This is a genomic window from Rhodococcus sp. MEB032 (assembly GCF_030208925.1).
GTDB classification, from domain to species: domain Bacteria; phylum Actinomycetota; class Actinomycetes; order Mycobacteriales; family Mycobacteriaceae; genus Rhodococcus_F; species Rhodococcus_F qingshengii.
Genome location: NZ_JARVSY010000016.1, coordinates 226,652 through 284,322 on the forward strand (window position 1 = coordinate 226,652; position 57,671 = coordinate 284,322).

Here is a 57,671-nt window from a genome sequence, read left to right on the forward strand (position 1 = left end):
ACGACTTCTCCACGTGGTTTATCGATCAGTTCTCCGTGTACTGGCAGTCCGGCGGTGGAGCCCGCATCGAAGGACGTATTGCGGGCTATCTGTTGATCAGCGAGTCGCCAGGGGTCAGCGCCGAAGAGTTGGCGCAGGCACTCGGAGCAAGTCGCGGATCGGTGTCCACCTACATTCGTCGGTTGATCGACCGGGGGTTCGTCAAGCTCACGCGCAAGCCTCGGGATCGGACTCACTACTACGTCATGGATTCCGACGTGTGGGGCGGATTCCTCGAAACAGAGCACGTGTATCTCGAGAATCAACGCAAGCTTGCGACCGAGGCCCTGCAGTACGCAAATCCCAACGGTCCCGCGTACATTCGTGTGCTCAACATGCGCGATTACATGGGGTGGATCATCGACAATCGCATGCTGAGCAGTGAGTGGATGCGATTCAAAGCTGAACGCGACGGCAAGAAACCCGCGTCCGAATAGGACGCGGGTTTCTCGATCGCACGATGCTGATCTACATCACTTGTTCAGCTTCGCGATTGCCTCGTCGATCATCGGCACGTAGCGCTCGAGCGACCAGGGCACGGTCAGAGGGTTGATCATCGAGGAACCGGTGACGAAGGGCTGTTCGGTCGGAGCGATGACAGTTCCCCGAGCCACAGCGGGGATTGCCTGGTAAGCGGGCTGCGCTTCGATCTCGGCCCGATTGGCCGGGTCCGAGTAGAAGGTGAAGAGCAGGTCGGACTTGTCGAGGAGGTTTGCGTTCTCGAGGCCGATGACGGCCGAGTCTGTTCCTTCAGATTCCGTCAAGGTGTAGACGACGGGATCCACCTGCAGGCCAAGTGCGCGGACCATGGCCACACGCTGCTCTTCGGCGAAAAAGACGCCGAGGGTTCCTGGGCCCGTGTTGTAGATGAAGGAGAAGCTGACGTCGGCGTAGTTCGGATGTGCTGCAGTCGATTCCGCGAACTGCGACTTGATCTTGTCGATTTCGGCTGTCGCCTTCTCGGATTCGCCCATGGCTTTGCCGATGACGCTGATCTGGTCTTCCCACGTGATGGTCCAGGGGCTCTCGGCGTAGGCGACGGTCGGCGCGAACGCGTTGAGTGAGTCGAACTGCTGCTGAGTGATGCCGGACCAGGGGGCGAGGATCAGGTCGGGTTCGAGAGCGATGATCGCCTCGATGTTGAGATCGGTTCCGCCGGTGAACTGCTCTGGCAGTTCGCCACCTTGCTTCGTGACCGCTTCGTGCACCCACGGCAGATACCCGGTGTCGTCGCTGCCCCATGCGTACTTTTCGACGCCGACCGGGATCGTGCCGAGCGCGATTACGGTCTCCGCCGACCCCATGCCGAGAGTCACGATTCGCTCGGGCTTTTCGGTGATGACGGCGTTTCCGAGCGCACTTTCGATGGTGACGGTTTCGAAGTCGCTGCTGCTCGATTCGGTTGCGGTGTCGTTGTTACTGCATCCGCCGATTACCAGGGCAGCAATGACCAATCCACTCAGCGCCACAGTTCGGCGAAGTGAGCGCACACGGGCGTATCGCATGGGGAACCTTCCGTTGTCGATGCGCCGAGGAGTGAGACTCCGACGGATCGCAGCCGACGGCCGGTTCCAGGCGCGTCAGGAAGCATAGGCTAGCCTTCACCAAAGTTTCAAATCTGCTGAAAGTTCACGAGCCCGACAAACGGCGACATGCCAGGGGCCTCGTCGACGTTTGCCGGTCAAGCTCAGCAGGTAGGCACGTCGACGGTAATCTTCGGGTCGTCGACCAGCGGCTGGACCGGTACGCGAGCTTCGCCCTCGGCTGTGGGCTCGGTCAGATCGAACTTCAGCTCAACCGTCTGGCCTCGCGGAATGACGGCCCTGGTCATGTAGGCCGGGTGACCCTGTTCGGTTCCGTTGACGGCAAACGAAATCTGTCCACCCACGGAGACGGCATCGAGTTTGGCGCCGGCTGTCGCAAGCAGAGTGACTGCAGCCACATTGGTGCCATTGGGCAGTCGTCCGGGGTTGTCGACGATCCCGCTGACATATTCGGTCAGGTCGGCGTCGGGCGCGTTGTTGGTCAGTCGAACGGTGACCGTTGTCTTTCGGGTGTCGCCGGTGCACGTCTGGGCTGTGTAGTCGATTTCTCGTGTGAGGTAGTAGTCGAGCTTGTTGCCGGCTTGGTTGTTGATCACCACACCGGCATACGGAGCCGCATCATCGGGAATGGTGTGCCCGAGGACGGTGTCGGCAAGAACCGATTGTTCGTCGGGGTGAGAGCTCCACACTGCGATTCTGCCCTCGCTGACACCTCTGCCCAGAGCCTCCAGTAATGCGCTCGACGACTTGATGTTCCCGGTCATCTTCGCCACGACACGGGCCGCGATTGTCTGCAGATACTGCTTTCGTGCCTTGTTGTCGGAGGGAAAGCGTGCGTACGCGGTCGACTCGGTCAACTCAACGACGTTGTCGGCGGTGACCGACTCTCCGTCCGGCATCTCTACTGGTCCCACCGCCGCGAGGAGGTAACTCAGTGCTATCGGATCGGTCGCTATCGCGCCGTCGACCAGCTCACCCCCGGACTCCTGTGACCACAGGGACTGCCAGATCTGCGCTGCGTACGGAAAGTGCGAGCTGAGGTTGCTGTTGCGAAAATCGGTGGTCGGTCGACTGTTTCCGTACAGCTGGTTGAAGTCAGGACCAAGGTCTATCGGTTGATTGTCCAGTGTTAGTTCGGAGTTGGGGGAGAGTGTGTCCACCCGACCGGCGCCGTTGTCGACTCGGACGATGCCGTATCCACCCAACAGGCCGCCGGTTCCTCGCGCTTCCGCATTGGTCTGGAAACCGATGAAGTAGTTGCGCGGTCCGTCGGTGCCGAGCATCGCCGGTGCGATGCGCGCCGCGGAGGCGGTGTTCGTCAGGAGGGTAGCCAGTTCGCTTGTCTGCGACTGTAATTCTGCTCTGGCATCGTTAACTCGGCCCAGGTACTTCGATTCGGGAACTTCCTGTGCCTGCGACGACAGCAATTCCGCGGCGATAGCTGTTTCGGCCAGTTTCGGTTCCGCTTCGCGTAACGGTGCGAGTGCCAAGCGCCCACCGGGCTGCACCAATTCCGTTGGTGCGAGTGAAGTTCCGGTAGTCACGGCAGGGCCGAGAACGTCACGCGTAAGCCCCTGAACGACCTCGGTCATCTGGCGCGTCGACTCGAACGGCGACCCGATGACGGGAATTGCGGCGGTGATGTTCCAGGGGAGTGAATGGGTGTTGTCGTATGCGGCCGATGCTTCGCGATCGGCTTCCGCCGCGGCAGACTCTGCGACTCCCGTATCTCCGGCCAGGAGAGCGCTCTTCGCCGACTGTGCGTGGTCGCGAGCCGCCTCCAGGTTGTCTTTCGCCTCGTATGCCGTGTACCCGAGCCATGCCACGAAACCGCCCACTACCAGCGTCGTTGCGGTGATCGCGACTGCCGTTCTACGGCTTCGGAGAAAAGCGGCCGCCCCCTTGGTTTCGCGCTCCGGGCCCCTCGGTGGGATGGTGTTGGAGCCGATCGGTTCAGCCCCGGAATCGTCGTCGGACTTTGGTCCCACCGTGTCGTTGTTCATCCGCTGAAGCTCCTGACGTTTGAGTGCGTGAAAGCTGCGTCGACATGTCTAGCAGTGTTGGCCCAGTGGTGAAAACTTAGACGAGACAGTAGGGTTCGGTTCGGCCGTTCGTGGTGTTCGCTCCCATGGATTCACGTGATCAGCCACCGAACGTTCGTGAAAAACAAGGCTGGTGAAATGTGAGGTGACGGGTTGAGTGCTTTTCCGTTGTCTCGGGCTCAGCTCGCGCTGTGGTTCGCGCAGCAATTGAGTCCGTCAACTCCGTTCGTGGTGGCTCAGTACGTGGAACTACGCGGACCGGTTGACGTCGACGCGCTGATCGAGGCAACGAATACGGCATGTCATGAATTGGAGTCGCCGTTCGTTCGCCTCGTCGCTACCGATGCCGAGCCGGCACAGGTCGTCGATCATTCGATCGTCGACGATCTCGCATACCTCGACTTACGCAGCGACCGCGACCCGGTTCAGCGCGCGAACGAGTGGATGACAGCGGAATACTCACGGCCACTTGACGTGATGTCTGACCGCCTGATCTCGGCGACCTTGCTTCACCTGGCAGATGAGCACTACTACTGGTACTCGCACGCCCATCACCTCGTGCTCGACGGACATGCGGCGATGACACTCACCGCTCGGGTGGCCGAGCGCTATTCGCATCTGGTTCATGGCAAGACGCTGACTCCTTTCGGTGGTTTCGGGGTACGTGCACTGCATGACCTCGACGTCGACTACCGATCCTCGTCGCGGTATCGATCGGACGAGCAGTACTGGACGGAGATGTCCGAAGGCCTGCCCCGCCCGGTTCGCCTCGCCGACGGCGCCGGGCTGACGTCCATGCCGCAGCTCATGATGGTTCGGACACTGAATCCAACTCTTGCAAAACAGCTTTCGGATGTCGCGACCGAGTGGACTACGTCCGAGGTGGCGGTCCTCGTCGGTGCATTCGCGTCCTATCTCGGTCGCATGACTGATTCCGATGACGTAGTCCTCAGCTTGCCGGTGTCCGGCCGCACCACGGCGACGTCGAGACGTTCAGGTGGGATGCTGTCCAACATCGTGCCTGTTCGTGCGCAACTCGAACGGGATCTGTCGCCACGAGAACTGGTGCGTCAGATCTCGGTTCAAATGACCGGTGCGCTACGCCACCAGCGATTCCGCTACGAGGACATGGGCTTCCAGGAGGGGCAGGGCGGATCCCGTGAGGCGGCGGGCCCGGCCGTGAACGTCATGATGTTTCACGAAGCGATTCGGCTCGGTGACGTCGTCGGCGAATTTCACGTCCTCACATCCGGACCCACCGAAGACCTGTTCTTCAGCATTTATCCGTCGATCGCGGGGGAGAACGTTCGCCTTTCCTTCGAAGCCAATCCGCACCTCTACAGCGAACGTGACTTGGCGATGCATCATCGTCAGTTCGTTCGGCTACTCGAGGGGTTCCTCGACTCGGCTACCCGTGCGCTCGGTGACCTCCCCATCCTCTCGACGGATGAAGTGAAGGATCTGGTCCCTGCGCTAGGTCAGCGGACGGACGGATTCGCGACGCTCGATTCGGTCATCAGAGGCGGCGCAGGGCAGGGGAGTGCCGTCGCGATCCGCGAGCAAGGTGTGGACGTCACTTACGACCAGCTCGGCGCTCGCGCGGATGCACTCTGCGCCTTGCTCGTGGAGAACGGAGTCGGACGAGGCGACGTCGTCGGGATCCTCACCGGGCGCTCGACCGATTCCGTAGTTGCATTTCATGCAGTAGTGCGGGCTGGTGCTGCCCTTCTCTTCGTGGATCCTCAAACACCCTCCGAGCGTGTCGCTTTCCTTCTCGACGACGCCGACGTGTCCGTTGTGGTCGGTGGCGAACTCGTGAACGTGCCGGCTTGGGTCTGCGTCGTCAACCCCAGGGAAGACGAGACCGTCGAAGGTCCGGTGGATCGACGCGTGGGGGCGGGTTCATCTATCGCCGACCTGTCTCTGGACGACACCGCCTACGTGGTCTACACCTCTGGTTCTACCGGGCGACCGAAGGGTGTCGCGGTCACGCACCGAGGCATTGTGCCGTTGCTGCGTTCTCACGCACGGCGTCTGAACATCGATAGTTCCTCCCGCGTCGCGCTCCTTGCAAACACATCGTTCGACGTGGCGATCCTCGAGATTCTGCTTGCACACGGCTGCGGCGCGACCGCAGTGATCGTTCCTCCCGGATTGATCGGCGGAGTGGACCTCGACGACTATTTGCGGCTCGAAGGTGTCACGCACCTGAACTCGACGCCATCGGTTCCGTTGACGATGGATCCTCGGGCTTTGCCGGAACTTCGAGTCTTGAACGTCGGCGGCGAGCGACCGCCGGGAGCGCTAGTGGATGCGTGGTCGAGTCACGTCGACATCGTGAATTCGTACGGGCCCAGTGAAGCAACCGTCGCGGCATTCATGAGCGAGCCGCTCGCGCCTGGTGGTGATACTCCGATCGGGCGCCCGATCGACGGCGTTTCCGCTGTGGTGTTGGATTCGTCGTTGCTGCCCACTCCGGTCGGCGCCGCGGGGGAGCTGTACGTGATGGGACACGGACTGGCGCGAGGGTACCTTTCTCCGACGCTCACCGCGGAGCATTTTGTCGCTGCGCCCTTTGGTGCCACTGGTGCCGGCGAGCGCATGTACCGCACCGGGGATGTCGTGCGATGGAACGATGCCGGTCAACTCGAGTTCTTGGGTCGCTCTGATCAACAAGTCAAGATCCGTGGAGTACGCGTCGAACTGGGCGAGATCGAGGCTGTGCTCCTGTCGACTCCCGGCGTTGCGCAAGCAGCGGTGGTCGAGCGATCCGGGTCGCTTGCGGCGTATGTGACCGTGGCCGAAGGTGCAGCTCATCCGTTGAGCCAGACGATGGTGCTCGATCATCTGGCTTCCCGACTTCCTCGTTCCATGCTGCCGAGTTCGGTGACTATTTTGGCAGCATTGCCCGTCACGAGCCATGGAAAGACTGACCGTTCAGCGCTCCCCGAACCGGCGTCGTCCGCGCCGGCCGAGCAGCGCGCGGCGGTCAACCGTCCGATCGAGTACGACGAGGAATTGATTGCCTCGGTGATGGCCGAGGTCCTCGGCGTCGGAGTTCTCGGACCGCACTCCGACTTGTTCGCCTGGGGCGGTAGTTCACTCGACGCCGTGTATGTTGCCGCGCGAGTGAGTTCCGCTCTCGGAAGACGGGTTGGTGTGAGGGATGTGTTCGGTGCCCCGACGCCGGCGCGCCTGGCCCGGGTGATCCGTGCGGGGCGGGCGGAGTGGGTGGAGGAACCCCAGCGCATTTCGGACGACCTCGTCGTGGAAATCGCACCGGCGCAACAACGCCTATGGTTACTGAACCGTTTGGATCCCCAGTCGTCGGCGTACAACATTGCGTTCGAGGTCGCGTTCAGTGGTGCTCTGGATATCGAGGCGATGAGGATGGCGGTAGGTGACCTGACCGATCGCCATCTCGTCTTGCGTACTGTTTTCTCGTTCGACCAGAATCACGACGCGTGGCCGATCCAGGTTGCGACCGCGACTCCGGTGACTCTGATCGAGGTTGCGTCCGAGGATTACGAGGCTGCGTCAGCGGATTTGGTTGCGGCGGGTTTCGACCTGGCGACCGATGCGCCTCTTCGCTTGATCCTCGCCTCCGGCAGCGATGCCGACCACCGCATGACCGTGGTTGCCCATCACATCGCCCTGGACGGCCTTTCGTTCGCGACGATCGTCTCGGACCTCATCGCGGCGTACGACGCTCGCGCCGACGGATGGTCGCCGATCTGGCCTTCGCCCGCTCTCGACTACCGCGACTATTCCGCTTGGCACAGAACCATTCTCGGTGATCCCGCGGATCCACCGAGCTTGGCAGGACGCCAGCTGGAATTCTGGTCCGACACACTCGCCGGTGTTGATCCGACTCTGGCGCTTCCCGTGGACAGATCCCGCCGGCCGGACCAACCGTCGTCGGCTCGGGACGTGACGTTCGAGTTGCCCTCACCTATCCATGCGGCGCTGAACGAGATCGCTCGCGCGCACGACTGCACAACCTTCATGGTGTTGCACGCTTGCCTTGCGATCGCACTGAGCAAGATCACCGGTGCGTCCGATGTGGTCATCGGGACCCCGACCTCCGGACGAACGCATCCTTCGTTCGACGGTGTCGTCGGTATGTTCGTCGGGACCGTCGCGCTGCGAACGCTCCTTCGCGGCGGAGACACGTTCGGTGAGTTCTTGACTCGGGTGCGCGAGGTTGATGTGGCGGCCCTGTCCAATGCCGACGTCCCGTTCGACTGGGTGGTCGACCGTGCGGTCGGTGGGGGCGTAGGTGAGAAGAATTCCTTCCTCCGAGTTGTTCTCGCTGTCGATCCGGTAGCGCCCGACTCCGAGATCGCGATGGGAACTCTGACGGCGCACGGCACTCCGCTACCCCCCGTGCACCCTCGCTTCGACCTCGAAGTGACGGTGCGCGAGGATCGTACGATTGACGGAGACGCGAGCGGTATTCGCGGCACATTCCGATATGCCGACGATTTGTTCGATGCAGGCACCGTGCAGAGCTGGGTCGAGCGGCTTCGTCGAGTGTGTGGCTCGATTACCGAGAACTCGTCAATCATGCTGCGTGACATCGATGTTCTCAGTGTTGCGGAACGCGAAGAATTGTCGGCTCGGGTGCCGGCGCCGTCGATTGTCGCGCAGTCGCTGCCTGACCTCTTCGGGGCCGTCGCAGCCCGGCATCCGAATGCAATCGCGGTGTCGAGTGGCGATACTCGTTTCACCTATGAAGAGGTGCGAGTTCGTTCGGAGGGCCTTGCCGCTGTCTTGATCGATCGAGGAATTCGAGTCGGTGATCGCGTGGCGGTCGCCCTGCCTCGATCGGTCGACCTCGTCGTAGCCATCATCGCTGTCGTTCGCGCGGGCGCGACGTACGTCCCGATCGACTTGCAGTATCCCGACGCTCGTATCCACTACGTACTTGCCGATGCAGGCCCGAAAGCGATTCTGTCGACGGACGAATCTGCTGGGCGGTTCGTTGGGTACGAGCAACTTGTCATCTTCGTGGACGAGACGACTGACGCTACGGCCGACTGGCCCGTTGCACAGTCGGAGTCCGCCGCCTACGTGATCTACACTTCCGGATCAACTGGAGCACCCAAAGGCGTAGTGGTGTCTCAGGACAACGTGTTGGCGCTGCTCGCCTCGACCCGAGAGATCTTCGACTTCAACGCCGAAGATGTATGGACGATGTTTCATTCGTACGCATTCGACTTCTCGGTCTGGGAGATGTGGGGTTCGTTGACCACTGGCGGATCCCTCGTGATCGTGGACGGTGATGTCGCGCGCTCACCCGAAAGATTCGCGGATCTGATTGTGCGGGAACGAGTGACCGTTCTCAATCAGACCCCGGCCGCCTTCTATGCGTTGGCGGAAGTCACGCAGGAAATGCTGCTTCCGCTCCGGACGATTGTTTTCGGCGGTGATCGCCTCGACGCCGGGCGCGTGGAGGCTTGGTTCGATCGGCACCCGGGCGTGCGGGGCGTCAACATGTTCGGAATCACCGAAACCACAGTCCATGTCACCAGTTTCGATCTTGTCCCCGGTGACGAGACTGTCTCGCCGATCGGGTCCCCACTACCAGGGTTGCGCAGCTACGTACTGGACGCGTCGTTGAAGCCCGTCCCTCCGGGATCTGTCGGCGAACTGTATGTTGCGGGTCCGCAGGTGGCCGAAGGCTACTTGGGTCGACCCGCGATGACGTCTTCGCGATTCGTGCCTGAACCCGGATTCGATGGATCACGGATGTACCGCAGCGGCGATCTGGTCCGTTGGCGAGCCGGCCGACTCGAATATGTTCGCCGCGCCGACGGTCAGATGGCACTGCGCGGTTACCGCATCGAACCGGGCGAGGTCGAATCCGCGCTGTTGGCTCACACGTCGGTGGAGCAGGCCGCGGTAGTGGTGAGAGAACTCGACAGCGGGCCGACTTTGGTCGGTTACATCACCCCGGGGAGCGGACACGACCTCGACGGCGTCTTGCGGACTGCTCGTTCGTTGCTGCCCGCGCACATGGTTCCGTCGGCTTTGATGGCGCTCGCGTCATTACCGGTCACGATCAACGGCAAAATCGACCGAGCATCGTTGCCGACCCCGGTGTCTCTCACGCAGCCGACTCGGCAGTCGCGAGACTTCTTCGAGCAGACAGTCGCAGCCATTCTGAGCGATTTGATGGAAGTTCCGCATGTCGATCCGGTCCGGAACCTCTTCGATCAAGGCGCCAATTCCTTGATCGCCACTCGTCTTTCGTCGCGTCTGAACTCCGCCCTGGGCTGCAACCTCGACGTCCGCGATGTGTTCGAGCACCCATCCGTCGATCAGCTCGCAGACATCGCTGCTGCGCGGATAGGTGTAGGGCGAACCGGCGCGGAGCACGCGTCTGACGTGTCCTTGGTGCCTCGTTCGGACAACACGGAAGTGCACCTGTCAGCTTCCCAGCATCGAATGTGGATTCTGAATCAGTTGGATACAGACTCCGCCGGATACAACATCCCGATCGTGCTGCGCTTGGCAGGCGAGCTGGACGTGGTTGCGGCCGAACTGGCAATTCGTGACGTGATCAATCGCCATCGCACTCTGCGGACCGTGTATCCGGTTGTCGGCGGCGGCCCGGTTCAGACGGTGCTCGACGCCGAGGATGCGCTTCCGGCCTTTCAGCTCAAGGCACTCGACGGCGGCGACGCCGAGAATTGTGTAGCAGTACTGGTGGGTTCGGGCTTCGATGTCACCGTTGATCCGCCCGTACGTGCGGCACTTCTCCAGGTTTCACCCGTCGAGCACATCCTGGCTGTCGTCGTCCATCACGTTGCCGCCGACGCTCGATCGCTCGAATTGTTGGTCCGCGACTTCACTGCGGCGTACATCGCCCGCTCGGCGCAGCACGCTCCGCAGTGGTCGCCGCTCGCGCTCGAATACTCCGATTACAGTGCATGGCAAAGGGAATCGGGGATTCCCGAGACGGTACGAAGCTACTGGATGCAGGCTCTCGAAGGACTTCCCGAGCAGGTGACGCTTCCCCTCGATCGTCCACGTTCGACGTTCGCCCGTGCGTCGAGCTGTCGGGTGGAGATCTCAGGTTCGGTACGAACGGGCCTTCAGACACTCGCACGATCGAACAACGCGACCATGTTCATGGTTGTACACGCCGCTCTCGCGGCGCTGTTGGCGAGGTACAACGGTATCGATGACGTAGCTGTCGGCACTGTTGTGTCCGGACGCGTCACACCTGAACTCGACGAGCTGGTCGGCATGTTTGCCGGCACGATTGTTCTTCGAACCGAAGTCGATCCGTCGAACTCGTTCGGCCGGTTGGTCGAGCAGGTTCGTCAGCGTGACGTAGCGGCGTTCGCGCACGCAGAGATGCCCTTCGAATCGCTGGTCGATCTGATCGACCCACCGCGATCGCGTTCGCGACATCCGTTGTTCCAGGTGGCGCTCTCGTTCCGAACTGCTGAGACCGCCGCGTGGTCGATACCAGGGCTGGACATCACACAGATTGCTCCTGAAGTCAGGCACGCAAATTTCGATCTGCAGGTCAACGTCACGGACGAGGGGGTCGGGGGCGAACTCGGTCTCGAATTCGTCTACAACGCTGATCTATTCGATGATCTGACGGTATCGAGCTTTGCGGGCCGGTTCGAGCGCTTCCTGAATCAAGTGTCTGTCGACCCGAATGTCGCCGTAGGGCAAATCGACCTGTTGGACAGTGCGGAACGAGCTCTTCTCGTCCCCGCACATGGCGCGGTCGACCGGCCTGATCGATCTCGACCTTCCGGTACGACACTTGCCTCCATGCTGCGCTTCGGCGTCGAATCCGCCCCGGACGCTGTGGCGGTCGAGGGTGAGGGCAACACACTGACTTACCGGGAACTCGATGCCCAGTCGGATGTCGCAGCCGACGAGTTGCGCTCCCGGGGAGTTGGAGTCGACCAGGTCGCTGCTTGGACTGCGGATCGGTCGATTGCGTCGATCGTGCAACTGTGGGCAATCGCGAAGGTCGGTGCAGCTCCGGCATTGACGGACCCGGAACAGCCGCAGGCGCGAGTACGCGATGTCCTCGAAACACTGGGCACCGGAGCGATCGGCGGCCGCAACGCTGGTGGTGAAGACGCTGGTGGTGAAGACGCTGGTGGTGAAGACGCTGGTGGTGAGAAAGTCACCGACTCGGTGCGCGAATATTCCGAGAACCTGGCGGCCTACGTAGTTTTCACGTCAGGAACGACCGGAACCCCCAAGGCTGTGGTCGTGACCAACGGCGGGCTCGGTGTGATCGCCGAAGACCTGCCCGGTCGATTCTCGGCTGGGCCAGGTTCTCGCGTATTCCATCGCGGAGCGCCAGGATTCGACATGACGTTGCTCGAGGTGCTCATCGCGAGTGCGTCCGGGGCCACGCTCGTTCTGGCGAAGAACGAAGAACTGTTCGGCTCGGGACTCGCATCAGCACTGAGGCGCGAGCGAATTACTCATCTGTGCGCCACACCTACTGTCGTCGCCTCGATCGGCGATCCTTCGCTGCCGGACCTTTCCACGGTGATGTTCGGGGGCGAGCGACTCGGCGGCGCGTTGGCGAAGCGCTGGCAAGCCGGACGCCGAGTCATCAACGGATACGGACCTGCCGAGTCGACGATGTATTCGCTTGCTACCGAACCACTGTCGATCGAACAACTGTCGATCGAACAACTGTCGATCGAACAACTGTCGATCGAACAACTGTCGGCTGACACTCACGACGGATCGATCGGGTATCCACTGGCCGGGGTCGACGCCGTCGTACTCGATGATCGACTCGAACCGGTGCCGCCGGGAGTCGTCGGCGAACTGTATCTCTCAGGTCGAATGCTCGCTCGCGGTTACGCCGGCCAACCGGCCCGAACTGCGGAACGATTCGTGGCAACCGGTTCAGGCGCCCGGATGTACCGGACGGGCGATCTGGTGAGGTGGAAGCCGGAAAGCCCCAAATCCGAGGGAAATACGTATCGCCTGCATTATCTCGGGCGAACCGACGTGCAGGTGAAGGTCAACGGTGTCCGGATCGAACCGGGTGAGATCGAGGCAGTCATTCAGTCTGTCGCGAACGTCGACTTCTGTGTCGTCGGGGTTCGGTCGGCCGAAGGTGGAAGTCCTCTGTTGGTCGCCTACGTGAGAAGTTCAGGTGCCGAAAGAGTTGACACTGGTCAACTTCGCGCTGCCGCCGCAGAAGTCCTTCCGACGTACATGGTTCCGCATGCCATCGTCGACATCGAGGGCGAGCTTCCGATGCGGAACGGCAAGGTCGACTTCGCCCGTCTCCCGTCGCCGACACTGGATGCTTCCCGTGCAGAGGGGCCGGCCACCGCCACCGAACGTGTTGTAGCCGGAGCTTTTGGTTCCGTCCTCGGTGGGAATGAGGACGACCGCGACGCAGACTTCTTCTCGCTCGGGGGCAACTCGCTGTCGGCCGCGGAGGTTACCTCGCTCTTGAGTAGTACTCTGGGGCTGGTTGTTCCGCTCAGGACCGTATTCGAGCATCCAACAGTTGCGGCATTGGCAGCCCGGCTCGATTCGCTCGAGCAGAACGACTCGGTGACCGATCTTGTCCGACTGGAACCGCGCCGCGACCCCACGCCCGCACCCCTGTCACGAAACCAGCGTGCGATGTGGGTACTGAATCAGCGAAACACGGCGAGCGGCGCGTACAACCTGCCGATCTGCATCGAGATCGACGGTGAACTCGACGCGGCCGCGCTGCGTCAGGCAGCAACGGATCTTGTCGGTCGTCATGATGTCCTCAGAACCCGGTATCCGGGCACTCCACCGGTTCAGGTCGTGGATCCTCCGACCTCCGTGACAATGGAAACGCGGCTGGTCGCCGACATCGAGGTCGAGGTGCTGCTGCGAGAGTTCGGCTCGCGTGGTTTCGATGTAGCGGCAGACCTGCCGGTGCGCTGGATGCTGCTCCAGGTGTCACCGGTCAGGCACGTTCTGGCAGTGAGCTTTCATCACATCGCAGTCGACGGGGTGTCGATGCGAACGGTGGTCGGCGACCTGCTGACCGCGTACGGCAAGCGACGAGCTGGACTGGATTCGCAATGGTCTCCGTTGCCGATCCAGTACGGGGATTTTGCCGCGTGGGAGGCAGCACGTGACGTTTCCCCTGTCGTCGAGCAGTTCTGGCGCCGAACGCTGGACGGTGTGACATCTGTGTCTCCGCTGACGGTGGATCACTCCGATGGCGGGCCGGATACCTTAGCGCAGCGAGTGAACTTCGTGATACCAGCCGTCATCACCTCGGCACTGCAGGCGCGAGCCGACCGATTGAAGGTCTCGCTGTTCGCGGTGGTTCATGCGGCGTTGTCGGTGGTGCTTGCCAAGCTGAGTGGAAATCCCGATGTCGTGATCGCGACAGCTGTCGACGGACGGCGGGCGCCTCAGCTCGACGGCGTGGTCGGCATGTTCGTGGATACGGTGCCTCTTCGCCTTCGGATCGACGGGGACGTGCCGATCGATCTTCTGTTGGGTGCAGCTTTCGATGCTGATGTGGCAGCGTTCGAAAACAGCTCTGTTCCTGCCGAGTTGGTTGGTGAGCTGCTCGGTGGACGAACTCCCCAGATTGCGCTGGGTCTGCAGAACTTCGCGATCCCTGCCGTGGAGGTTTCCGGCCTCACGATCGAGGCTCGCGAAATCGAGACCGCGACAACGAAGTTCCCCATGCATGTCTCGCTCGCACCCGCTGACGACGGTTCATTGACCGGAGCGCTCATCTATGCCGCGAGCGCATTCGATCCTTCGAGCGCCGACGCGGTTACCCGACAGCTGTCGAGAGTGCTCACCTCGATTGCCGAGGATGTACCAGTACTCGTTTCGGATCTCGTGGTGGGCGCGGCGCCCAGTTGGACTGCTGCCGAGGTCGATTCGTCCCGCACACTGACCGAGATCTTCGCCGCCACCGCGGCGCGATTCCCGAACAACATTGCTCTCGACGACGGACACCGCACGGTGACGTATGCCGAACTCGACTCTGCCTCGGATGCCCAAGCCTGGGAACTGGTGGCTCGGGGAGCAGGACCGGGTGCTGTGTACGAGATTCCGGCGGTGCGGACTATCGCGTACCTGGTCCGAATGTTGGCGATCTCGAAAACGGGAGCGGCATTCGTGCCGATCGACCCCGACCTGCCACCGGCACGTCTGAAGCAGCTGCGCACAGTCCTCTCCGATCGCAGCCCTGTTCCCGGTCGGCAGTATCCGGATTCAGTCGCGTACGTTGTTCACACGTCCGGGTCGACCGGTGAACCGAAAGGCGTTGCAGTCACCCACCGAGGACTGGGCCTGCTGACCGACGATGCTGTCCGCAAGTACGGCGTGACCTCGGACTCGGTTGTGCTGCACGGTTACAAACCGACGTTCGATGCAGCAATCCTCGAGATGATGTTGGCGATCGGCGCCGGGGCTACCTTGGCGGTCGCTCCTCGGGAGGCTTTCGGCGGAAGGGCACTCGAAGAATTCGTCGCAGAACGCGGCGTCACTCACATGTTGTCCACTCCAGCCGTACTCGACACGATGGCTCCAGAGCGGTTCGATTCGCTCGAGGTGGTGGCAGTCGGTGGCGATGTGCTCTCACCTTCCACCGCGCGTGCGTGGAGTCGCCGCGCGCGAATGCTCAATGCGTACGGACCGACGGAATGCACGGTGGTCACCACTGTCGCCGAGGTGGATCATCGGGTCACCATCGGAGTCCCGCTCGCCGGAATCGGTGCAGAGGTGCTCGATACGCGACTGCGTCCGGTGCCGTGGGCCGGGATCGGTGAGTTGTACGTCAGCGGGCCCGGGCTTGCGATGGGCTATGCCGGAGATCCTGCCGGCACCGCCACGTCGTTCATCGCAGCACCCGGTGGGCACCGCCGTTATCGGACCGGTGATCTGGTTCATCGCCGCACGGATGACAGGCTCGGATTCGTCGGACGCTCCGACCGTCAGATGAGCGTGCGAGGAATCCGCGTCGAGCCCGCCGAAATCGAATCAGCTCTGCGTCGGTGCACGGGCGTCGAGGCTGCGGCGGTTGTCCTCGTCGACGACATCGCCGTTGCGTGCGCGGTCGGCGATGGTGTGGAGGCGGATCAGCTGACAATCGAGTTGGCCGCGATGTTGCCTGCGTATCTGATGCCCGGCCGCGTGGTCGTATTGGAGTCGATCCCGCTCACGACGAACGGAAAACTGGACGCAGATGCGTTGCGGCGCCATGTGTTCGAGAGCCAGGCGCCCGATGCAGCAGTGACGGTTTCGGAGGAACTCGTCACCGCTGTCATGTCGGAACACGTGTCCGGAAGTTTCGGCGCTCTGCACAACCTGTTCGAATCAGGTGGTGATTCGTTGGCCGCGGCAGCGGTGGCAGGTCGACTCGCCTCGATCTTCGCGCGAGATGTGCCTGTTCGCGCCGTCTTCGACAATCCGTCGCCGCGAGCGATGTCTCAGTGGCTGTCGGCGAGCGCGTCCGATGGCAAACGCCGCGAACTGACTCGACGTGATCCCGGCAAGCCGGCCCCGCTGGCGCCCTCGCAACAACGACTCTGGCTGATCAATCAGCTTCAGCCGGAATCGACTGCGTACAACCTGACGTTTGCAGCGGTCCTTGCAGACGACGTCGATCGTTCGGTCTTGAGCAGCGCGCTCGGCGACGTCGTCGATCACCATGCCGTATTGCGAACTGTCTGTGTTCCGGGTGAATTCGGTCCGCAACAACTTGAAATGGACTCTGTTGCATTCGATCTCACTGCGGTACACGTCGGCGATATCCGTGCGAGCGCTTCGGCATTCGCGACTGTGCCGTTCGATCTCGAACGAGATGTTCCGTTCCGTGTGCGTGTGTTCGCCGAAAAGGCAGGAGTCGACTCTGCAGGACTGACGGTCCTGGTCATCGTTGTTCACCACATCGCGATCGACGGAGCGTCGATGGGCCCGATCCTGACCGATTTCGTGGCAGCATTCGAGGCCAGGTCGGCAGGTCTTCCCTGGGATCGCTCGTCGGGGGAGATCAGCTACGGCGACTACAGTTTCTGGGCGAGAGAGAGCTTGGGTGACCCCGAGGATTCTCTCAGCATGGCTCACCGGCAACTCGACTATTGGTCGGACGCACTTTGTGGCGTCGAGGATGTGTTGGCTCTACCCGTCGACAACCCCCGGAGTCCCGTGTCTTCACGATCCGAGGAGATGGTGACGGAAGTCCTCGACGGCGCCACCTACGACGCGTTGTCGGCGTTGGCTCGTTCGCATGGCGTCACGGTATTCATGGTCGTCCACAGCGTGATTGCCGTGCTGCTCGCTCGCGAGTGCGTCACGGACGACGTCGTGGTGGGAGCAGCTGTGAGTCTGCGGAACGATCCGGCGCTGCTGAGCGTCGCCGGAATGATGGTGGGTACTGTCGCATTGCGCACGAGGATCAACTCCACCGATCGCTTCGCTGCTGTTCTGGACGAGGTTCGCCGTGTCGATCTGGAAGCAATGGCGAACGCGGACGTCTCGTTCGACGACGTCGTTGCGAAGGTCGATCCGCCGCGCAGGATGAACGAGCATCCGCTGTTCACGGTCATGCTGGCGTACCGGCGAGCGCTGGAGTTGCCGCAGATCGACGGCATTACCGTCTTCGACATCGAGAATTCAGGGGCGTCGACCGGTTACGACTTGACGTGGGACCTGGTCGACACCGGTGACAGTCTGACTATTCGATTGCTGTATGCGACGGACAAGTTCCGCGAGTCGACCGCGGAACTGCTCATGCAGCGGGTGAGACGTATCGCCGAATCAGTGACCGTGGAACCCGAGATTGTGATCGGGGAGATCGAACTGCTGTCCGGACTCGAACGCTCGGCGCTGACTGCTGCGAATCCTCGCCACGTCGAACCTCTGACGATTGCCGACATTTTCGAACGCGCTCTGCGTCAGGCGCCCGACGGCGTAGCGCTGGAAGAGAACGGAAGACGCTGGACTTACCGCGACCTGTACGAGGAGTCGTCGCACTGGACACGCGAGTTGGTGGTCCGAGGAATCGGACCCGACGACGTGGTGGCCGTTGCGCTCGGGCGCGGGCATCTGTGGATCGTTGCGTTGTGGGCAGTAGCGCGTGCAGGCGCAGCGTGGCTGTCGCTCGATCCGGCGCTGCCGACAGCGCGCCGGCAGACGATGGTCGAGGAATGCGGTTCGGTTGTCGGTTTGACAGCTGGAGGTGCATCCGAGAGTTTGCCCGAGTGCGTCGAGTGGGTGGCGATGGACGAATCCCGCACTGCTGGTGGCGCTGCCGAGGTATCGGCAACGCCGGCTCACCCCGACAACCTCGCCTACGTCATCTACACGTCGGGTTCCACGGGAAGACCCAAGGGCGTGGAGGTTTCACACCGCGGAATCATGAACGTCTGCACCGCACACGCCGAGATCGCCGAGCTCGAGCGTGGCCCCCGAGTCCTGCAATTGGCGTCGTCGACCTTCGACGCGTCGGTGATCGAGATCCTTCTCGCGGCTGCAGGGTGTGGAACGCTGATTCTGACTCCCGACTTCGTCTACGGGGGAGAAGAACTCACGAATCTGCTGATAGCCGCCGACGTAACACATCTGATCGTGACGCCGACGGTCCTGGCGACAGTCGATCCGGGTGCAGTGCAACCGTTGATCGTCGAATCGATGGGGGAGCCGCTCTCTGCGCGCCTTGCGTCGGCGTGGTCACCCCGACATCGCATCGTCAACGGATACGGACCGACCGAATCAACGATCGCGGCATCGATTTCCGCACGGATCACTGACGCGGACGTCACTGTCGGCACTCCAGTCCCTGGTACGACAGCATTTGTTCTCGATCAGAGGCTCCGACCGGTTCCGGATGGCGTTGCGGGAGAACTGTTCCTCGCCGGTGAGAATGTGGCACGGGGGTACGTCGCTTCCCCGGCTCTGACTTCCGAGCGCTTTGTTGCCAATCCTCATGCGGTGGGGACTCGGATGTATCGCACGGGTGACCTCGTGCGTCGTAGGCGTCACGACCGAGCGCTCGAGTACCTGGGTCGCAACGACGCGCAGGTGAAGGTGCGGGGTGTCCGCGTGGAACCGGCGGAGGTCGACGCGGCTCTGTCAAGCCATGGAGCAGTGGCCTTCTCGGTAACCGTTGTCTGTGACGACGGGCACGGATCCGCTGAGCTCCGTTCGTATGTGACGTTGGCGGAAAACGGTTCGGCGACGGAATCGGAGCTTCGCGGGTTCGTCTCCGGCCTGCTGCCGAAGCACCTGCTGCCTTCGTCGGTGACGATAGTGGGCGAGGTACCGTTGCTCGCTTCGGGGAAGATAGACGCAGCGGCACTTCCTGCTCCTTCACCGCAGCCAGGGTCGAGTGTGGATCGACCCATCTCGGATACCGAACGTCACGTGGCACAGGCATTCGAGGGCGTGACCGGCGCGATATCGGTCGGCCGCTACGACGACTTCTTCGAGCTCGGCGGGACATCGATGGGTGCAGTTCGAGTGGCTACGCGCTTGCGTGAGAGCCTGAACAGGGAATTCCCGGTTCAATGGATTTTCACCGACCGAACTGTGGCGGAGCTTGCCTCTCGGATGGATCTCGTTCATGCCGATGTCTTCGAGGGTGATTCGCTTCGTTCGGATCCGCTGGACACGGTCGTCATGCTCGGAGGCGACCCCGATGACCAACGGCCGCCGTTGTTCTGTGTGCATCCGGTCAGCGGAATTGCCTGGTGCTACGCCGGACTCGTCGGTCAGCTGCGGGGTCGACGGGTGTACGGCATCCAGGCAACGGGAGCAGGTGAATTGCCAGGCACGGTGGCGGAGTTGGCGTCGGGGTACGTCGATGCCGTACGGACGGTGCAGCCGTCGGGTGAATACCATCTACTGGGTTGGTCTGCCGGCGGAACGATCGCGCTCGAGATGGCGAGCCAGCTCGAAGAGGCCGGCGATCTGGTCGGTTCGGTTGTCATGCTCGACGCGCTGTTACCGGAGATGATGCCATCGGTACAAGCGGCTCCGAAACCTTCCGAACTGTTCGCGCAGATCGGGCTATCCGAGGTTGAAACTGAAACTGCAGCACTGACTTTCACAGACGTTGCGACAGAGATCCGAAGGCAGACCGGTATGGATTTCCTTTCCGATACGGTACTCGAATCCGTAGTGGGTCGGGTGGAAAAACTGTCGCGAATCGTTCGGGACCACACGCCGAGGCACTATTTCGGGTCAGTGGAACTGTTTGTGGCGCAGCATGATCTGCCTGAACATCGTCACCTGGTCGAAAGGTGGTCCGAACTGGTGGGGCCGTTGCGGGCGTACCTGGTCGACTGCTCCCACTCGGAAATGTCGAGCACTGAGGTGTTGGCGGAGGTCGCCCAAGTTCTCGTCGGCTATCTCGAAGGTGTCGATTCGGATTCGAAGGATCGCAATCATACTGGGGTGCAGTAGATCTAACGGGCCGGGACTTTGGTCCGGAATTGTCACTCCCGTGGTCCCCTTGCTTCAGTTCCGCAAGTGGAATCGGTAGCATTTCCCTTGTGGCAGTAAGCCATTCAGAAACTATCTCCGGAGGATCGTATGTTGGGTTCCCTTTTTTCCATCAGCTCTGAAATCGGTGTTCCGTCCGTCGACGCGCTCTTCGAGGCTGCTCGGACCATCATCGGCGCGCTCTTCGGCCTGAGCTGACACGTCGCAGCGACCTTCCCCCGCGGTGAAGAAAGTCCCTGTTCTCCGACAAGGAGGACAGGGACTTTCGTGCAGCCTGCAGGTGCGTTTGCGTGGCGGTGAGTGGGTGACCTACCGGCCGTTCTGTTGATACGCGATCGCTGTCAGCGATCCGACTTCGTCGTTCACGTCTGCGGTGCTGGTGAGCCCGATCTTGTGGGTCGACTGCCCGGGAGCTTTGGCCGTGACAAGAAGTTCGGATTCGGGGGCCTCGACAAAACGTAGTCCGAGGTCGACTCGGGCCGTGGTGGCCGCTGCGATGGCGGCGAATTGGCGAGCGCGAATGAAGGGCGTGTAGGTTCCGCGGCCTTCGACCCGAACATCGGTTCCGAGTTCTTCGATCAGACGTCGGGCTGCATCGAAGATCGGCCGCAGTGCCGCCTTCGGGCCGCTGTACTGCTGGTCGATGTATTGCTCGACGGTCGGCTCCACCCATCCGGACTGTTCGGCAGACTCGAATGCAATTGCCCACTGCGAATTCTGCGGCACACCGTGCTCTGCTTTCAGCCACTTGCGCACTTCGTTCTGATCGAGCGGGTCGACCCCGGACGTCCGTACGGCCTCAACCCATTCTTCGAGGGTGCGCCCGGTACGGTCGCGCATGGACGAGGTGACTGCGGCCATCATGTCGGAGGGTTCCATGTGTCTGTTCTACCGGTTGTCGCTGGTCTTCCGGTTGTCGCTGCTCTCTCGGTTCTCACGGTGCACGGGTAGCTCGCTCAGTCGATGCCGAGCATCGTCTTGAACGCGCGCACGCCGGTCACTTCGACGGGATACGGCGGTGCGACAAAATCTTCGCGGCTGAGGGTGAAGAGACGACGCACGGTCATGCGACCGTCGGCAGCCAACTCCTCTACTGTGCCGTCTGCGCGGTACCCGACTTTGGTGGACACCGTGATCGAGGCGGGGTTGTCCGTGAATGCCGATGACACGACGCTTCGTGCACCCAAAGAGTCGAATGCGAATGCGCAGATTGCCTGTCGGGCGAGAGTGCCGACACCCCGGCCTTGGAACCCGCGTCCAATCCACGAGCCGGTTTCACCGGTACGACTGGTAGGAAAGTCCGTCGCGGCGAACGCCTGGCAGCCGACGATTTCTCCGTCGACGACAATGGCTGTTTCGAATTTCCAGTCGGTCATGGTCATCGCTCCGCGGACCGACCAGTGGTATTGGATGAATCTTCGCGACACTTCGTCGGGAGTGCCCACCGTCCAGGGGACGAGAAACGGCATCTGTTCGGCAGGGTGAATGCCGGCTCGGACCAGCGCAGTGAGTTCGGGGAAATGATCGTCGCGCACAGGGAGCAAGGTGACGGGCCCACACGTGATCGTGACTCCGTACGGAGGCCAGATCTCTCGCAGTGGGTCAACCATCGTCTTCAGACCTTCGTTTCGTGTGCGAATCGGGTCACAGTCTGGCATGCCAGGCCCGTCCGAGTGAGCGACTTCTGGTCATCGGGATTCTTTTGCCCTCGCGGTACGAAGTCGTGACATTAGTGTGTGGACGGTGACTACAGACAAACCGGTACGTCTTCGTGAAGGTAGATCGCCCGACAGGCTTTCGCGTGGTGTGGTGGCCGGATACGCAGCGGGAAGTGTCGGTACGGGTGGATTCGGTGTTCTGCCAGGTCTGGTACTGGCGTACTACCTGACCGACACGCTCGGCGTTGCCGCGGCGCTCGCGTCGCTTGTGGTCATTGTCCCGAAAATCGCCGACGTCCTGATCGATCCGCTGATCGGGTCGATCAGCGACCGAAGCTCTCATCGAACTGGTACGCGAGTGCCACTCATGCTCGCAGGCGCTCTGGGACTGCCGTTGCTCTTCATTCTCACGTTCTCGGCCCCGGTGTCGGCCGGCCCAGGAGTCGGGGCGATGTGGGTGCTCGTCTTCTTCCTGCTCGCGGCGAGTGCCTACAGCCTCTTTCAGGTGCCGTACATCGCGTTGCCGACCGAGTTGACCGGCGATTACCACGAGCGCACCCGGTTGGTATCGGTTCGAATTGCGGTGTTGGCCCTGACAATTCTGGTCATCGGCGCCGGCGGACCCGAGCTACGCGACGCTGCCGGGGGCGGAGCACGCGGTTATCTGGTCATGGCGATCGGGGTGTCGGCGCTGATGTGCGGGGCAATGATCTGGGCAGTTCGCGGAGCCGCGCGCCACACGGTGACTCACGCGGACGCGCCGGTCGGCTCGTTGCTCTCGCAGTACCGGGACGGGTTCGACGCGATACGACGTACCCGCGCGTTCCGATTGCTGGTCATCGTCTTTGTGCTCCAAGCTCTTGCCACCGCTGTGATGTTGGCGGGTGCGCAATATCTGGCGACCTATGTGATGGGCAACGAAGGTGCGCTCACCGGTCTGTTCGTTGCACTCGTCGGACCAGCTCTCGTCGTCATGCCGCTGTGGTACCGGTTCTCGCATCGGTACGGAAAGCTTCGCGGTTACGTGGTGTCTTCGGTTCTGTTCGTCGTCGCCACGGCGTTGTTGACGCTTGCGGCTGTCGACGCGGGTTCGTGGATCTACGGTGCCGTCGCGCTTGCCGGCGTCGGCTACGCCGGCATGCAGGTGTTCCCGCTGGCGATGCTTCCGGACGTCATCGAGGACGACGCGCGAATCGGTGGGCGCCAACGCGGTGGTTCGCTCAGTGGTATCTGGACCGCCGCGGAAACCGCAGGCCTTGCCCTGGGACCCGCGGTGTTCTTGGGTGTACTCGCGGTGACCGGCTTCGTTTCGAAAACTGCGGGCGAGACTGTCGTGCAACCGGAATCGGCGCTGACCGGAATTGCCCTTGGCTTCTCGGTCGTGCCGGCGATCCTGGTTGCGATCAGCCTGGTCGTATTGCGGAATTACCGCACCGAACAAGAATCCACTCACGAGAACGAAAGGTGAACGATGAGTTCCACTCGGGCCGAGGAACTTCAGGGCAAGATCGTCGAGAACGCAAACCTCGAGAAGAGGGCGGCCGACATCTTGACTCGGTTGCGTTCGCTTCGCGAGCAGGATGCTCCGACGCACGGAGGCCGGGTTCTGTCGTACGTGTACGACAGCGGCCTCGCAGCGCTCGACGAGTTGGCAGCGGACGCAGCTCGATTGGTTCAGCCGGTCAACGGTCTCGACCCGACGGTGTTCCCGTCCACCGCGGTGATGGAGCGTGAGTTGGTTGCGTTCGCACGCGAGTTCCTCCATGGAGCTTCAGACCCAGCCGCAGATACAGACGCCGGAGGCGTAGTCGTCGGCAATGTCACCAGCGGCGGAACGGAGAGTTGTGTGTTGGCCGTCAAGGCAGCTCGCGACTTCCGTGGGCTCCCGCCGGGTGAGGGTTCGCTGGTTCTTCCGACCACCGCGCATGCCGCTTTCCACAAGGCAGCTCACCTGCTCGGACTGGAACTGATCCTGGTACCAGTAGATCCCACGTCGGGGCGCGTCGGCGCACAAGATATTGCGACGGCAGTTCGGAAAGACACGGTCTTGATCGTCGTCTCCGCGCCCAGCTACCCGTTCGCGGCGCTCGACCCGATCGCCGATGTCGCGGAAGTTGCTCGTGCACATTCGATTCCACTGCATGTCGACGCCTGCATCGGTGGGCTTGCGTTGCCGTGGTGGGGTGATCTGCCACCCTGGGATTTCCGGGTGCCCGGGGTCACCAGCATGTCCGTCGACTTCCACAAGTACGGATACTCGCCCAAAGGCGTTTCGGTCCTGCTGCACCGAGGGCGAGATCTGCATCGCAAGCAGTATTTCGGACTCACGGACTGGCCGGGGTACCCGGTGGTCAATCCCACGCTTCTCGGTTCCAAATCCGTTGCTGCTCTTGCCGGTGCTTGGGCGATTTCGCAAGTCCTCGGGCAATCCGGGTACGCCGAATTGGTGTCCCGGGCGCAGCGGGCCACTCGTGCACTGATCGGCACGGTCGAGGCAATCGAGGGTCTTCGCGTCGTGGGCTCGCCGGTGGGACCACTGTTCGCGGTCGCTACCGACGATTCCGTGCCGCTCGAACGGCGAGTGGATCCGCATCGCTGGGTGAGCGCTGTCGGTGCTCGCGGCTTCGTCCTTCAAGGGCAGCCGGCGTCGACGCAACCTGACGGGACGACGTTGCCTCGAACAACCCACCTCACCGTCACCCCGGTGACGGAATCTGTGCTCGGCGAGTTGACCAGCGCACTCGTCCTCGGTGCCGACGACGTTCGCGGCTCGGCGGCAGCCGAGGCGCCGCCGGCCCTGGCAGAGTTGGCCGGAGCATTCGAACGTGGCGATGTCACCGTCGCCGATGTTCTTGCGTTGCCCAGTGACGCCGTCGCGGCAGCGTTGACGTCGGCGGGGCTGGATCCTCGGGGCTCTTCCGATTCTCCCTTGGACATGGCGGCCGTCCTCGCGGCAGTGGAATCGCTGCCACGTGAGGTCACGAAGAGACTGCTGGTGGAATTCCTCGCCGGAATGGTGGAGCCCTGAACTCGGCGATGAATACCGAAACCGCGATGAACACTGTCCAGAACTCGGACAAATGGCGCGAAAGATTCGCGAATCGGGCGTAAGTTTTCTGTCATCGGCTAACCATCTTTTGTCGGAGGGTTGATCAGTGACTGGTGCCGCGGCCAAGATTTTGACGGTGTTCGAGGAAGTGATCGGGGTTCCGCTTCCGGTTCGCGTGCGATGTTGGGACGGTTCGGAGGCAGGGCCACCGGACGCCGCCGCGCAGGTTCACTTCCGGAATCGGCGTGCCCTACGGCGGGTCCTTTACTCTCCCAACGAATTAGGGCTGGCGAGGGCGTACGTTTCCGGCGATCTGGACGTAGACGGCGACATCTTCGCGCTCCTCGACGTCCCGGAACTGGTCACGCGGCTCGGTGAGTCACGTTTGTCGACGTTGCCGCTGCGCTCGATTGTTCGCGCCGCCGGTACTTTCGCCGGCTTGGGAGCGGTGGGTCCACCACCGTCACCCCCGGCGATCGAGATGTGTAGTAAGCGAGGCAAGCGGCACAGTAGATCACGCGATTCGGCGACTGTCTCCCATCACTACGACGTCGGGAATCGCTTCTACGAACTGTTCCTCGGGCCGAGCATGGTTTATTCGTGCGGATACTGGCCGGAAGGTGTCGAATCCCTCGAAGCTGCTCAGTACGCGAAGCTGGACTTGATTTGCCGCAAGCTCGATCTGAAGCCGGGAATGCGACTGCTCGACGTCGGCTGCGGTTGGGGATCGATGGCATTACACGCCGCCCAGAACTACGGCGTCGACGTCGTCGGAGTCTCGCTGAGCAACGAGCAGGTCGAATACGCCAAGGGGCGAGTTGCCGACGCGGGTTTGACCGATCGCATCGAGATTCGGGTGCAGGACTACCGCGACGTCGACGACGGCCCTTATGACGCGATTTCGAGCATCGGCATGTCCGAGCACGTGGGCCTGGTCAATTTGCCGGTGTACACGGCAAAACTCTACGACCTGCTCGTGCCGCAGGGTCGTCTGCTCAATCATGCCATCGCCGCGGTGAAGTCGTTGTCGGACAACGTCGATGACGGTCCCAGCTTCATCGACAGGTACATCTTCCCGGACGGTGAGATCCTTCCTTTGAGTAAAACCATTGATGCGCTGGAACTTTCGGGTTTCGAGACGCGTGACAGCGAAGCGTTGCGCGAGCATTACGCACTGACACTGCGCGCATGGGTCCAGAACCTTCGTGAGAACTGGGACGCATCGGTCTTACAGGTCGGTGCTCCCCGGGTGCGTACCTGGTTGCTGTATCTCGCTGCCAGTGCCCTGGGTTTCGAGGAGCCGCACAGGCTTACGATTCATCAGGTTCTGGCCGTGAAACCAGGGGATCGGGGGGCCAGCGGCATGGCCCGCTCGCGTGACAACTGGTATCGATCGATTGAAGTCCCGCAGATCGAAACCGGTCCGCGCGTCGACTGAGGCCTATACGTTGGATTTCCATGAGCACCCGGAAGGTTGTCCTCGCGGCACTGACGATTTCGGCCGTTGCGGTATCAGCGCTGTTGCCGACCTCGCTGTTGTTCACACCGATGTCGAACGCCGAACCTGTGAACGATTTCTACGATGCGATTCCGGGCGACGTCGGTGATCCGGGTTCGGTGATTCGGACGGAACCGCTGGCTCTGGCCGGTGCCGTCGGCGGAGTGCCTGGTGTGGGGACCCGGATCCTGTATTCGAGTACCGACACCCACGGATCCAAGGTTGCTGTGTCGGGCTCGTACCTGGAGCCGGCTGCCCCGTGGTCAGGAGCGGGCCCCCGCCCGACGGTGGTGATCGGTCCGGGTACGCAGGGCCAAGGTGATCAGTGCGCGCCGTCGAGGATGTTTCCCACTGCCGGTCAGCTCCGCCTGGCGGAACCCGGGAATCCGTCGAACTACGGTGCCGGTGTGGACAGTGTCGGTGTCAACTACGAGTCAGCTTTTGCTTTCGCTTTCCTCACCCAGGGCGTTCGTGTATTCGTCACCGACTACATCGGACTCGGAACACCCGGCGTCCATACCTACGTCAATCGCGCCGAGGAAGCCCATGCGATGTTGGACGGTGCGCGCGCTGCCCGAGCCCTCGCGCGGGCAGGAGAGGACGATCCGATAGCGCTGTGGGGCCACTCGCAGGGCGGCGGCGCCACTGCCGCTGCAACCGAACTGGCACCCGAATACGCGCCTGAGTTGAATCTGGTCGGGAGTTACGCGAGCGCGCCCCCGGCAGACCTGGCAAGCGTTCTGCGTCATATCGACGGTACCGGCCTGATGGCCGCGATCGGTTACACGATCAACGGCGTCCTCGACCGCTATCCCGCCGCCCGAGAGCCGATCGAATCTCGACTCAACGACTACGGCCGGTCCGTGCTCGCCGACGTCGCCGGGCAATGCCTCATCGATTCCCGAACCAAGTACGGGAAGCAGTCGACGGCGTCGTGGACCACAGACGGACGACCACTCGCCGACGTGGTGGAATCGGTACCGGAGATCCAACAGGTGATCGAGGAACAACGCATCGGGTGGCGAACCCCGGCCTCGCCGATTCTGGTCAACGGAGCGCTCAACGACGATTTCATCCCGTACGAGCAAACCCGGCGCCTGGTTCAGGACTGGTGCGCGCGGGGGGCCGAGGCGACGTTGTTCACCGACACCTTGCCTGCGGTGAATCCGGGGAGCGGCAACAACCACCTCGCGCCGGCCGTAGCGGATTTCGGCGTCGGATTGCAGTACGTGCTGGACAGATTCAATGGCAAGCCGATAGTCGGTGCGTGCAACGCCTGAGTCGCCGTGTCACGTAACCACCGTCTCACTTCTAACAGTGGTTGACTGAGCCCGTGAACGATCGACCGCACGACCTTCCGATCAACCCGGTTCCACGGAGCGCCCTGGGTGCCGGGCCGGCGCTGAGAGTGTCGACGGGTCTGCTGCTCGGTGTGGCCGCCGGTGTCGTCACGGCGTTGGTCGGCTACCCCCGATTCGCGTTTCTGATCGGCTGGGATGTGGCGGCGATGGTGTTCACGGTGTGGACGTGGATTCTGGTCTGGCCCTTCGACGCGACGCTCACCGCAAGCCACGCAACGCGCGAAGAGCCGGCCCGAAACGTCGCGCACCTGCTGATTCTCGGTGCCGCCGTCGCGAGCCTGGTCGGTATCGCGTTCCTGCTCCTGGCGGCACCCGACGGACATCACTACCAAGTAGTGGCGGCATCGGTTGCAGTCGGCAGCGTCGTGATCTCGTGGCTGGCGGTACACACGCTCTTCGCCCTCGGATATGCACGGCTGTACTACTCCGGCCCCGACGGCGGAATCGATTTCAATCAGGAAGAACCGCCGAGGTACAGCGATTTCGCCTACGTGGCGTACACGGTCGGGATGAGCTTCGCGATTTCCGACACCAACTTGAAGTCGTCGGACATGCGCGCGATGGCACTCGGCCACGCATTGCTGTCGTACCTGTTCGGTTCGGTGATCGTGGCGTCCGTCGTCAACTTGATTGCGGGCCTGTGATCTCTCGAGCCGTGTGACCGATCAAGCCGCTGCACGCCCGATGCTCGAGAGGAAGCCGGCGGCTCCGAAGAACAGACCGGCGAACACTCGATTGGTGGTTCGCTGCTGTTTGGGGGAGCGCATCAAGGTGAGTACCCGGGCGGCCAGGCCGGTGTATCCGGTCATCACGATCACGTCGACTGCGCACATCGTGGCGGCGATGATCAGATACTGCGGCAGCAGCGGCGCCGACGGGTCCAGGAACTGCGGGAGCACTGCGAGCATGAAAACGACGGCCTTCGGATTGCTCGCGTTCACGAGAAATCCGCGAAGCATCATCATCGGACCGGAGCTGCTCGCGGCTGCCTCGTCGGTCTCCACCTCGGTGGGCGCCGATCGCCACTGCCTGATCCCCAGGTAGACGAGGTATGCGACACCGAACCACTTGATCAAGGAAAAGGCCACGGTCGAACTGGCGAGAATTGCACCGACCCCCGCCGCGACAATTCCGATCTGCAGCAACAATCCCAACTGCAGCCCGAAGATGTTCCAGTATCCGCGTCGCAAGCCGTAGGCAAGTCCCGACGACATCGACGCAATGGCGCCGGCCCCCGGCGACAGGCTGATCACCCAACTTGCTCCGAAGAACGCCAACCAGACGTGCCAACTCATGTCGAAAGTCCTTTGATCGGGAAATACTCCCGACAACGAGCACGCACGGGATCAGAAAAGTGTAGACGGACAGTCCTGCTCACTGCTCGCGGCAGTGCAATGATCGGGAGATGACGTCGTATCCCGTACTCGACCTGACACCCGACGAATTGCTGACCACAACGCGGACCGTTCGAAAGCGTCTGGATCTGACCCGTCCCGTGCCGTTGGACCTGGTGAAGGAATGCCTCCAGATCGCCCTGCAAGCGCCCTCCGGTTCGAATCGCCAGGGCTGGCAGTGGATGGTGGTGACCGATCCGGCACTGCGTGCAGCAGTCGGGCAGATCTACAAGGAAGTCACCGACGAGTACCTTGCCTCTCACGGTTCGGCGGCAAAACTCTTCGCCGATGATCCCGATCGCGCGCCGATTCAACAACGCGTGGGCACCAGCGTCGCGTGGCTCGGTGAGCACATGGGTGAGGTGCCGGTCCTTCTCATTCCGTGTATCAAGGCGGGCAAGACGCTGCCGGAGGGGAACCAAGCCGGCCTGTGGGGTTCGCTACTCCCGGCTGCGTGGAGTTACGCGCTGGCCGCGCGGGCACGTGGGCTCGGTACGGCGTGGACGACATTGCATTTGCAGCGTGAAGCGGAAGTTGCCGAGCTGCTGGGCATTCCGGCCGGATTCCATCAGGCTGCGCTCATCCCGACGGCGTACTTCACCGGCGAGACGTTCAAACCCGCCGCCCGTGAACCGGTCGACAACGTGCTGCACGTGGACCGATGGTGAGCCTGATCTACTCGGCGATCTGCTCGATCGACGGGTATGTGGCTGATGAGCAAGGAAACTTCGACTGGGCGGTTCCCGACGCGCAGGTCCATGCGTTCGTCAACGAGCTAGAGAGGGGAGTCGGCACGTACCTGCTCGGGCGCCGGATGTACGAGACGATGATTCCCTGGGAAACAATGGCATCCGAGGATCTCGAGCGTTCTTCGGTGGCAGGAGGACCTTCGGCTCCGGACGAGTTTGCCGGAATCGAGGCGGCGACCGCCGAGTTCGCTCAGATCTGGCGTGGAATCGACAAGATCGTGTACTCCACGACGCTGAACGAGGTGTCGACCGCACGTACCAGGATTGTCCCGAGCTTCGATGAAGACTCCATCCGTTTGCTCGAGAGTGAAGCGGTACAAGATATCTCGATCGGTGGACCGACGGTTGCGGTTAGTGCTTTCGCGGCGGGTTTGGTCGATGAAGTCAGACTGTTCCTGTGTCCGGTCAATATCGGTGGCGGATTGCGAGCTCTCCCGGAAAGCCGGCTTGATCTGCAGCTGCTCGAGGAGAAAACCTTCGACGGCGGCGTCGTCTATCTGCGATACGCCGTTCGCTAAGCAATCACCATCACTGCCGTGACGACGCCGAGTAGAGCGATGTAGGCGGCGGCATGGACTCGGTCCGGTATGGCACCGACGATTCGTCGGCTCAGCGCGATCGCCGGTAGAGAACCGGCGAGTAGTGCACAGACGGCCAGAAGGTCGACAGCGCCGACTCTGCCCGCCGACAGATCCGAGGCTGAACTGTGCCCTGATGAGACCGCATACACCGCAGTCGCGACGACGGCGACAGGCAAGCTCAACGGGTTGGCGCTCGCGGCGGCGTCGGCCATCGGAACTCCGCCGCGTCGCATCATCGGAACCGTCATGACGCTCCCGCCGACTCCGAGGAAACTTGCGACGGCACCGATGCCTATCCCGACAGCGCGGACGCCGTGACGGTCAAGATGTTCGCGAGGTTCAGATGGTGTCAGAAACCCTTGTCGCAGAAGACTGTCCAGGATTGTCACCAGGAGGTAGAGCACAAACAGAATCCGGACGACGCCGTCGTCTACGTGGCCCGCCGCAACCGCTCCGAGCCCGGCTCCGAGTGCGACGGGGCCGATCAGAGGTCTGATGTACTCCGTCCGAAGCCGTCCTGACTTCCTGAATGCGACTGTGGCACCGAGTGAATTGACCACCATCACGGCCGCCGAGGATGCTACGGCGACATGCATCGGATCGATGACGTCCGGCCTCAGCGTCGATGCAGCGTAAACGACTGGGACAGTGACAAACCCGCCACCGAATCCGAACAGAACGGTGGTGACTCCGGTCAAGGCGCCGAAAGCGAGAAGGATGAGGGCGTAGTGAAGCACTTGATGAACGGTAGCGATTTCTCCGCTGGCGCACATTCGAAGGTTCGCCAGGTTCCATTGTCAATCAGACACGGACTCGGTAGGTTCCTCCGGTGCGCAACATCTCGATCAACGACGTCGATCACTCACCCCGCGGTGTTCTCGCACTCGGAACCGACTACCCACCCGGTCATGTGCTGGCCGCCCACGAACATCGACGAGCCCAGTTTCTCTTCGCTGTGAACGGTGCGATGAACGTCGAAACCGAAGACGGTGAGTGGACGGTTCTGCCGTCCAATGCGGTCATGATTCCCGCCGGTGTCGCTCATGCCGTGACAATGGACGGCGTCAGCACGCGAAGCCTCTACATCGAACCGTCGGCAGCGCCGTGGTTCCCGGTCAGGTGCCGAGTCGTCGCAGTATCGTCGCTCCTGCGTGAGTTACTTGTCGCTGCAGTCGACGTGGATGTCGAGCTGAATGTGGAGGACGACTTCCCCGCACACGGACGCAGCGCCGCGGTATTTCAGCTGATCCTGCACGAACTTCGCGATCTTGCGCCCCTACCTGTGGAACTCCCGCTGCCTCGGCACCCGGGATTGCGGGCGTTGTGCGCGCAGTATCTCGCAGCCCCGTCGATCCATGACTCGCCCACGCGGTGGGCTGACCGACTCCACGTCAGTGAACGAACACTGCACCGCTTGCTGATCTCGGAAACGGGGATGAGCGCGTCGTCGTGGATGCAGCGTGCCTGCATTCTTCACGCGCTTCCGAAACTTTCTGCCGGGGCCAGTGTGACGGCCGTTGCGTCTGAACTCGGATACTCGACGCCGGCTGCCTTCGCGGCGATGTGCTCCCGAGTCTCGGGTGCACCGCCCAGTAGCTATCGGGCGCGCGTCACGACACAGACACAGGGATGATGTCGGCGACGACGTCGTGGATGAGACCGTCACGGACTTCGAAGGTTTCACGAATCTCCACGGTCATGAGGCGAGTGCCGCCGATTCCCGCGTCCAGCAGGTAGGTGGTCGAGACGATGTCCCCGGCCTCCGACATCTCGAGGTCTCGGACGCCCTGGATAACGCGGTATTGGATGCCGTTTTCGAGGTCGGCGGACATCTGTGGTCCGGAGAACCCCGTCTTGAGTCCGGCTTCGACGCGGGTCGCATCCGGGGCGAAATGAACATCGGAGACGTCATGGGAGACGAGGGCGTCGATGTAGGCGCGTGCTTGCGCCTCGCGGGGTGAATCGGCCGGGTTCGGGGCTGCCGTCGCAGCGCCTCCGGCAACCAGGATCAGGACAGCGGTGGCAGCGGCAGTTCCGGCGATATTTCGCAGTGTTCGCATGGGACATCCTAACGACGAGGAGTGGAGGAAATTCGGAAAACGGCCCTCATCGAGTAGCCGTACAGCTGCGGGGAGGATCGACGAGCGAGCAGAAAGCCGGGGCCATGACGGGCACGTAGTCGGCTCCGACGCCGTTGTCGTGGATGATTCGGCGGTAGGCGGCGACGCCGTCGGTCGGGATTCGGGCCGCAGTGGGATCGCCGAGAACATCGACCGTGTAGAGGCCGAATCGAGGTCGGTACGAACCCCATTCGTAGTTGTCGGTGATGGACCAGTAGTTGTAGCCGATCACGTCGGCACCGTCTTCTCGGGCGCGTTCCATCCAATAGATGTGATCGCGTAAGTGATTCGCGCGTGTGTATCCGTCGGCGCGCGGCGCTCCGTTGTCGGTGGGCATGCCGTTCTCGACGATGTAGAGGGGGAGTTCCGGATACTTGCCCGAGTACCGCATCAATGCGTCGTACAGGCCTTCGGACTGCGGCGTGACGTTGTAGAACTCGTCGAGTGCGGCGTACGCGGCAGTCGGATTGTTCAGGGCCACACCGTAGTAGTAGTCGATGCCGAGAAAGTCGAGCTTGTCGCGCACTCGATCCGTGAATACCGAATCGATCGCCTCGGGCACGCCGGGAATGAAGGAGAAATTACTGCTTACGCGGGCACCGGGATCGAGAACATGGATGCGGTCGTAGATCGCCCGGTGGACTCGGACCAATGAGTCGAACATCGACGGCGCCTGGGTGAGTGCGATTCCGCCGTAGGTCAATTCGCGCTGAACGTACACAGTCGGCTCGTTGATCGTGATCCAGAGCGCCCCGATTCCGGAGTACCGCTCGACTACCTTCTCTGCGTTGACCAGCCAATCGGCTTCCGTCTTCGGATTTGTCCAGCCGCCTTGATCGACAACCCATCCCGGATACACCCAGTGGTCGAGTGTGATCATCGGAGTCATGCCCCGCGCGCGGATGTGAGCTACCACGTCGTCGTAGTAGGCGAATTCGGTCTCGTTCCAGCTCCCGGCGGCGGGCTGAACTCGCGCCCACTCGACGCCGAATCGGAAAACCTTCGATCCCAGATCGGCCGCCCGGTCGATGTCCTCGGCGTAGCGATGACGGAAGTCGACCGAGTCACCGATCTTGTCGTGGGTTCGTCCGGAATCGGAGTATCGAGACCAGTTGCTGTCCGGCGACGAACCTTCCGATTGGAACCCGGAGGTGGCAACGCCCCAGAGGAAGTCATCCGGTACCTCAGCCGAGGCGTGCGCGGGAAGGGCCAGCACCCCGAACAGGCACGTCAGTGCCATCAGCGCAGGCGCGATAGACCGTGACAGGGCTCCCATGCCTGGGAGACTAAGTCATACAAGTGTCCAGTCGCAGGCGTTTCGTCCGATCCGCCCGCGGATGGACCGTGTCACTCAGTGACCCAGCCGCTCAGAAATTCCGCTCAGAAAACCATGGTCATCGATCCCGGGTTCCACGTCCCGGAGCGCTGAACGGTCGTTTCGTCGACCTGGGCAGGTACTGCACTCGGATCGATCGGTGTGTACTTCTCGATCGAACCCCAGTCGCGAGCCCAGTCGTTGTCGAGATACGACGGAATGGTCTGCGCGGTCAGGAGCAGATCGATCCACCCCAACGGTCCACCACCGTAGTGGTCCTGCCAGGCACTGGTCACGAGCGCACCGGAATGGTCGGGAAGGATCCGATACTCGGGGACCTCGGCGATACCGACCCGATGATCGAAGGGGCGTTGGCATGGGAATGCCAGTCCGACAGCCCAATCCAGCATGACGGGCGCCTGTGAACCGACGACGTCGTTGAGCTTCTGGGTCTTCGGAACCCGCGGCGGGGTGACGGCCACCCATTGGTCGGGCTTGCTGTCGTAGTCGCTGACGACCAGTCGAATGCTGTTGGCTTCGACGGGAATCTGATCCAACGGCACACGCAGGTTCCGCCATGACGGCGCCGGGCCGATGTCGAGGGGCGCGATCTTTCCGAGTGTTTCGACAGCGTCTGTTTCGGCATCGTCGACGCCACGCGCTGTGCCGTACTCGACCTCGACGTTCTGGCCGTAGGTGACGATTCCGTCCTTGTCGACGGACCGAACACGACCAGCCGCGGCAATCGAGATGATGTCGCCACGCGTGGCGTTCTCGCCCACGTCGGGGAGTTGGTACCAGTCACTGGTCAGAGTGCCGGGGGAGGGCTGACCGTAACTACCCATGACGGGTGTTGTCGCCGGGTCGAGACCGAACGGCAACGCGACCGAACTGCCGTTGACTCCGGTCTGTCCGGCGCCACCGCCGGTTCCGGCCGAGTTGCCGGCGGTGTCCTCGGAGGTGTCGACGGTGTTCGCGCCGCCGGTAGCCGTGGCTTCCTTGTCTGCTCGAAGGTCGGAGGCGACGCCATTCGGATCGAATCCCGTAGCCCCACCGGCGGACAGTCCTGTGGCGACGCTGCCCGAGAGGGGCGTCAGCATCGAGGCGTTCGGATCGGTCTCGAGCAGAACGTCGTTGGCGAGACCGCAATGTTGGCCGAGAACGGCGTCGACGTTTGCACGGCCCACCGAATAGGCCGGGTACTGGGTGACCGCGCCCTTGGCCATGGACAGCACCTCGAAGAGGACCATGGCACCTGCGGCAACCGTCAGTGGCGAGATGGCAAGCAGTCGAGCGTGCTTCGCGGACGGTTCCTTCCCCGCGGTGTACGGCTCACGGAAGAAGTACCACGCGGCGACGCCGAGCATCAGCACCGTCAGCCCGAGGAGGACGGTGCTCGCGCCGAGTCCGCTGATGGACACAGGCTTGTCCCACCACGGAACGCTGTAGCTGGACACGTAGTAGTAGCTGTTGCTGCCGGTGAATGCCACCGCGAGGAGGAACAGGACGGCCGCCGCGAAGAGGGCCCGATTGCGCGGCGAGCGCAGGAGTTTTGTTCCCACGGCGACGGCCGTCATCATCGCCAGAACGGCGGTGAGTCCGGCAAAGATTCCGAAGTGGTGCGTCCACTTGGTCGGCGAGAACATCAGCAGTGGCAGTGCGCCGATCGTCAGCCCCACGACGCGGCGTGACGGGCCGGCGGCCAAACCGGGAATCCGGCCCCCCTTGCGCAGCATCATCGCGGTGCAGACGCCAAGGCACAGAACCATGACGAACACACCGAATCTGCGAGTCAGGGAACCGTCGACGGAGATGTTGAAGAGGTACTGATAGCGGAGGTACTCGTCGAACCAGGGCTGATTCGGTGAGATCGAGTGCACGCGTTGCATCTCGATGACGGCGGCCAGACTTTGATCGCCGAACGCGGGGATGAGAATCGAGAGTCCGGCAGCTAGCAGTGGCCCGACAGCCGCGACGTAACCGGTGGTGCGCGCACGTTCGATGATGATGCGCATGATCGGGCGTATTCCGGCGATGAGTGCGGCAAAGCAGATGAGGCCGGAAGGGCCGGCAGTCAAGGTGAATCCGGCGATCAGGATCGCGACTGCGACCGGCAGAAGTCGTCTCGTCGCGACGGCGCGTTCGATCGAGCACCAGGTCAGCAGCACGCCGAGGGCAACGATCGGTTCGGGGCGCAGTCCGTTGTTGAACGGAAGCCAGAATGCGAGGAAGACAAGCGCGCCGGTCCAGAGGGCGAGTCGATTTCCGCGAATGGCGGCGCCCAGCCGAGGCGCAACCTCCCGGCTGATGACGAGCCAGGTGATGATGCCTGCCAACAGAGCAGGCAGACGGACCCAGGGGCTTGCGGTGCTGACGTGGGCCAGGAGTCCGAGGATGTTGTAATACGGCGTTCCGAACGGGGTTTCGGGGACCGCGAACCACCGGAAGTAGTTGGACATGTAGCCCGATTGCTCGGAGGCTCTTGCCATCGTGAACTGGTAGCCGTCGTCGGTGGTGGTAGCGCCGATGAAGTGCCACAGCACCAGAGTTCCGACGACGACGCCGTCGAGGACGGTGAACTTCCACCATCGGGCGGGCAGAAATTTGCGTGTGCCCCGGCCGTCGCGGTTGTCGAGGCGGTGCAGCGCGAAGAGGGACACGACAGCCGTGAGTGCCCCGAGAATCATGGCGAGAGTCTTGATCACCGACGGGCTCGACGTGAAGCGAGAGTCCGCCTCGATCGAGACGTTCAAACCGGCTGCCGCCGAATCGAGGTCGCTGAAGACGCCGACTACCTGTGGCCGGCTGTCGCCCTCGATGACGCGCGGTTCGGAACCGGTGGCACTGAAGGTGGTTCGGGTCGGCTCGGCGGCGAGCGTGAGTGCGCATCCACTCGGCAGATCAGCGACGGGTGTCGAGAGCAACACTCGATCGCGTAGGACAACGTCGACCCGAGCGGGAGCGTCGGCGGATTCGGGGGAGACAGTGGCAACAAATCCGTAGCGGCGCGCATCGGCGGCACCCGGGGGAGCAGTCGAGACGAGCGTTCCGCCGGTGGCAGCCAACTCACTGATCGACGCGCACGGAATCGATGACTCCATGCGCAACGGTGTGTACGAGACCAATGGCGCCTCGACGCTTGTCGTCGACCCGGCCTGCGGCCAGTTGACGGCGGCGGTGTCCTGCTCGATCGGCAGGAACGGCACTGATCCGCACAAAACTATGCCGAGGATCGATGCGACAATCGCAACGATCCGTGCTCGGTTCGGTCCGCTGGATCGCTGAGGGGTCGGCAAGGCCGGAGGTGCGGTCGTGGCCACGTCACTGTCTGTCACGACTTTGGACCCTAGCTGTGCGTGACGTGTTTGTTATAAAAGCGCGAGTAATGGGATGGTCGTGTTCCCGGTGTCATTCCTCGGGGTGGGGTTGTCGGCGATCGAGGCGGGGGTGCTGTGCGCGAATTTCACGAGTCCATTCCCCTGAGCCCACTACTGCGGCGGTCGGCGGTCGCATTGTGCGTCGTCCTCGGAATTGTCCTGGTAATTGTCTGCGGGTTCGCGGCAATCGTGGATCGCGACTCGGCGGGCTACGTCGGCGCCGTGTTGTCCACGGTCCTGTCCTTCGGGTTGGCCGCGTACATGTGGAAGGTGCGCGTGATCATCACCACAGACGTCGAACGAGTGTCGATCGCGCTGTCTCCGGGGCTGCGTCAGGTATTTCGGTGGGACGAAGTTGTGTCTGCCACTGCAGTACATATCGGGATGGGCTCCGGAATCGGTTATCGAATGACCGGCCCAGGTTTGCGGGTAATTCTCGCATCTCCCGGCGACGGGGTCCGCTTTCGTCTGCATGACGGCCGTGAAATCTCGGTGGCAACACCTCGAAGGGACGAGCTGATCGAACTCGCCCGGCGGCGGGCGCCGGACCTGCAGTGAGCGTTGCAGGTGGACCGGTGAAAAACGGGGTGCGCCTATCCTGGATAATTGACATCAGTTCTGTGTTTCAGGCGCGCTGTTCAGGGCCTGTGATGCCGGACCGGTTTGCTGCCGCTTGCACAGGCACCCCGTTTGCGTACGAGAGGAACTCTCATGCTTGCCCGCACCGACCTGCGTGGTCGTACCCCATCCACGGCCGAACTTCGCGCCGCGCTTCCCCGAGGTGGAGTGGATGTGGACGCGGTACTGCATCAGGTTCGCCCGATGGTCGAAGCCGTCCGTGATCGCGGGGCAGAAGCCGCCCTCGAGTTCGGCGAGAAGTTCGACGGCGTTCGTCCGGCTTCGGTTCGTGTACCAGCAGCCGAGCTCGAGCGCGCACTTCGTGAACTCGACCCCGCAGTCAAGGAAGCCCTCGAGGTTGCGATCGAGCGCACCCGCAAGGTGCACGCCGATCAGCGTCGCAAGGACACCGTCACCGAGGTCGTTCCGGGTGGCACGGTCACCGAGCGTTGGGTTCCGGTCGAGCGCGTCGGGCTGTACGTGCCCGGCGGCAATGCCGTGTACCCGTCCAGCGTTGTCATGAACGTCGTGCCGGCTCAGACGGCCGGCGTCGGATCGCTTGTTGTCGCCTCGCCGCCCCAAGCCGACTTCGGCGGATTGCCGCACCCGACCATCCTTGCCGCAGCAGCCATGCTCGGCGTCGACGAGGTGTGGGCCGTCGGCGGCGGGCAGGGCGTCGCCCTCCTTACCTACGGCGGAACCGACACCGATGGAACCGAGCTTGTCCCGGTCGACCTCATCACCGGTCCCGGCAACATCTACGTCACTGCCGCCAAGCGTCTGTGCCGCGGACTGGTCGGCATCGACGCGGAAGCCGGTCCCACCGAGATCGCGATCCTCGCCGACCACACCGCTGACCCGGTCCACGTTGCCGCCGATCTCATCAGCCAGGCCGAGCACGACGTGATGGCCGCCAGCGTTCTTGTCACGACCAGCGTCGACTTGGCCGACGCGGTCGACAAGGCTCTGGCTGCGCAGCTCGAGATCACCAAGCATCGCGAGCGCGTCACCACGGCACTGACCGGCAGCCAGTCGGGCACGGTGCTCGTTTCTGATGTTTCCGCTGGTCTGCGCGTCGTCAATGCGTATGCGGCAGAGCACCTCGAGATCCAGACCGAGGATGCAACCGGGGTGGCAGCTCAGGTCACCAGCGCTGGTGCCGTGTTCGTCGGCCCGTGGGCGCCGGTCAGTCTCGGCGACTACTGCGCCGGCTCCAACCACGTTCTGCCGACGGCCGGGTGTGCACGCCACTCCTCCGGTCTGAGTGTGCAGACGTTCCTTCGTGGAATCCACGTGATCGACTACTCCGAGTCTGCACTGAAAGACGTTGCCGGACACGTCATCACGCTGGCCAATGCGGAGGACCTGCCGGCTCACGGCGAGGCTGTGCGTCTGCGATTCGAGGCTCTGCGATGAGTAGTGCTCCTGGAGAGTCGATTTCGGTCGACGCCCTTCCGATTCGCGAGAACCTGCGTGGAAAGTCGGCGTACGGCGCACCGCAGTTGACGGTTCCGGTTCAGCTCAACACGAACGAGAACCCGCATCCGCCGACCCAGGCGCTCATCGACGATGTGGCCGAATCCGTGCGCGAAGCCGCGAAGGAACTGCACCGCTACCCCGACCGTGACGCTGTCGCGTTGCGGACGGATCTGGCGGCGTACCTGTCGAAGCAGACGGGTGTACCGGTCACCGTCGACAATCTGTGGGCGGCAAACGGATCGAACGAGATTCTGCAGCAGCTGTTGCAGGCATTCGCAGGTCCGGGACGTAGCGCGATGGGTTTTGTTCCCTCGTATTCGATGCATCCGATCATCGCCGACGGTACCGATACCGAGTGGGTCGAGGTCTTCCGTCGGGACGACTTCGCACTCGACGTGGATGCTGCCGTCACCGTGATCGCGGAACGTCGACCCGACGTCGTGTTCGTGACCAGCCCCAACAACCCGACCGGACACAGCGTCGGCATTGCGGAACTGCGACGCATCCTCGACGTGGCGCCGGGCATCGTGATCGTCGACGAGGCGTATGCGGAGTTCTCCGCTGCCCCCAGCGCGATGACGCTGATCGAGGAGTTCCCAGCCAAGCTGGTTGTGACCCGCACCATGAGCAAGGCTTTCGCGTTTGCCGGTGGCCGACTCGGCTACCTCGCCGCCGCTCCCGCGTTCATCGACGCACTGTTGTTGGTGCGCTTGCCGTATCACCTCTCGGTGGTCACGCAAGCGGCGGCACGTGCCGCCCTGCGTCACGCCGACGAGACCCTCGGCAGTGTGCACGCCTTGTCCGCCGAGCGCGATCGAGTGTCGAAGGCGCTGGCGGACACCGGTTTCCGAGTGATTCCCAGTGACGCGAACTTCATCTTGTTCGGTCAGTTCACCGACAGTGCACAGACGTGGAAGGAATACCTCGACCGCGGGGTCCTCATCCGCGACATCGGCATCCCCGGATATCTGCGGGCCACCGTGGGACTCGAAGCCGAGAACGACGCGTTCATCAAGGCCAGTGACGAAATCGCAGGCACCCAGCTGGTCGACACGAATTCAGGAGAGACGGCATGAGCGATCGCATCGCGCGGATCGAACGAACAACTCGGGAATCAAGCATCGTCGTCGAACTGAATCTGGACGGGACCGGCATCGTCGACGTCTCCACCGGCGTTCCGTTCTTCGACCACATGCTCAACGCGTTGGGTACTCACGCCAGCTTCGATCTCGACGTCAAGGCGAAGGGCGACGTCGAGATCGACGCTCACCACACCGTCGAGGACACCGCGATCGTCTTCGGCCAGGCGCTCGGCCAGGCACTCGGCGACAAGAAGGGCATCCGTCGTTTCGGCGACGCTTTCATCCCGATGGATGAAACGCTGGCGCACGCGTCGGTCGACGTCTCCGGTCGCCCTTACTGCGTGCACACCGGGGAGCCCGACTACATGGTGCATTCCGTCATCGGCGGGTACCCGGGCGTTCCGTATCACGCGGTGATCAACCGCCACGTGTTCGAGTCGATCGCATTGAATGCACGTATCGCACTGCACGTTCGGGTTCTGTACGGCCGCGATCAGCATCACATCACCGAAGCCGAGTACAAGGCCGTTGCGCGCGCTCTGCGTGAGGCGGTCGAGCCGGATCCGCGCGTGAGTGGCGTGCCGTCGACGAAGGGCACACTGTGAGCGTCCTCTTCACCTATCTGCTGTTCATCGGTGCGGGAATTGCCGTGGGCGGCGCCTACTCGATGTTCAAGGTCAACAAGCTTGCGTCGGGAATCCTTCTGGCGTTGGCGGTTCTGGCGGCGGTAGCAGGCGCACTGCGTCTGTGACGCGAAAAGTGACTGTGTCTGAGACGCAAGATCCTGCTCCATCGCCGGGGTTGCTTCGCACACCGGGCATGATCGGTGTCCTGATCATGGCGGCAGCAGCTTTCGGTGGCTGGTCGTTGCTGTTGCCGGTGGTGCCGTTGCTGGTTGCGCAGTCCGGCGGATCGGATGCGCTTGCCGGATCGGTGACCGGTGTCTTCATGGCGGCCACGGTCTTGACGCAACTGCTCGTGCCTCGGTTGTTGCGGACGCAGGGCTACCGGCGCGTGCTGGCGGTCGGGTGTCTGCTCCTCGGTCCACCGTCGTTGGTGCTGTTGATCTCGGCCGACGCCGGTCCTGTCCTGGCGGTTTCCGCGGTGCGTGGTATCGGTTTCGGCATGCTGACGGTGGCCGGCAGTGCACTGGTGGCGGAGTTGGCGCCCAAACGAATTCTGGGCCGTGCCACCGGTGCCCAGGGAATCGCGATCGCAGCGTCACAAATGGCGGGGCTTCCGCTGGGGCTTGCAATCATGGAACGGTGGTCGGCGACACCGGTGTTCGTCCTCGGTGCGCTGATCCCGGCGCTCGCGCTGGTGGCCATTGCCGGGTTGCCGAAGATCTTCGCCCAGCCGACCGGGGAATCCGTTCGACTGAGTGTGTTCGCCGTCTTGGTTCCGGTGCTCGCTCTGGCGTGTGTGTCCGCCTCGTTCGGCGGATTGTCGTCTCTACTGCCGATCGCAATCTCGGAGCGTGCGGCCGTTGCTGGAGTGGTGTTGGCGACCGCCAGTGGGTCGATGTTGGTCGGCCGGTACTCGGCGGGCCTGATCGCCGATCGTCTCGGCAGTGGTCGGACACTCGCGCCGGCATTGGCGTCGTCGACCATCGGATTGGTGCTGTTCGCGATCAACGTCGACGGCGGGTCGACGCCGGTCTTGTTCTGCGCGGCGGTCCTTTTCGGGCTGGGGTTCGGGGCGGTGCAGAACGAGTCCTTGGTCATGGCGTTTCAGGCTGCCGGCCCGAGGCAACTCGGATCCGCCAGCGCGATCTGGAACATCGGCTACGACGCCGGCACCGGAATCGGTGCACTGGCGTTGGGATTCGTGGCCACGACTGCCGGCTATGCGTGGGTCTTCGCGGTCTCTGCGGTCGTTGTCGCTCTGCTCCCGGCACTGGCCGCGGGCGGCAAAGTGATCGGCAGCAGGGTTGCCCGATAGAGTTGGGGCATGAGCGCTTCCACGATTGCTGTACTCGATTACGGCTCCGGCAACCTGCATTCGGCCACTCGCGCACTGGCGCGCACCGGGGCGCAGGTGGAGGTGACCAACGACATGAAGGTTGCACTGGCGGCCGACGGTCTCGTGGTGCCCGGCGTCGGCGCGTTCGCGGCCTGCATGGAAGGTCTGCGTGCAGTGCAGGGTGACCGAATCATCGGCAGACGCCTGGCCGGTGGCCGACCGGTGCTGGGCATCTGCGTCGGCATGCAGATTTTGTTCGACCGGGGAGTCGAATTCGGTGTCGAGGCGGAGGGCTGTGGCGAATGGCCCGGCACCGTCGAGAGGCTCCAAGCAGAGGTCCTGCCGCACATGGGCTGGAACACCGTGGAGGCGCCGGAGTCCAGCACCCTGTTCAAGGGCATAGACGCCGATACCCGCTTCTACTTCGTCCACTCCTACGGTGTGCAGAGTTGGGAGCTCGCGCCGTCCGAGCACATTGCACCCCCGAAGCTGACATGGGCCGATCAAGGCGGAAAGTTCCTCGCTGCCGTCGAGAACGGTGCGTTGTCGGCAACGCAGTTCCACCCCGAGAAATCCGGTGACGCAGGCGCCGAGTTGCTGAGCAACTGGGTGCAGAGTTTGTGACCGGGGGATCCGGACCGAACCGCGGTGACGATTTCTCCCTCGCCCGTCTGGCGTTGTTCTCGCTCGGCGCCGCTGTGGCTGCGCTGGCGGTCGCAACCGTCGTCATCGTTGTTCTCAAACCATCGCCGGGCGTCGGCCTCGTGATCGGTCTCGTGGGGGTCGTCGCTGCGATTGCGGCAATGGGCGTCGTATCCAAGCGGATGACCCGAAAAGCGTTCGGTGACCCGGAAGACGGTTCGAGGTCCTGACCTACTAGGGTTACCGCACGTGAGCCTGGTCCTTTTGCCTGCTGTAGATGTCGTCAACGGTGAAGCTGTTCGCCTCGTGCAAGGAGAGGCGGGAAGTGAGACCGGTTACGGGTCGCCCCGCGACGCTGCTCTTGCGTGGCAGAACGACGGTGCCGAATGGGTGCATCTTGTCGACCTCGACGCTGCTTTCGGGCGTGGGTCCAACAGTGAACTGTTGGCCGGCGTCATCGGCGACCTGACGGTCAAGGTGGAACTGTCCGGTGGGATCCGCGACGACGCTTCCCTGGAAGCCGCACTGGCCACCGGCTGTGCTCGCGTGAATCTCGGTACTGCCGCTATCGAAGATCCCGAGTGGTGTGCGCGTGCATTGGCCAAGTACGGCGACAAGATCGCTGTCGGCCTCGATGTTCGTCTCGTCGACGGTCAGTACCGCACCCGTGGTCGCGGCTGGGTCACCGACGGCGGCGATCTGTGGGAGACCCTCGCGCGTCTGGACCGTGACGGCTGCACTCGTTACGTCGTCACCGACGTCTCCAAGGACGGCACACTCACCGGTCCCAATCTCGAACTTCTCAGCCAGGTGTGCGCGGTCACCGACGCGCACGTCGTCGCCTCCGGTGGTGTGTCGACCATCGAGGATCTACTCGCCATTTCCAGCCTGGTTGATCAGGGTGTCGAGGGCGCGATCGTGGGCAAGGCATTGTATGCCGGTCGCTTCACTCTCCCCGAAGCACTGGCAGCAGTTTCCGGATAGATTTTCCAGATGACTCCGACGCGTGACCTCGACGAACTTCTCGCGATTGCGGGTCGGCTTCTCGACGGCGTCCACGATCAGTTCGTCTCCGGTGTCGGCGCCCCGAGTGCGGTCCGCAAGGGCTGGGGTGATTTTGCCACCGAGGTCGATCTTGCGCTCGAGAAGCGGTTGACCGCGGAGTTGTTCGAGCAGACCGGCATCGAGGTGCACGGCGAGGAATTCGGCGGTCCCGACGTCGGTTCCGGGCTCGTCTGGGTTCTCGACCCCGTTGACGGTACTTTCAACTACTCGGCCGGATTGCCCACTGCCGGAACGTTGTTGGCGCTTCTCGACGACGGTGTCCCGGTGCTCGGATTGACCTGGCTTCCATTGATCGGTCACACGTACGCGACTCGCGCCGGCGGTCCGTTGTTGGTCAATGGAATCGCCGTACCGCCGCTGGAGCCAACCGATCTGGCGTCGTCGATCGTCGGCTTGGGTGCGCTCAACGTCAACAGTCGAGGGCGGATCCCCGGCAGTTTCCGTCTCGACCTCCTCGCCGAGATCAGCAAGGTGTCCTCGCGGATCCGGATACACGGTTCAACCGGAGTCGATCTGGCCTTCACCGCGGCCGGCATCCTGGGCGGTGCGATCGTCTACGGCCGCAACGCGTGGGACAACGCGGCCGGGGTCGCGCTCGTTCGCGGTGCGGGCGGGGTGGTCACCGACCTGGCCGGCCGCCCGTGGACCGTAGAATCGGAGTCGGTGCTCGCTGCCGCTCCGGGCATCCACGGTGAGATTCTCGATATCCTCAACGCGCTCGGTGATCCGCGCGCTTCGTCCTCAGGAGGACCACAGTCATGACCCTCGCAGTTCGTGTGATTCCGTGCCTCGACGTCGACGCCGGGCGAGTGGTCAAGGGTGTCAATTTCGAGAATCTTCGCGACGCCGGAGATCCGGTGGAACTCGCGGCAGCGTACGACGCTCAGGGCGCCGACGAACTGACCTTCCTGGACGTGACCGCCTCCACGTCGGATCGCGGCACGATGCTCGACGTCGTAAGTCGCACTGCCGAGCAGGTTTTCATTCCTCTGACCGTCGGCGGTGGAGTGCGCACGGTCGCGGATGTCGATCGTCTGCTGCGTGCCGGTGCCGACAAGGTCAGCGTGAACACCGCGGCGATTGCGCGCCCGGAACTGCTGAAGGAACTGAGTGAGCGTTTCGGCTCGCAGTGCATCGTCCTCTCGGTCGATGCCCGCACCGTTCCCCAGGGGCAGCCGGACACACCGTCGGGGTGGGAGGTCACGACGCACGGGGGCAAGCGCGGCACCGGGATCGACGCTGTCGAGTGGGCCGAGCGTGGTGCAGAGTTGGGAGTGGGGGAGATCCTGCTCAACTCGATGGATGCCGACGGCACCAAAGCGGGCTTCGACCTTCTGATGATCCGCGCTGTCCGGGCGGCAGTCCACGTACCGGTGATCGCCAGTGGCGGTGCCGGCCTGGTCGAGCACTTTGCCCCTGCAGTCGAAGCGGGCGCAGACGCAGTTCTCGCAGCAAGTGTCTTCCACTTCGGCGATCTGAGCATCCCGGAGGTCAAGGATGCGATGCGTGCCGAGGGAATCGTCGTTCGCTAGGCGTTCTCGGCGCGGATTCCGTCGAACATGAGGCGGCTGATGGCTTGGTTCAACGCCGTGCAGTCGACGGACGAACCGGCTCGCAATCCTTGAATCGCACTTGCCAGCATCATGCCGTTGACGGCCTGCGCAGTGTTGTCGACGTCGAGGTCGGCGCGTAGATAGCCGCATTCGACTCCGTGATGCAGGTACGCCGCGGTCAAGGATGCCGACTGGTCGAGTAGATCGAGCATCCGGCCAGTGAGATCGGCGTCGACGCCTGTCGTCTCGAAGAGCAGAACCCGCGGAATGCGCGGGTCGTCGAAGAAGATGCGGGGGAGCGCTTCGGCGATGCGACCGACCTGGGCGCGGTACTCGTCCAATGTATTTGCTGCGTCAGGGGCATTTTCGACGGCGAGTGCGCTGATGATCTTTGCGATCAGATCGTCGATGACGTGGTCGATGATGTCGCGCTTGTTCTCGAAGTACCGGTAGAAGGTCCCGTGACCGATTCCGAGAGTTGTTGCGATATCGGCAATTCCGGTCGCGTGGTAGCCGCGTTCCGCGAAGCACTCGAATGATGCGTCGATGATCTCGCGGCGCAATTCCGCCTTTTTTCGTTCCGCTCTGGTCATGGCCTTCGTCACATCAGGAATGATACCGTTCTCAATAACGGAATGACGTGTCAGTTTCTGATGTGCAGTTTTTCTGATGTGCAGTTCACGAGAGGGATTCTCCGATGGCAGTGCAGTACGACGCAGTTGTGGTGGGGGCGGGCTTCGGCGGAATGGGTGCGGCCATTCAACTCAAGCGGCTGGGCCTGAACAACCTGGCGATCCTCGAGCGCGAGGACGATCTGGGTGGAACCTGGCACGTCAACCGCTATCCCGGTCTGGCTGTCGACATCGCGTCGGTCACCTACTCGTATTCGTTCGAGCCCAATCCGAACTGGTCCAGGCTTTTCGCACCGGGCGCGGAACTGAAGAAGTACGCCGATCACGTCGCGGACAAGTACGATCTGCGGAAGCACATGACGTTCGGTGCCGTGGTCAACGGAGCCCGCTGGGACGAGGATTCCTCGCACTGGGTCGTATCCGTCGAAGGCGCGCCGGACATCACTGCCAAGTACCTCCTGACTGCGACGGGTTTCCTCTCGCAACCGCATCGGCCCGACATCTCCGGTATCGACGACTTCGCCGGCAAGATCATCCACACCACGGCCTGGGACGATTCCTACGATCTGTCCGGCACCAAGACCGCAATCATCGGAACCGGCGCCACCGCTGTGCAGTTGATCCCCGAGGTGGCGCGGCAGGCCGCAGAGTTGACCGTCTACCAACGCACCCCGATCTGGGTGGTTCCCAAGATCGACGTCTCCATTCCGAATGCAGTGCAGAAGCTGTTCTCGCGTATTCCGCTCACCCAGCGAATCGCCCGCGCTGTCAGTTCGTCGATCCTAGAAATGATCATGGTCAGCGCGGTCCTTCACTACAAGCAGGTCAAACTGTTGAACAAGGGTGCGGCGGCCGCATCACGTGCGTTTCTGCGGTCCCAGGTCAGCGACGCCAGCCTTCGCAAACAACTCACACCGGACTACGACTTCGGGTGCAAGCGTCCCACATTTTCCAACAACTACTTCCGTACGTTCACCAAGGACAACGTGCATCTCGAAACGACGCCGATCGACCACATCGCTGCCGACGGAATCGTCACCGCCGACGGTCGCAAGACCGAGATCGACACCTTGGTGCTGGCAACGGGATTCAACCTCTGGGATGTGAACTTTCCAGCCATCGAGGTTATCGGTCGCGAGGGACGAAACCTCGGTAAGTGGTGGCGCGACAACCGTTTCCAGGCCTACGAAGGGGTCGCGGTTCCGTATTTCCCCAACTTCCTCACGCTCGCCAGTCCGTACTCGTACAGCGGGTTGTCCTACTTCACGACGATCGAATCCCAGATGCAGCACATGGATCGACTGTTCGGCGAGGTGAAACGGCGCGGCGCGGAAACATTCGAGGTCACCGAAACTGCCAACGCCGAGTTCCTCGACCGGATGACCGAGAACCTGGCGGACTCCGTCTTCTACGGCGGTAGTTGCCAGACTGCACGAAGCTATTACTTCAATCAGCACGGCGAGGCTGCGATTCTGCGGCCCACGTCTACACGGAATGCGTTCGTCGAAGCGAAACGCTTTCCGCTCGAGGACTATTCGATCATCTAGGCGGGCTTGTCCCGCGTTCGGCTATCTTGCCGAGCTGACTCCGGTCGGAACCGATATCACGGGATAACGGTTCTGCCGGTTCAGTCGGGAAGTGACCGAGATGTGCATCAGTCGGCTCACCGCGGAGGCAGCGCCTTTTCGCGGAGATTCGATCACGATGGTAAATGCGTCGTATTTGTCCGCGGTTGCGAGAATGACACCGGCCGGGTCTCCATAGGTGCAGTCGTACGTCCAGGTGTCGGCGTGCGAGGCAAGTGCCGAGGTTGTCTGCTCGCGTTGCGACACCATCTCGTCGTGCAGACGCGTTTCGAATTCTGGTGAGTCGGTTTCGACAGGTAGGTCCTCTGACGTGATGCAGTGAACGACGTGGAGGGCTGAATCCTCCTTGGCGGCAAGCGTCAGTGCGTAGCTGAGTACATTCTTGCTGGTAGCACCTGGGCCGATGCCGAGAACGACGTGGCGGGTTCGGACGCGATCGGTACTCGGGTTCGCGAGATGGCAGATGTACTCCGGGTGCGGACCGTCATGATGCTGATGGTTCATGTCGGATCTTCTTCCAGAGCGAGAAGCGAAGGAACTTCCATTCTAGGGCGGCCGTGCAGGGGAATTCCACGGAAGTCACAGGTGGAAGGTATAAACGTCATATGAGTCTTGATCCCGCAATCGCGGCGAAGCTGAAGCGAAACGACGCCGGACTGTTCAGCGCGGTTGCGCAGGAGAAGTCGACCGGTGATGTGCTGATGGTCGCGTGGATGGACGACGAAGCGCTCGCGCGAACACTGGAAACCCGTAAGGGGACGTACTATTCGCGCTCGCGGCAGCAGTACTGGGTCAAGGGTGAGACGTCGGGGCACACCCAGTACGTCCACGAGGTGCGACTCGACTGTGACGGCGATTCCGTCTTGCTGATCGTCGATCAGGAGGGCGCCGCGTGCCACACCGGCACTCACACGTGTTTCGACACCGACGTCCTGCTCGCTGCTGAGCAGTGACGCGAGATGGCCACTGACAAGACTCCACAACCGCTCGATTACTCGTTCACCGCTCCCATCGAGAAAGACGGTGCGTTCGCAACGTTCTTGGCCGTGCCCGGCTCGGCGGAAATTCTGGGAACCAGACGCGCTGTGAAGGTGGTCGGGACCCTCGATGGTGAGCATCCCTTCGAGGCGACGCTGATGCCCTCCGGTGACGGACCGCACTGGCTTCCGCTGCGCGTGGCGCTGTGCAAGGCGATCGGCAAGAGCGCCGCTGGAGAAGAGGTAGCGGTACATCTACAGCAGCGACTGAGCTGAAAGTTTCGCTCGAACCGAGGAGTCTCATGGTCGACAAAGCAGTTGATTCGTTGCAGTTGGTGGCGCGAGAACTGGGCCCGTTCGGCGGAGACGAGGGGAAAACGCGCATGCTGCGCATGTCGCGGACTCTCGCGGCACCAATAGGCACGGTCTGGGCGGCGATCACCGAGTTCGACCGCATTCGCCAATGGTTCATGCCGGTCGCGGGAGAAGCCATGATCGGCGGCCACTATCAGCTCGAGGGCAACGCCGGCGGCGAGATTTTGGCGTGCGAAGCTCCTCGAACTCTTCGCATCACCTGGGAATATGGCGGCGATGTGAGCTATGTGACTGTAAATCTCGCCGAAAAGGGCAGTGGTGCAACGCTGTTCGATTTCGAACATGCCGCGGACGTGGAGCCGGATCGGTGGGCCGAGTACGGTCCAGGTGCCGTCGGCGTCGGGTGGGACATGGGACTGCTCGGGCTGGCTCGACACGTGGAACTGGGGATCGCGACGCCACTCGAGACACCCGAGTGGTCGGCGAGCGACGAGGCCAAGGCATTCATCGCGGGAAGCAGTGAACTGTGGGCCGAAGCTGCGATCGCATCGGGCGACGACCCGGATGCGGCTGCAGCCGCCGCGGCTCGCACGACCGCTGCATACACCGGGTAGATCACCTCTACGAGGACTAACATCGGATTAGTCTGGTTGTTGCGGGACTTCCGCGCCACGAGCGGAGACGACGATGGTGTATCGGCTCATCGAAGTAGTAACGGTGTTCGTTCACTTCGGGTTTGTCCTCTATGTGGTGCTGGGTGGATTCGTGGCGTGGAAGTGGCGTCGTACCATCGGTTTCCACCTTCTTGCAGTCGTCTGGGGAGTCGGTTCGATAGCGGTCGGATACGACTGCCCGCTGACCAATCTCGAGAACTGGGCCCGCCGGATGGCCGGGATCGCGGAGTTGCCGTCCACCGGATTCATCTCGCACTACATCACCGGCGTGTTCTATCCGGCGAGTATCGAAGGCCTTGTACAGGCGCTCGCGGCGACAGTGGTTGTCGGATCCTGGGTAGGATACGTGCTGCTCGGACGGCATGCGAAGGGTGAGGTCAAAGCCTCTTCAGCGACCTGATTCCGTACAAACGATCCCAGCCGTTTCCGAATGGAAACGACTGGGAGGTGCTACCAGGATTTACGCGCGAGTCAGGGCTACCACCGGGATTGTGCGGATCCCAGCGGTCTTCTCCGCGTATTCGGCAAATCCCGGGTATCGACTGGCCTGCTCGTCGTAGATGCGGTCACGCTTATCGCCGGTTACTTCGCTGACGGAGACCGGGTATGTTTCGGTGCCGATCTCGACCTCTGCCTGGTCGGTGGCAACGAGGTTGTAGTACCAGTCGGGATTGGTCGGGGCACCGGCCTTGGATGCAAAAACGTAGATGGTCTTCGGATCCTGCTCGTCTGCCAGATACATCATGGGACTCACGAAATCGCGTCCGGATTTGCGTCCTGTGTGGTGGACCAACACCATGGGCGCACCTTCGAAGGGGCCGCCTACCTTGCCCTCGTTCTCCCGAAATTCCGCAATGATTCCTGCGTTCCAATCGTCGGTACTCATCGTTGTCTCCCGGTCTGCGAGTGGCGAAGGGCTCTGCCGCCAAGCTTTGCACAACTGGTGAATCGACGAGAGGTCATCTTCGGCGTCCAGCATGATCTACTATCTACGTATGAACGCAGATAGTGGTGTTTGTCGCCGCAAGCTTCCCGATGATCAAGTCGACCTCGTCGTCGAGGTGTTCCGCATGCTGGCCGACGCAACCCGTGTGCAGGTCTTGTGGGCATTGGTCGACCGCGAGTGCTCGGTGAACGAACTGGCGGAACGCGTCGGCAAGCCGGCGCCCTCGGTGTCGCAGCACCTGGCGAAATTGCGCATGGCAAGGTTGGTACGAACCCGCCGCGATGGTACGACGGTGTTCTATCGCCTGGAGAACGACCATGTGCGCCAACTGGTTACGGACGCGGTCTTCAATGCGGAGCATGCCGGACCCGGATTGCCGGGGCATCACCGTAGTGAAGGTGAGCTTCGGGAGATACACCCGGAGCGCTCGGCGAACGTCGATCGGACCGATCAAGAAGAAGGTGCGTCGTGACGCACGAACCCAAGACGTCCCACGGCCACGGCCACGGCCACCGCCATGTCCACGGGCCGAAGGGATTTCGATCGGCAGTCCGCGAAGTGTTCTCGCCGCACAGTCACGACGCTGCCGACAGTGTCGACGACGCATTGGAATCGAGCGTAATCGGCATCCGGGCGGTCAAGATCAGTCTTGTTGCGCTCGGAGTCACCGCAGTTGCTCAGGTCGCGATCGTGGCGATCTCGGGTTCGGTGGCGCTGCTGGCGGACACCATTCACAACTTCTCCGACGCGCTCACGGCAGTCCCACTCTGGATTGCCTTCGCGCTCGGTCGGCGCGCTGCGACCAGGCGCTATACCTATGGTTTCGGGCGTGCGGAGGATTTGGCCGGACTGTTCGTGCTCGCCATGATCGCACTGTCGGCAGTGATCGCCGGTGTCGAGGCGGTGAGGCGATTGATCAACCCGGTCGAGATCGAGCACCTCGGTTGGGTAGCGGCGGCAGGTTTGATCGGTTTCATCGGAAACGAATTGGTGGCGTTGTATCGGATCAGGGTCGGCAGGCAAATCGGTTCAGCGGCCCTGGTGGCCGATGGATTGCATGCTCGGACCGACGGATTCACTTCGCTCGCAGTCCTTCTGGGGGCGGGGGGAGTTGCGCTGGGTTTCCCGTTGGCAGATCCGATCATCGGCCTTGTCATCACCGTTGCCATCGTGGCGGTGCTCAGGACTGCAGCGCGAGACGTCTTCCGGAGGTTGATGGACGGCGTCGAACCTGAGTTGGTGGACGACGCAGAGCATGCATTGATGCACGAACCTGGAGTCCTCGGTGTTCGTGATCTGAAGATGCGGTGGATCGGACACCGACTGCATGCCGATGCAGAACTCGACATCGATCCCCGGGCAACACTTGCCGAAGCTCATGCGATTGCACACAGCGCCGAGCATTCGCTCACTCACGCGGTGCCCAAACTCGCTACTGCCTTGGTGCATGCGTACCCGGCGCATGACGCGGCCAACTCCGAAGTCTGATACCGGCCGCCTTCCCGGTGATCTGTGCTTGATGTCAAGCGCAGGCGGCTTCCCAGGCGAAACCGTCTGGGTCTGTGAAGGTTTCAGACGCGCCGGCAACGGTCAGACGGTGTGATCCGGTGCCTTCCGGAGCAACCCCGGCATCCTTTGCCAAAGCGCGGCGACCATACAGTGCGAGTGTCACATTGTTTGCTGCACTGGTGAATTCGACGTACTTGCGACCGAAGCTCTTGGACACCTCGAGTCCGCGGTCGAGGTAGAACTGCTTGCTGGCCTTGACGTCTTCGGCGCCGAGCAGCAGCACGAGGCTGTCGATCGTGCGGGTGGCCGGCCCGTCGTTCTTCTTCGACGACGTGGCGATCTTCCAGATGGAACCGTCTGGAGCCTGGACGACTCCGCCGTATCCCCAGAGGGATTTCTTGACAGGCTTCAAGGCGGTGGCACCGGCTGCGAGTGCTGCGCCGACGAAGGCGTCGACGATGTTAGGTCGAGAGACGACGAGCGAAAGGGTGTACCCACGAAACCCTGTTGTCGGTTCGTTCGATTCGTGTAGCTGGATTCGATCTCCGACGCCGAGAGCGTTGTAGAAGGCTTCGGCTGCCGCGAGGTCGGGAACGTCGAGGATCACGGATTGCGCGGTGGTCATCTGGGCGCTCCCTGCTGATGTGTGGATCGACGACGTGTGGTCGGAAGTGGACTTCTGTGGTGTGTTCATGTTTTTCAACGTAATTGCGGGTCCCGTGGCTGTGCTTCTCGATTTCTGATCGGTTTGCTGAGACTGCTTGCAAGGTGCAGCACTCACGCAGGCCTTAGGTGGGCGATTTATCGTGAATATCCTGTTCAGCCCATGTTTTCTCGATAGGCTGGTGAGCGCTGATCGGACGTATCTCACGCCACCATGGAACGGGGAAACCAGTGATCACACTGCGAGGAAAGTCGTTAGCCGCAGCAGTAGTGGTGTCCATGACGATGGCGTTGGCCGCGTGTACCTCCGGTGAATCGGCGCCCGAGGTGGGCGGCAATTACGGCTCTGGCGGAACCGCCGTCGACTATCGGGAGCCGGTGAAACTGAGTAGCCGAGATGGTGTTCTCGAGGTGCGCTTGTCCGCTCATCAGGGAGTGATTCCGCTCGATACCGCTTCGGCGCCCGTGTCGAATTTTCTGCTCTTCGGGTACGAGGTCATCCGCGGTACGGCGTCGGACGGATCGACCTCGGCGAGTGACGTCTATCCGGCGCCGACTCTCCGCGTCAATCCCGGAGAGCGATTGATCATTCATTACGACAACGATTTGCAGGATCTCACGATCCAGGACTTCTACGATCCGGCATTCACACCGGCGGGCGGGGACGTGCCGATCTATCCGCCGGCGCTGACGTCGGCTCCGCTGAATCTGCACACGCACGGAGTGCACGTGAGTCCGGACGGCAATGCGGACAACGTGTTGCTCAACATTCCCGCCGGCCAGGGAAACGTGTACGACTACGGGATTCCGGGGACGATGCCGAACGGTCTGTACTGGTATCACAGTCACCGGCACGCCCTCACCGCCCAGCAGACGTACATGGGCCTGGCCGGGCTACTGGAAATCGGCCGGCCGGACGGCAACCTGCCTGTCGTGACGGCAAACGACGTTCCGATTCGCGATATGGCACTGCAGTACAACTTCGTATTCGACCGAAAAGGAAAGGGCCGACAGCTCAACGACGCGAACTGGCCCCAATTCGTCAGTACGTTGACGCCACCCGCCGGTACGGAACTAGCCGACGGCACGTACCGTCCGAGCCTTGCTCCGGTGAATTTCTCGGACACCACCGAGGGCGCGCAGTATTTCACCAACTGGTACACCGGACCGTTGTCCCCGGCCAATCATCGTGGACAGAATCAATTCGTTCCAGGCAATCTGCAGAGCTTCGTGGGTGAATCGACGACTGTACCGGCCGATCCCTCACTGCCGGACAACCAACGCGATGTGCAGTACACCGTGAACGGTCAGTTCCAGCCGTCGCTGAAACTGAAGCCGGGGCAGACCGAGATCTGGGTGCTTGCCAACATCAGCGACTTTGCCTACATGCCGGTCACGTTGACGGAAACCGCAACCGGCGCCCATCCGAAGTTCGCCATCGTAGGGCAGGACGGAAACCCGTTCGACGAGGTCAGGCCACCCGTGGATGGGGACGGAACCAGGCTGGTGATTCCGCCGGCCTCGCGATACGCAATCGCAGTGACGATGCCGGAGTCCGGCGATCTGGTGCTGGAGATGCCACCGCTCGAAGGTGCAAAGCCGGTGAGCAATCCAGGCATTCTCTACACCAACAACGGTACCGACAATCCGCCCGCCGAACTCGGAACCGTCACCGTCGACCCGTCGGTGATCAGTTACGCGGACGGATTCTTCACGTTTCCGACTCAGCAGTTGATCCGTGCGACGCCAGACGAGGGTGAAGGAAAGACGACTCCCTTCGAGTTCGGACAGAAGCTCGATACCTACACCTCGTTCGTGGATACCGCAGCGATGACGCCCGACGTGACCCGCAATCTCACAGTGTCCGGTGGGTTCGGAAACGAGAAGGCCAGCAACAGCGATCCGAAGGCCTTCACCTACGAATTCGCCGACAACACGTTCCCCAACATTCCGCTGATTCAACCGCGACTGAATTCCGTTGAGGAATGGAAGATCACGAACCTCAACAACGACGAACACCCGATGCATATTCACGTCAACGACTTCCAGGTAACGGAAGTTGTGGATCCCGTCGCAGGTACCACGACGGGCGTTCAGCCCTGGGGAATCGACAACGTGAACGTGCCGGCGCCGGTGACGGACGAGAACGAGAATGCGCTGGAACCAGCATCGGTGACGTTGCGGACGAAGTTCACCGAGTACACCGGAACCTTTGTGATTCACTGCCACCGACTCAATCACGAGGACAACGGTTTGATGGCGACTGTCAACGTGATTCCCGAGGTATCGACATATGCCGTCGCGATACCTGGTTCGGCCGGCGTGCCCGCCAAGGTGCAGATATTCGATGCCAACGGCGACAAACTGATCACTGCTGTGACGCCCTTCCCGTCGTTCGAAGGCACCCCGAGTGTTGCGATGGCGGACGTGAACGGAGACATGGTGCTTGATCTGGTCGCTGGAACAGGTGCAGGCTCGGCTCCGGAAGTGGTGGCGTACAACGCAGTCGGCGGCGTGCCGTTCACCGACGAGTTGGCAAGATTCGCCCCCTTCGATGTGGGTTTCCGCGGTGGAGTGAACGTCGGCGGTGTCGACATCGACGGAAATGCACTGGCAGACAACATCATCGTTGCATCAGGCCCGGGGATGGAGTCGCAGGTCAAGATCTACTCCACCGACCTTCCGGCGGACAAGAGGTCCGCACCCGCAGAATTCGGTTCGTTCTCGCCGTACCCGGGATCGAGTAGCGGAGTCACGTTCGCAACCGGAATGGTTGACAGTCACTCCGGTCGAGCGAGCATCGTGACCGCACCGGGTGCGGGCGAGGAGCCGTTGATCAAGACGTTCCGCTACGACCTGTACGAACCGACGGCGGCTGCGCAGGGCGGCTCCGATGAACACGCAGGTCATACGGCTGGTCCTGTAATGACGTCGCAGTTCTTGGCATTCGATCAGGGCTACCGCGACGGGGTGTCTCTGTCGACGGGTTGGGTGGCCGGCGCCGAGGGCGGCGCAAAGTCGATAGTGGCAGGCATGCTCGGAGGAGAAGGATCAATCCGCGTCTTCTCGAGTGGATCCAGGCTCGACGGTGCACCCGAGATGTACCTCGAGAGTCCAGATCACCATTCGACGGACGTGGCATTTCGGGAGGTTGCAGCTTTCGACCCGTTCACCGCTCCAAAGTCGGGTGTGGGAGTGGCCACGACGAGCACGACTACCGGCGCGGATCTCCTCGTCAGCGGCAGCAACGGAACGGGTGCCGAAGTTCGGAAATTCACTCTCGGTCGTGCCGATCCGTCTGCGACCACATTGACACCGACGCTTGTGGGAACGCTGCCGCCCTATCCCGTCGGCGGGGGAGTTCTGCCGCTCGGCGGCCGATGATCCGGTTTTGAGAGTTACTGAAAGTAGTTTCATATCAACGTGTCTCGAGCCTTCCTGTTCTCGAAGTTGTCCGTTTTGTCTCTGGTTATCGAAAGTTTGTTCGATTAAACTTTGAGCATGGACAGTCGGGATGCGTGGCAGCTGGATGGTGAGGGCCTCAAGGGTGAGGTTCTGGATCTGGTGCGTGTCCGGCACGAGTTGCAGTCGCGGATGGTGTTGCTGATCGTGGAGATGTTTTCCCGTGAGGTTCTTGGCGGGAAGGGTTTTCGGGCGATCGCGCTGTGGTTGCACGGGTCGACGAATCTGGAGATCGGTGAGTGCAGTCTGCTGGTCGGGTTGGCGCGGTTGTTGATGCTCGAACCCGTGGTGGGCGATGCGTTTCATCGTGGTGACATGGATGCGTTGAAAGCCCGTCAGGTGGCGTCGTTTTGTCAGCATCCGCCGAAGAACATGACGCCGGCGGATGTGGACAAGGCTCGCGGGATCCTGTTGGGTTTGGCGTCGAAGAAGATTGCGGATTGTGATGCGGTGCGGGCGGCGATTCGGCGGATCGAGAAGCAGTACGGCAAGCGTGAGGACGGGGTTCCGGTGGGTGAGGATGCGGAGCGTAACGAGTTCTACGCGTCGAAAGGTTTGTACGGGCGTGTGTCTGTGAAGGGTGATTTGGATGCGGTGAACGGGGCCCGTCTGATCACGTTGCTGTCGAGCCTGTCGGCTCCGACGCCGGAGAAGGACGGCGTCAAGGACACGCGTACGCCGGCATTGCGGCGGGCGGACGGGTTTTGCGAGTTGTTGCGTCGGTATGAGCGGGCGGGGTTGGGTCCGATCGAAGGCGGAGTGAAACCGCACATCACGGTGACTGCGTCTGCGAAAGACATGACCGACCTCAAAGCCTTGAAGGACCTCTTGCCGTCCAACGAGGAACTGGGTTTCGCGTGGGCGGATTGGGTGGGTCCGATCAGTATTGATACCGCGCGGATGTTGGCGTGCGACTGCACCGTCACCCGGATCCTCCTGGATGAGAGTGGTGTTCCGCTCGAGTGCGGTAAGGAAGCGCGAACGGCGACGGTGCCGCAGCGGCGGGCGTTGGCGGTGCGTGATGGTGGGTGTGCGTTTCCGGGGTGCGGGACACCATCGGGGTGGTGCGATGCCCATCATATTGTTCACTGGAACGATGGTGGCCCAACAGATCTCGACAATCTGATCTTGTTGTGCGGTCATCATCACCGGACACTGCACCACACGGAGTGGCGGGTGGAGATCGGCCCGGATCGGAGGACGGTGTTCTATCCGCCGATGTCGATCGATCTGTATCAACAGCCGATCGGCGGGAACAGCCCACCAACGGCCGCGTGAACGGACATAACTGAAAATGCCAGCGTATGCACCGAGG

At 62.3% G+C, this 57,671-nt stretch carries 43 protein-coding genes (1 of these 43 cut by a window edge); 30 read left to right on the forward strand and 13 right to left on the reverse strand.

The features are described from left to right. Positions 1 to 476, forward strand: partial view of a GbsR/MarR family transcriptional regulator gene (locus QRN54_RS18855; protein ID WP_003942377.1) — the 3' portion only. 28 nt of this gene lie to the left of the window's left edge; 476 of the gene's 504 nt are visible here — the last part of the coding sequence; its start codon lies beyond the left edge, outside the window; its stop codon occupies positions 474 to 476. Between the two features lie 36 nt (positions 477 to 512). On the opposite strand, the gene QRN54_RS18860 is transcribed toward QRN54_RS18855, so the two are convergent. Beyond that, positions 513 to 1,544 carry an iron-siderophore ABC transporter substrate-binding protein gene (locus tag QRN54_RS18860; protein WP_042449574.1) on the reverse strand — a complete coding sequence of 344 codons (1,032 nt, stop codon included), beginning with the start codon at positions 1,542 to 1,544 and terminating at the stop codon, positions 513 to 515. Between the two features lie 182 nt (positions 1,545 to 1,726). Continuing rightward, positions 1,727 to 3,586, reverse strand: coding sequence for a DUF4012 domain-containing protein (locus QRN54_RS18865; RefSeq protein ID WP_285182793.1), 1,860 nt, complete (start codon positions 3,584 to 3,586; stop codon positions 1,727 to 1,729). A 192-nt stretch (positions 3,587 to 3,778) separates the two neighbouring features. Between QRN54_RS18865 and QRN54_RS18870 the strand changes: the two genes are divergently transcribed. Beyond that, positions 3,779 to 20,050: a non-ribosomal peptide synthetase gene (locus QRN54_RS18870; RefSeq protein WP_285182794.1), complete on the forward strand. Its 16,272-nt coding sequence runs from the start codon at positions 3,779 to 3,781 to the stop codon at positions 20,048 to 20,050. Between the two features lie 348 nt (positions 20,051 to 20,398). Here the strand turns inward: QRN54_RS18870 and QRN54_RS18875 are convergent, their stop codons facing one another. Both QRN54_RS18875 and QRN54_RS18880 read right to left on the reverse strand, forming a co-directional pair. Then, on the reverse strand, positions 20,399 to 20,968 hold the full coding sequence (locus QRN54_RS18875; protein ID WP_285182795.1) for a DUF5655 domain-containing protein: 570 nt from the start codon (positions 20,966 to 20,968) through the stop codon (positions 20,399 to 20,401). A gap of 77 nt (positions 20,969 to 21,045) precedes the next feature. Next, entirely contained in the window at positions 21,046 to 21,699 is a 654-nt protein-coding gene (locus QRN54_RS18880; RefSeq protein WP_193595236.1) for a GNAT family N-acetyltransferase, read from the reverse strand. A 124-nt stretch (positions 21,700 to 21,823) separates the two neighbouring features. Between QRN54_RS18880 and QRN54_RS18885 the strand changes: the two genes are divergently transcribed. The 5 genes from QRN54_RS18885 to QRN54_RS18905 all read left to right on the forward strand — a co-directional run bounded on the left by QRN54_RS18885 (position 21,824) and on the right by QRN54_RS18905 (position 28,299). Beyond that, positions 21,824 to 23,215: an MFS transporter gene (locus QRN54_RS18885; protein ID WP_180279626.1), complete on the forward strand. Its 1,392-nt coding sequence runs from the start codon at positions 21,824 to 21,826 to the stop codon at positions 23,213 to 23,215. A 3-nt stretch (positions 23,216 to 23,218) separates the two neighbouring features. Next, the gene (locus QRN54_RS18890; protein WP_285182796.1) at positions 23,219 to 24,775 is read left to right on the forward strand and encodes a pyridoxal phosphate-dependent decarboxylase family protein; all 1,557 of its coding nucleotides are present in this window, start codon (positions 23,219 to 23,221) and stop codon (positions 24,773 to 24,775) included. Positions 24,776 to 24,902: 127 nt separating this feature from the next. After that, a complete protein-coding gene (locus QRN54_RS18895; protein ID WP_285182797.1) occupies positions 24,903 to 26,234 on the forward strand; it encodes a class I SAM-dependent methyltransferase in 1,332 nt (443 codons plus the stop codon). 20 nt (positions 26,235 to 26,254) lie between these two features. Next, positions 26,255 to 27,574, forward strand: coding sequence for a lipase family protein (locus QRN54_RS18900; protein ID WP_065456563.1), 1,320 nt, complete (start codon positions 26,255 to 26,257; stop codon positions 27,572 to 27,574). Positions 27,575 to 27,627: 53 nt separating this feature from the next. Continuing rightward, positions 27,628 to 28,299 (forward strand): DUF1345 domain-containing protein, encoded by a 672-nt coding sequence (locus tag QRN54_RS18905; protein WP_030537075.1) that lies wholly within the window; start codon positions 27,628 to 27,630, stop codon positions 28,297 to 28,299. A gap of 21 nt (positions 28,300 to 28,320) precedes the next feature. Here QRN54_RS18905 and QRN54_RS18910 read toward each other — a convergent pair whose 3' ends face one another. Continuing rightward, positions 28,321 to 28,950, reverse strand: coding sequence for a LysE family transporter (locus QRN54_RS18910; protein WP_037130153.1), 630 nt, complete (start codon positions 28,948 to 28,950; stop codon positions 28,321 to 28,323). Between the two features lie 110 nt (positions 28,951 to 29,060). On the opposite strand from QRN54_RS18910, the gene QRN54_RS18915 reads away from it, so the two are divergent. Both QRN54_RS18915 and QRN54_RS18920 read left to right on the forward strand, forming a co-directional pair. Beyond that, on the forward strand, positions 29,061 to 29,717 hold the full coding sequence (locus QRN54_RS18915; RefSeq protein WP_003942413.1) for a nitroreductase family protein: 657 nt from the start codon (positions 29,061 to 29,063) through the stop codon (positions 29,715 to 29,717). After that, complete coding sequence (locus tag QRN54_RS18920) at positions 29,711 to 30,316, forward strand: dihydrofolate reductase family protein (protein WP_054802006.1); 606 nt, start codon at positions 29,711 to 29,713, stop codon at positions 30,314 to 30,316. The genes QRN54_RS18915 and QRN54_RS18920 overlap by 7 nt, the downstream gene beginning before the upstream one ends. On the opposite strand, the gene QRN54_RS18925 is transcribed toward QRN54_RS18920, so the two are convergent. After that, complete coding sequence (locus tag QRN54_RS18925; protein ID WP_234552530.1) at positions 30,313 to 31,116, reverse strand: sulfite exporter TauE/SafE family protein; 804 nt, start codon at positions 31,114 to 31,116, stop codon at positions 30,313 to 30,315. The two genes, QRN54_RS18920 and QRN54_RS18925, sit on opposite strands and share 4 nt — an antisense overlap. Positions 31,117 to 31,208: 92 nt before the next feature. Between QRN54_RS18925 and QRN54_RS18930 the strand changes: the two genes are divergently transcribed. Next, on the forward strand, positions 31,209 to 32,012 hold the full coding sequence (locus QRN54_RS18930) for an AraC family transcriptional regulator (RefSeq protein WP_285182798.1): 804 nt from the start codon (positions 31,209 to 31,211) through the stop codon (positions 32,010 to 32,012). On the opposite strand, the gene QRN54_RS18935 is transcribed toward QRN54_RS18930, so the two are convergent. The 3 genes from QRN54_RS18935 to QRN54_RS18945 form a co-directional block, all read right to left on the reverse strand. Beyond that, a complete protein-coding gene (locus QRN54_RS18935; protein ID WP_007732260.1) occupies positions 31,990 to 32,439 on the reverse strand; it encodes a DUF8021 domain-containing protein in 450 nt (149 codons plus the stop codon). The two genes, QRN54_RS18930 and QRN54_RS18935, sit on opposite strands and share 23 nt — an antisense overlap. Positions 32,440 to 32,485: 46 nt before the next feature. Then, on the reverse strand, positions 32,486 to 33,739 hold the full coding sequence (locus tag QRN54_RS18940; RefSeq protein WP_285182804.1) for a glycoside hydrolase family 1 protein: 1,254 nt from the start codon (positions 33,737 to 33,739) through the stop codon (positions 32,486 to 32,488). Positions 33,740 to 33,879: 140 nt separating this feature from the next. Continuing rightward, positions 33,880 to 37,149, reverse strand: a complete 3,270-nt coding sequence (locus tag QRN54_RS18945; RefSeq protein WP_502944062.1) for an arabinosyltransferase domain-containing protein — start codon at positions 37,147 to 37,149, stop codon at positions 33,880 to 33,882. Between the two features lie 117 nt (positions 37,150 to 37,266). Here QRN54_RS18945 and QRN54_RS18950 point away from each other — a divergent pair, with 117 nt between their 5' ends. From QRN54_RS18950 to hisF, 11 genes are all read left to right on the forward strand, one after another. Then, positions 37,267 to 37,749, forward strand: a complete 483-nt coding sequence (locus tag QRN54_RS18950) for a hypothetical protein (protein ID WP_235867877.1) — start codon at positions 37,267 to 37,269, stop codon at positions 37,747 to 37,749. A 153-nt stretch (positions 37,750 to 37,902) separates the two neighbouring features. Then, positions 37,903 to 39,225 (forward strand): histidinol dehydrogenase, encoded by a 1,323-nt coding sequence (gene hisD / locus QRN54_RS18955; RefSeq protein ID WP_007732254.1) that lies wholly within the window; start codon positions 37,903 to 37,905, stop codon positions 39,223 to 39,225. Continuing rightward, positions 39,222 to 40,364, forward strand: coding sequence for a histidinol-phosphate transaminase (locus tag QRN54_RS18960; RefSeq protein WP_218680904.1), 1,143 nt, complete (start codon positions 39,222 to 39,224; stop codon positions 40,362 to 40,364). The genes hisD and QRN54_RS18960 overlap by 4 nt, the downstream gene beginning before the upstream one ends. Then, positions 40,361 to 40,975: an imidazoleglycerol-phosphate dehydratase HisB gene (gene hisB, locus QRN54_RS18965; RefSeq protein WP_003942383.1), complete on the forward strand. Its 615-nt coding sequence runs from the start codon at positions 40,361 to 40,363 to the stop codon at positions 40,973 to 40,975. The genes QRN54_RS18960 and hisB overlap by 4 nt, the downstream gene beginning before the upstream one ends. Then, positions 40,972 to 41,121: a CG2302 family histidine operon protein gene (locus tag QRN54_RS18970; protein ID WP_007732248.1), complete on the forward strand. Its 150-nt coding sequence runs from the start codon at positions 40,972 to 40,974 to the stop codon at positions 41,119 to 41,121. The genes hisB and QRN54_RS18970 overlap by 4 nt, the downstream gene beginning before the upstream one ends. A gap of 68 nt (positions 41,122 to 41,189) precedes the next feature. After that, on the forward strand, positions 41,190 to 42,311 hold the full coding sequence (locus QRN54_RS18975) for an MFS transporter (protein ID WP_042923080.1): 1,122 nt from the start codon (positions 41,190 to 41,192) through the stop codon (positions 42,309 to 42,311). Positions 42,312 to 42,320: 9 nt separating this feature from the next. Then, positions 42,321 to 42,956: an imidazole glycerol phosphate synthase subunit HisH gene (gene hisH, locus QRN54_RS18980; RefSeq protein WP_285182799.1), complete on the forward strand. Its 636-nt coding sequence runs from the start codon at positions 42,321 to 42,323 to the stop codon at positions 42,954 to 42,956. Beyond that, complete coding sequence (locus QRN54_RS18985) at positions 42,953 to 43,204, forward strand: hypothetical protein (protein ID WP_042449550.1); 252 nt, start codon at positions 42,953 to 42,955, stop codon at positions 43,202 to 43,204. Before hisH ends, QRN54_RS18985 begins: the two co-directional genes overlap by 4 nt. Positions 43,205 to 43,223: 19 nt before the next feature. Continuing rightward, positions 43,224 to 43,958 carry a bifunctional 1-(5-phosphoribosyl)-5-((5-phosphoribosylamino)methylideneamino)imidazole-4-carboxamide isomerase/phosphoribosylanthranilate isomerase PriA gene (gene priA / locus QRN54_RS18990; RefSeq protein ID WP_003942371.1) on the forward strand — a complete coding sequence of 245 codons (735 nt, stop codon included), beginning with the start codon at positions 43,224 to 43,226 and terminating at the stop codon, positions 43,956 to 43,958. 9 nt (positions 43,959 to 43,967) lie between these two features. Next, entirely contained in the window at positions 43,968 to 44,801 is an 834-nt protein-coding gene (locus QRN54_RS18995; protein ID WP_003942414.1) for an inositol monophosphatase family protein, read from the forward strand. Further along, positions 44,798 to 45,571: an imidazole glycerol phosphate synthase subunit HisF gene (hisF, locus tag QRN54_RS19000; RefSeq protein ID WP_003942380.1), complete on the forward strand. Its 774-nt coding sequence runs from the start codon at positions 44,798 to 44,800 to the stop codon at positions 45,569 to 45,571. The genes QRN54_RS18995 and hisF overlap by 4 nt, the downstream gene beginning before the upstream one ends. On the opposite strand, the gene QRN54_RS19005 is transcribed toward hisF, so the two are convergent. Then, a complete protein-coding gene (locus tag QRN54_RS19005; protein ID WP_185744506.1) occupies positions 45,568 to 46,185 on the reverse strand; it encodes a TetR/AcrR family transcriptional regulator in 618 nt (205 codons plus the stop codon). The genes hisF and QRN54_RS19005 overlap by 4 nt on opposite strands. Before the next feature lie 104 nt (positions 46,186 to 46,289). On the opposite strand from QRN54_RS19005, the gene QRN54_RS19010 reads away from it, so the two are divergent. Further along, a complete protein-coding gene (locus QRN54_RS19010; RefSeq protein WP_058226986.1) occupies positions 46,290 to 47,771 on the forward strand; it encodes a flavin-containing monooxygenase in 1,482 nt (493 codons plus the stop codon). 21 nt (positions 47,772 to 47,792) lie between these two features. Here the strand turns inward: QRN54_RS19010 and QRN54_RS19015 are convergent, their stop codons facing one another. Continuing rightward, positions 47,793 to 48,314, reverse strand: coding sequence for a universal stress protein (locus tag QRN54_RS19015; protein ID WP_285182800.1), 522 nt, complete (start codon positions 48,312 to 48,314; stop codon positions 47,793 to 47,795). 101 nt (positions 48,315 to 48,415) lie between these two features. Here QRN54_RS19015 and hisI point away from each other — a divergent pair, with 101 nt between their 5' ends. From hisI to QRN54_RS19035, 4 genes are all read left to right on the forward strand, one after another. Further along, the gene (gene hisI, locus QRN54_RS19020; RefSeq protein WP_003942390.1) at positions 48,416 to 48,763 is read left to right on the forward strand and encodes a phosphoribosyl-AMP cyclohydrolase; all 348 of its coding nucleotides are present in this window, start codon (positions 48,416 to 48,418) and stop codon (positions 48,761 to 48,763) included. A gap of 6 nt (positions 48,764 to 48,769) precedes the next feature. Further along, complete coding sequence (locus tag QRN54_RS19025) at positions 48,770 to 49,063, forward strand: DUF1905 domain-containing protein (protein ID WP_030537061.1); 294 nt, start codon at positions 48,770 to 48,772, stop codon at positions 49,061 to 49,063. A 26-nt stretch (positions 49,064 to 49,089) separates the two neighbouring features. Then, entirely contained in the window at positions 49,090 to 49,716 is a 627-nt protein-coding gene (locus tag QRN54_RS19030) for an SRPBCC family protein (protein ID WP_007732240.1), read from the forward strand. A 73-nt stretch (positions 49,717 to 49,789) separates the two neighbouring features. Further along, positions 49,790 to 50,176, forward strand: coding sequence for a DUF2784 domain-containing protein (locus QRN54_RS19035; RefSeq protein WP_030537060.1), 387 nt, complete (start codon positions 49,790 to 49,792; stop codon positions 50,174 to 50,176). 60 nt (positions 50,177 to 50,236) lie between these two features. Here the strand turns inward: QRN54_RS19035 and QRN54_RS19040 are convergent, their stop codons facing one another. Then, complete coding sequence (locus QRN54_RS19040) at positions 50,237 to 50,662, reverse strand: nitroreductase/quinone reductase family protein (RefSeq protein ID WP_211921140.1); 426 nt, start codon at positions 50,660 to 50,662, stop codon at positions 50,237 to 50,239. 109 nt (positions 50,663 to 50,771) lie between these two features. On the opposite strand from QRN54_RS19040, the gene QRN54_RS19045 reads away from it, so the two are divergent. Together QRN54_RS19045 and QRN54_RS19050 are read left to right on the forward strand one after the other, a co-directional pair. Next, on the forward strand, positions 50,772 to 51,194 hold the full coding sequence (locus tag QRN54_RS19045; RefSeq protein WP_003942406.1) for an ArsR/SmtB family transcription factor: 423 nt from the start codon (positions 50,772 to 50,774) through the stop codon (positions 51,192 to 51,194). After that, entirely contained in the window at positions 51,191 to 52,210 is a 1,020-nt protein-coding gene (locus QRN54_RS19050) for a cation diffusion facilitator family transporter (RefSeq protein ID WP_031331634.1), read from the forward strand. Before QRN54_RS19045 ends, QRN54_RS19050 begins: the two co-directional genes overlap by 4 nt. 34 nt (positions 52,211 to 52,244) lie before the next feature. Here QRN54_RS19050 and QRN54_RS19055 read toward each other — a convergent pair whose 3' ends face one another. Further along, complete coding sequence (locus QRN54_RS19055; protein ID WP_042923073.1) at positions 52,245 to 52,856, reverse strand: VOC family protein; 612 nt, start codon at positions 52,854 to 52,856, stop codon at positions 52,245 to 52,247. A 317-nt stretch (positions 52,857 to 53,173) separates the two neighbouring features. Between QRN54_RS19055 and QRN54_RS19060 the strand changes: the two genes are divergently transcribed. After that, complete coding sequence (locus QRN54_RS19060; RefSeq protein ID WP_285182806.1) at positions 53,174 to 56,278, forward strand: multicopper oxidase family protein; 3,105 nt, start codon at positions 53,174 to 53,176, stop codon at positions 56,276 to 56,278. A 117-nt stretch (positions 56,279 to 56,395) separates the two neighbouring features. Next, positions 56,396 to 57,634 (forward strand): HNH endonuclease signature motif containing protein, encoded by a 1,239-nt coding sequence (locus QRN54_RS19065; RefSeq protein WP_285182801.1) that lies wholly within the window; start codon positions 56,396 to 56,398, stop codon positions 57,632 to 57,634. Positions 57,635 to 57,671: the final 37 nt, after the last annotated feature.

What these genes read in the sequence shown, in the direction of transcription:
- QRN54_RS18900 (WP_065456563.1), top strand. Translation starts at nt 26,255, where the DNA reads ATGAGCACCCGGAAGGTTGTCCTCGCGGCACTGACGATTTCGGCCGTT.
- QRN54_RS18880 (WP_193595236.1), bottom strand. Translation starts at nt 21,699, where the DNA reads ATGGTTGACCCACTGCGAGAGATCTGGCCTCCGTACGGAGTCACGATC.
- QRN54_RS19035 (WP_030537060.1), top strand. Translation starts at nt 49,790, where the DNA reads ATGGTGTATCGGCTCATCGAAGTAGTAACGGTGTTCGTTCACTTCGGG.
- QRN54_RS19005 (WP_185744506.1), bottom strand. Translation starts at nt 46,185, where the DNA reads ATGACCAGAGCGGAACGAAAAAAGGCGGAATTGCGCCGCGAGATCATC.
- QRN54_RS19040 (WP_211921140.1), bottom strand. Translation starts at nt 50,662, where the DNA reads ATGAGTACCGACGATTGGAACGCAGGAATCATTGCGGAATTTCGGGAG.
- QRN54_RS19010 (WP_058226986.1), top strand. Translation starts at nt 46,290, where the DNA reads ATGGCAGTGCAGTACGACGCAGTTGTGGTGGGGGCGGGCTTCGGCGGA.
- QRN54_RS18960 (WP_218680904.1), top strand. Translation starts at nt 39,222, where the DNA reads ATGAGTAGTGCTCCTGGAGAGTCGATTTCGGTCGACGCCCTTCCGATT.
- QRN54_RS19015 (WP_285182800.1), bottom strand. Translation starts at nt 48,314, where the DNA reads ATGAACCATCAGCATCATGACGGTCCGCACCCGGAGTACATCTGCCAT.
- QRN54_RS19045 (WP_003942406.1), top strand. Translation starts at nt 50,772, where the DNA reads ATGAACGCAGATAGTGGTGTTTGTCGCCGCAAGCTTCCCGATGATCAA.
- QRN54_RS18875 (WP_285182795.1), bottom strand. Translation starts at nt 20,968, where the DNA reads ATGGAACCCTCCGACATGATGGCCGCAGTCACCTCGTCCATGCGCGAC.
- QRN54_RS19065 (WP_285182801.1), top strand. Translation starts at nt 56,396, where the DNA reads ATGGACAGTCGGGATGCGTGGCAGCTGGATGGTGAGGGCCTCAAGGGT.
- QRN54_RS19060 (WP_285182806.1), top strand. Translation starts at nt 53,174, where the DNA reads ATGACGATGGCGTTGGCCGCGTGTACCTCCGGTGAATCGGCGCCCGAG.
- QRN54_RS18915 (WP_003942413.1), top strand. Translation starts at nt 29,061, where the DNA reads ATGACGTCGTATCCCGTACTCGACCTGACACCCGACGAATTGCTGACC.
- QRN54_RS18890 (WP_285182796.1), top strand. Translation starts at nt 23,219, where the DNA reads ATGAGTTCCACTCGGGCCGAGGAACTTCAGGGCAAGATCGTCGAGAAC.
- QRN54_RS18920 (WP_054802006.1), top strand. Translation starts at nt 29,711, where the DNA reads ATGGTGAGCCTGATCTACTCGGCGATCTGCTCGATCGACGGGTATGTG.
- hisB (WP_003942383.1), top strand. Translation starts at nt 40,361, where the DNA reads ATGAGCGATCGCATCGCGCGGATCGAACGAACAACTCGGGAATCAAGC.
- QRN54_RS18975 (WP_042923080.1), top strand. Translation starts at nt 41,190, where the DNA reads ATGATCGGTGTCCTGATCATGGCGGCAGCAGCTTTCGGTGGCTGGTCG.
- hisD (WP_007732254.1), top strand. Translation starts at nt 37,903, where the DNA reads ATGCTTGCCCGCACCGACCTGCGTGGTCGTACCCCATCCACGGCCGAA.
- QRN54_RS18910 (WP_037130153.1), bottom strand. Translation starts at nt 28,950, where the DNA reads ATGAGTTGGCACGTCTGGTTGGCGTTCTTCGGAGCAAGTTGGGTGATC.
- QRN54_RS18865 (WP_285182793.1), bottom strand. Translation starts at nt 3,586, where the DNA reads ATGAACAACGACACGGTGGGACCAAAGTCCGACGACGATTCCGGGGCT.
- QRN54_RS19025 (WP_030537061.1), top strand. Translation starts at nt 48,770, where the DNA reads ATGGCCACTGACAAGACTCCACAACCGCTCGATTACTCGTTCACCGCT.
- QRN54_RS18995 (WP_003942414.1), top strand. Translation starts at nt 43,968, where the DNA reads ATGACTCCGACGCGTGACCTCGACGAACTTCTCGCGATTGCGGGTCGG.
- hisH (WP_285182799.1), top strand. Translation starts at nt 42,321, where the DNA reads ATGAGCGCTTCCACGATTGCTGTACTCGATTACGGCTCCGGCAACCTG.
- QRN54_RS19030 (WP_007732240.1), top strand. Translation starts at nt 49,090, where the DNA reads ATGGTCGACAAAGCAGTTGATTCGTTGCAGTTGGTGGCGCGAGAACTG.
- QRN54_RS18935 (WP_007732260.1), bottom strand. Translation starts at nt 32,439, where the DNA reads ATGCGAACACTGCGAAATATCGCCGGAACTGCCGCTGCCACCGCTGTC.
- hisI (WP_003942390.1), top strand. Translation starts at nt 48,416, where the DNA reads ATGAGTCTTGATCCCGCAATCGCGGCGAAGCTGAAGCGAAACGACGCC.
- QRN54_RS19055 (WP_042923073.1), bottom strand. Translation starts at nt 52,856, where the DNA reads ATGACCACCGCGCAATCCGTGATCCTCGACGTTCCCGACCTCGCGGCA.
- hisF (WP_003942380.1), top strand. Translation starts at nt 44,798, where the DNA reads ATGACCCTCGCAGTTCGTGTGATTCCGTGCCTCGACGTCGACGCCGGG.
- QRN54_RS18860 (WP_042449574.1), bottom strand. Translation starts at nt 1,544, where the DNA reads ATGCGATACGCCCGTGTGCGCTCACTTCGCCGAACTGTGGCGCTGAGT.
- QRN54_RS18940 (WP_285182804.1), bottom strand. Translation starts at nt 33,739, where the DNA reads ATGGCACTGACGTGCCTGTTCGGGGTGCTGGCCCTTCCCGCGCACGCC.